Source organism: Streptomyces odontomachi (assembly GCF_024435355.1).
In the GTDB taxonomy this organism is placed as follows: domain Bacteria; phylum Actinomycetota; class Actinomycetes; order Streptomycetales; family Streptomycetaceae; genus Streptomyces; species Streptomyces odontomachi.
The window spans coordinates 115,343-172,376 of sequence record NZ_JAMJWG010000022.1 but is presented as its reverse complement, the minus strand read 5'-3'; the positions used below and the strand labels follow the sequence as shown (position 1 = coordinate 172,376).

The 57,034-nt window shown below is 71.3% G+C and carries 50 protein-coding genes (1 of these 50 only partly in view); 46 read left to right on the top strand and 4 right to left on the bottom strand.

All coding sequences use genetic code 11. The features are described from left to right. The first annotated feature begins 401 nt into the window (after nucleotides 1-401). The 14 genes from pdxS (at nucleotide 402) to NQO67_RS34565 (ending at nucleotide 15,924) form a co-directional block, all read left to right on the top strand. A complete protein-coding gene (pdxS, locus tag NQO67_RS34630; RefSeq protein WP_374119232.1) occupies nucleotides 402-1,334 on the top strand; it encodes a pyridoxal 5'-phosphate synthase lyase subunit PdxS in 933 nt (310 codons plus the stop codon). 208 nt (nucleotides 1,335-1,542) lie between these two features. Further along, nucleotides 1,543-2,151, top strand: a complete 609-nt coding sequence (gene pdxT / locus NQO67_RS34625) for a pyridoxal 5'-phosphate synthase glutaminase subunit PdxT (RefSeq protein ID WP_255954385.1) — start codon at nucleotides 1,543-1,545, stop codon at nucleotides 2,149-2,151. A gap of 48 nt (nucleotides 2,152-2,199) precedes the next feature. After that, nucleotides 2,200-2,952, top strand: a complete 753-nt coding sequence (locus tag NQO67_RS34620) for a YebC/PmpR family DNA-binding transcriptional regulator (RefSeq protein WP_255954384.1) — start codon at nucleotides 2,200-2,202, stop codon at nucleotides 2,950-2,952. A gap of 302 nt (nucleotides 2,953-3,254) precedes the next feature. Continuing rightward, nucleotides 3,255-3,881 carry a crossover junction endodeoxyribonuclease RuvC gene (ruvC, locus tag NQO67_RS34615; RefSeq protein ID WP_255954383.1) on the top strand — a complete coding sequence of 209 codons (627 nt, stop codon included), beginning with the start codon at nucleotides 3,255-3,257 and terminating at the stop codon, nucleotides 3,879-3,881. Continuing rightward, nucleotides 3,878-4,483 (top strand): Holliday junction branch migration protein RuvA, encoded by a 606-nt coding sequence (gene ruvA, locus NQO67_RS34610; RefSeq protein WP_255954381.1) that lies wholly within the window; start codon nucleotides 3,878-3,880, stop codon nucleotides 4,481-4,483. The genes ruvC and ruvA overlap by 4 nt, the downstream gene beginning before the upstream one ends. Nucleotides 4,484-4,649: 166 nt before the next feature. Next, entirely contained in the window at nucleotides 4,650-5,765 is a 1,116-nt protein-coding gene (gene ruvB, locus NQO67_RS34605; RefSeq protein WP_255954379.1) for a Holliday junction branch migration DNA helicase RuvB, read from the top strand. Between the two features lie 164 nt (nucleotides 5,766-5,929). Further along, a complete protein-coding gene (gene yajC, locus NQO67_RS34600) occupies nucleotides 5,930-6,511 on the top strand; it encodes a preprotein translocase subunit YajC (RefSeq protein ID WP_255954377.1) in 582 nt (193 codons plus the stop codon). A 138-nt stretch (nucleotides 6,512-6,649) separates the two neighbouring features. After that, nucleotides 6,650-8,461 (top strand): protein translocase subunit SecD, encoded by a 1,812-nt coding sequence (gene secD / locus NQO67_RS34595; protein ID WP_255954375.1) that lies wholly within the window; start codon nucleotides 6,650-6,652, stop codon nucleotides 8,459-8,461. Between the two features lies 1 nt (nucleotide 8,462). Then, nucleotides 8,463-9,587 (top strand): protein translocase subunit SecF, encoded by a 1,125-nt coding sequence (secF, locus tag NQO67_RS34590; RefSeq protein WP_255954374.1) that lies wholly within the window; start codon nucleotides 8,463-8,465, stop codon nucleotides 9,585-9,587. After that, nucleotides 9,584-10,171, top strand: coding sequence for an adenine phosphoribosyltransferase (locus NQO67_RS34585; protein WP_255954373.1), 588 nt, complete (start codon nucleotides 9,584-9,586; stop codon nucleotides 10,169-10,171). The genes secF and NQO67_RS34585 overlap by 4 nt, the downstream gene beginning before the upstream one ends. A 210-nt stretch (nucleotides 10,172-10,381) precedes the next feature. Then, nucleotides 10,382-13,000, top strand: coding sequence for a RelA/SpoT family protein (locus NQO67_RS34580; protein ID WP_374119231.1), 2,619 nt, complete (start codon nucleotides 10,382-10,384; stop codon nucleotides 12,998-13,000). A 23-nt stretch (nucleotides 13,001-13,023) separates the two neighbouring features. Beyond that, nucleotides 13,024-14,397, top strand: coding sequence for a serine/threonine-protein kinase (locus tag NQO67_RS34575; protein ID WP_255954371.1), 1,374 nt, complete (start codon nucleotides 13,024-13,026; stop codon nucleotides 14,395-14,397). Next, nucleotides 14,394-14,798, top strand: a complete 405-nt coding sequence (locus NQO67_RS34570) for an effector-associated constant component EACC1 (RefSeq protein WP_255954370.1) — start codon at nucleotides 14,394-14,396, stop codon at nucleotides 14,796-14,798. Before NQO67_RS34575 ends, NQO67_RS34570 begins: the two co-directional genes overlap by 4 nt. Next, complete coding sequence (locus NQO67_RS34565) at nucleotides 14,782-15,924, top strand: caspase, EACC1-associated type (RefSeq protein ID WP_255954369.1); 1,143 nt, start codon at nucleotides 14,782-14,784, stop codon at nucleotides 15,922-15,924. The genes NQO67_RS34570 and NQO67_RS34565 overlap by 17 nt, the downstream gene beginning before the upstream one ends. A gap of 135 nt (nucleotides 15,925-16,059) precedes the next feature. Here NQO67_RS34565 and NQO67_RS34560 read toward each other — a convergent pair whose 3' ends face one another. Together NQO67_RS34560 and NQO67_RS34555 are read right to left on the bottom strand one after the other, a co-directional pair. Next, nucleotides 16,060-17,289, bottom strand: a complete 1,230-nt coding sequence (locus NQO67_RS34560) for a DUF349 domain-containing protein (RefSeq protein WP_255954368.1) — start codon at nucleotides 17,287-17,289, stop codon at nucleotides 16,060-16,062. A gap of 135 nt (nucleotides 17,290-17,424) precedes the next feature. Then, nucleotides 17,425-18,258 carry a peptidylprolyl isomerase gene (locus tag NQO67_RS34555; RefSeq protein WP_255954366.1) on the bottom strand — a complete coding sequence of 278 codons (834 nt, stop codon included), beginning with the start codon at nucleotides 18,256-18,258 and terminating at the stop codon, nucleotides 17,425-17,427. Nucleotides 18,259-18,468: 210 nt separating this feature from the next. Here NQO67_RS34555 and NQO67_RS34550 point away from each other — a divergent pair, with 210 nt between their 5' ends. From NQO67_RS34550 to NQO67_RS34480, 15 genes are all read left to right on the top strand, one after another. Further along, nucleotides 18,469-19,182, top strand: coding sequence for an MBL fold metallo-hydrolase (locus NQO67_RS34550; protein WP_255954365.1), 714 nt, complete (start codon nucleotides 18,469-18,471; stop codon nucleotides 19,180-19,182). Between the two features lie 13 nt (nucleotides 19,183-19,195). After that, nucleotides 19,196-20,458: a histidine--tRNA ligase gene (hisS, locus tag NQO67_RS34545; protein WP_255954363.1), complete on the top strand. Its 1,263-nt coding sequence runs from the start codon at nucleotides 19,196-19,198 to the stop codon at nucleotides 20,456-20,458. Nucleotides 20,459-20,732: 274 nt separating this feature from the next. Continuing rightward, entirely contained in the window at nucleotides 20,733-21,389 is a 657-nt protein-coding gene (locus NQO67_RS34540; RefSeq protein ID WP_255954361.1) for a vitamin K epoxide reductase family protein, read from the top strand. Between the two features lie 74 nt (nucleotides 21,390-21,463). After that, nucleotides 21,464-22,846, top strand: a complete 1,383-nt coding sequence (locus NQO67_RS34535; RefSeq protein WP_255954360.1) for a replication-associated recombination protein A — start codon at nucleotides 21,464-21,466, stop codon at nucleotides 22,844-22,846. A 417-nt stretch (nucleotides 22,847-23,263) separates the two neighbouring features. Next, nucleotides 23,264-23,878, top strand: a complete 615-nt coding sequence (gene rpsD / locus NQO67_RS34530; protein WP_255954359.1) for a 30S ribosomal protein S4 — start codon at nucleotides 23,264-23,266, stop codon at nucleotides 23,876-23,878. A 195-nt stretch (nucleotides 23,879-24,073) separates the two neighbouring features. Then, nucleotides 24,074-24,547, top strand: a complete 474-nt coding sequence (locus tag NQO67_RS34525; protein ID WP_255954355.1) for a DUF948 domain-containing protein — start codon at nucleotides 24,074-24,076, stop codon at nucleotides 24,545-24,547. A 7-nt stretch (nucleotides 24,548-24,554) separates the two neighbouring features. Next, nucleotides 24,555-24,920, top strand: coding sequence for a DUF6167 family protein (locus NQO67_RS34520; protein ID WP_255954353.1), 366 nt, complete (start codon nucleotides 24,555-24,557; stop codon nucleotides 24,918-24,920). Continuing rightward, the gene (gene alaS / locus NQO67_RS34515; protein WP_255954352.1) at nucleotides 24,920-27,601 is read left to right on the top strand and encodes an alanine--tRNA ligase; all 2,682 of its coding nucleotides are present in this window, start codon (nucleotides 24,920-24,922) and stop codon (nucleotides 27,599-27,601) included. The genes NQO67_RS34520 and alaS overlap by 1 nt, the downstream gene beginning before the upstream one ends. A 52-nt stretch (nucleotides 27,602-27,653) precedes the next feature. Continuing rightward, the gene (ruvX, locus tag NQO67_RS34510) at nucleotides 27,654-28,118 is read left to right on the top strand and encodes a Holliday junction resolvase RuvX (protein WP_255954351.1); all 465 of its coding nucleotides are present in this window, start codon (nucleotides 27,654-27,656) and stop codon (nucleotides 28,116-28,118) included. A 538-nt stretch (nucleotides 28,119-28,656) separates the two neighbouring features. Next, complete coding sequence (gene mltG, locus NQO67_RS34505; RefSeq protein WP_445195113.1) at nucleotides 28,657-30,333, top strand: endolytic transglycosylase MltG; 1,677 nt, start codon at nucleotides 28,657-28,659, stop codon at nucleotides 30,331-30,333. Then, entirely contained in the window at nucleotides 30,314-31,153 is an 840-nt protein-coding gene (locus tag NQO67_RS34500) for a shikimate dehydrogenase (protein ID WP_255954350.1), read from the top strand. Before mltG ends, NQO67_RS34500 begins: the two co-directional genes overlap by 20 nt. A gap of 159 nt (nucleotides 31,154-31,312) precedes the next feature. Continuing rightward, nucleotides 31,313-32,497 carry a chorismate synthase gene (gene aroC / locus NQO67_RS34495; RefSeq protein WP_255954348.1) on the top strand — a complete coding sequence of 395 codons (1,185 nt, stop codon included), beginning with the start codon at nucleotides 31,313-31,315 and terminating at the stop codon, nucleotides 32,495-32,497. An 83-nt stretch (nucleotides 32,498-32,580) separates the two neighbouring features. Continuing rightward, nucleotides 32,581-33,063, top strand: coding sequence for a shikimate kinase (locus NQO67_RS34490; protein WP_255954394.1), 483 nt, complete (start codon nucleotides 32,581-32,583; stop codon nucleotides 33,061-33,063). After that, nucleotides 33,060-34,166, top strand: coding sequence for a 3-dehydroquinate synthase (aroB, locus tag NQO67_RS34485; RefSeq protein ID WP_255954346.1), 1,107 nt, complete (start codon nucleotides 33,060-33,062; stop codon nucleotides 34,164-34,166). The genes NQO67_RS34490 and aroB overlap by 4 nt, the downstream gene beginning before the upstream one ends. Nucleotides 34,167-34,926: 760 nt before the next feature. After that, on the top strand, nucleotides 34,927-35,889 hold the full coding sequence (locus NQO67_RS34480) for an AAA family ATPase (protein ID WP_255954393.1): 963 nt from the start codon (nucleotides 34,927-34,929) through the stop codon (nucleotides 35,887-35,889). A 159-nt stretch (nucleotides 35,890-36,048) separates the two neighbouring features. Here the strand turns inward: NQO67_RS34480 and NQO67_RS34475 are convergent, their stop codons facing one another. Next, nucleotides 36,049-36,645, bottom strand: coding sequence for a CGNR zinc finger domain-containing protein (locus NQO67_RS34475; protein ID WP_255954344.1), 597 nt, complete (start codon nucleotides 36,643-36,645; stop codon nucleotides 36,049-36,051). A gap of 64 nt (nucleotides 36,646-36,709) precedes the next feature. Here NQO67_RS34475 and NQO67_RS34470 point away from each other — a divergent pair, with 64 nt between their 5' ends. From NQO67_RS34470 to nusB, 4 genes are all read left to right on the top strand, one after another. Continuing rightward, on the top strand, nucleotides 36,710-38,032 hold the full coding sequence (locus tag NQO67_RS34470; RefSeq protein WP_255954343.1) for an MFS transporter: 1,323 nt from the start codon (nucleotides 36,710-36,712) through the stop codon (nucleotides 38,030-38,032). 89 nt (nucleotides 38,033-38,121) lie between these two features. After that, nucleotides 38,122-39,225, top strand: coding sequence for an aminopeptidase P family protein (locus tag NQO67_RS34465; RefSeq protein WP_255954342.1), 1,104 nt, complete (start codon nucleotides 38,122-38,124; stop codon nucleotides 39,223-39,225). 75 nt (nucleotides 39,226-39,300) lie between these two features. Then, complete coding sequence (gene efp, locus NQO67_RS34460) at nucleotides 39,301-39,867, top strand: elongation factor P (protein WP_255954341.1); 567 nt, start codon at nucleotides 39,301-39,303, stop codon at nucleotides 39,865-39,867. Nucleotides 39,868-39,869: 2 nt separating this feature from the next. Continuing rightward, nucleotides 39,870-40,301: a transcription antitermination factor NusB gene (gene nusB, locus NQO67_RS34455; protein ID WP_255954340.1), complete on the top strand. Its 432-nt coding sequence runs from the start codon at nucleotides 39,870-39,872 to the stop codon at nucleotides 40,299-40,301. Between the two features lie 190 nt (nucleotides 40,302-40,491). Here nusB and bldD read toward each other — a convergent pair whose 3' ends face one another. Next, nucleotides 40,492-40,992: a transcriptional regulator BldD gene (gene bldD, locus NQO67_RS34450; RefSeq protein WP_255954339.1), complete on the bottom strand. Its 501-nt coding sequence runs from the start codon at nucleotides 40,990-40,992 to the stop codon at nucleotides 40,492-40,494. 242 nt (nucleotides 40,993-41,234) lie between these two features. Here bldD and pyrR point away from each other — a divergent pair, with 242 nt between their 5' ends. From pyrR to NQO67_RS34385, 13 genes are all read left to right on the top strand, one after another. Further along, on the top strand, nucleotides 41,235-41,819 hold the full coding sequence (gene pyrR, locus NQO67_RS34445) for a bifunctional pyr operon transcriptional regulator/uracil phosphoribosyltransferase PyrR (protein WP_255954338.1): 585 nt from the start codon (nucleotides 41,235-41,237) through the stop codon (nucleotides 41,817-41,819). Between the two features lie 248 nt (nucleotides 41,820-42,067). Next, complete coding sequence (locus tag NQO67_RS34440; protein ID WP_255954337.1) at nucleotides 42,068-43,090, top strand: aspartate carbamoyltransferase catalytic subunit; 1,023 nt, start codon at nucleotides 42,068-42,070, stop codon at nucleotides 43,088-43,090. Between the two features lie 6 nt (nucleotides 43,091-43,096). After that, complete coding sequence (locus tag NQO67_RS34435) at nucleotides 43,097-44,383, top strand: dihydroorotase (RefSeq protein WP_255954335.1); 1,287 nt, start codon at nucleotides 43,097-43,099, stop codon at nucleotides 44,381-44,383. 199 nt (nucleotides 44,384-44,582) lie between these two features. After that, a complete protein-coding gene (carA, locus tag NQO67_RS34430) occupies nucleotides 44,583-45,794 on the top strand; it encodes a glutamine-hydrolyzing carbamoyl-phosphate synthase small subunit (RefSeq protein WP_255954334.1) in 1,212 nt (403 codons plus the stop codon). Next, nucleotides 45,787-49,095: a carbamoyl-phosphate synthase large subunit gene (carB, locus tag NQO67_RS34425; protein WP_255954331.1), complete on the top strand. Its 3,309-nt coding sequence runs from the start codon at nucleotides 45,787-45,789 to the stop codon at nucleotides 49,093-49,095. The genes carA and carB overlap by 8 nt, the downstream gene beginning before the upstream one ends. A gap of 91 nt (nucleotides 49,096-49,186) precedes the next feature. Next, nucleotides 49,187-50,338 carry a quinone-dependent dihydroorotate dehydrogenase gene (locus NQO67_RS34420; RefSeq protein ID WP_255954329.1) on the top strand — a complete coding sequence of 384 codons (1,152 nt, stop codon included), beginning with the start codon at nucleotides 49,187-49,189 and terminating at the stop codon, nucleotides 50,336-50,338. 150 nt (nucleotides 50,339-50,488) lie between these two features. Then, nucleotides 50,489-51,331 (top strand): orotidine-5'-phosphate decarboxylase, encoded by an 843-nt coding sequence (gene pyrF / locus NQO67_RS34415; protein WP_255954328.1) that lies wholly within the window; start codon nucleotides 50,489-50,491, stop codon nucleotides 51,329-51,331. A gap of 286 nt (nucleotides 51,332-51,617) precedes the next feature. Then, on the top strand, nucleotides 51,618-51,941 hold the full coding sequence (locus NQO67_RS34410; protein ID WP_069814075.1) for an integration host factor: 324 nt from the start codon (nucleotides 51,618-51,620) through the stop codon (nucleotides 51,939-51,941). Nucleotides 51,942-51,979: 38 nt separating this feature from the next. Next, nucleotides 51,980-52,573 (top strand): guanylate kinase, encoded by a 594-nt coding sequence (gene gmk / locus NQO67_RS34405; protein WP_255954327.1) that lies wholly within the window; start codon nucleotides 51,980-51,982, stop codon nucleotides 52,571-52,573. A 134-nt stretch (nucleotides 52,574-52,707) separates the two neighbouring features. After that, complete coding sequence (gene rpoZ / locus NQO67_RS34400) at nucleotides 52,708-52,980, top strand: DNA-directed RNA polymerase subunit omega (RefSeq protein WP_255954326.1); 273 nt, start codon at nucleotides 52,708-52,710, stop codon at nucleotides 52,978-52,980. A gap of 243 nt (nucleotides 52,981-53,223) precedes the next feature. Continuing rightward, nucleotides 53,224-54,444, top strand: a complete 1,221-nt coding sequence (gene coaBC / locus NQO67_RS34395; RefSeq protein ID WP_255954325.1) for a bifunctional phosphopantothenoylcysteine decarboxylase/phosphopantothenate--cysteine ligase CoaBC — start codon at nucleotides 53,224-53,226, stop codon at nucleotides 54,442-54,444. A 312-nt stretch (nucleotides 54,445-54,756) separates the two neighbouring features. Beyond that, nucleotides 54,757-55,974 (top strand): methionine adenosyltransferase, encoded by a 1,218-nt coding sequence (metK, locus tag NQO67_RS34390; protein ID WP_255954323.1) that lies wholly within the window; start codon nucleotides 54,757-54,759, stop codon nucleotides 55,972-55,974. Between the two features lie 126 nt (nucleotides 55,975-56,100). Then, nucleotides 56,101-57,034, top strand: the 5' end (the start) of a protein-coding gene (locus tag NQO67_RS34385; RefSeq protein ID WP_374119229.1) for a primosomal protein N'. It continues 1,304 nt past the right edge of the window; the window shows 934 of its 2,238 coding nt (coding positions 1-934); its start codon is at nucleotides 56,101-56,103; its stop codon lies off the right edge, out of view.

Below are 57,034 nucleotides of genomic sequence, written 5' to 3'. Positions count from 1 at the left end.
ACCTAGGGGTGTCGGACACATGCCCGCGGCGTCGCGTCGTCTGGCACGCACTCCCCAACTGCCTGAAGGGCGTGGGAGGTACCCCCGGCCGCGTTGCCGAAGCGCCCACGTGACTCCTCCCCCAAGCTCTCGGCTTCGCTCGAACAGGGGGGACCCCCGTTGCGGGCGCTTCGGCGCCTCGCCGGGCGTCCGCCTTGGGAGCCTGCTCGCTTCCGGGCTCGCCGGACCACTACAAGGCGACCCTGGGCCCTGCGGTCACGCGCCGTGTCTGCCGATCACGGGGCTTCCGGCGGGCCGGCGCGAAAACGATCCACCGGCTTCCCATTGGCCCTTGTAGTGGCCACCTTGTCCGCCGCACGCTCGGTGTCGCAGAAATCGCCTTCACCAAGTGAGGTTGCTCCGTGTCCAGCACGCTTCCCAGCTCCGCCCAGTCCGGCACCGACTCCGCGACCCCCGAGACCGGCACCGCGCGCGTCAAGCGCGGTATGGCCGAGATGCTCAAGGGCGGCGTCATCATGGACGTCGTCACGCCGGAGCAGGCGAAGATCGCCGAAGACGCGGGCGCCGTGGCCGTCATGGCCTTGGAGCGCGTCCCGGCTGACATCCGCAAGGACGGCGGCGTGGCCCGGATGTCCGACCCGGACATGATCGAGGGCATCATCAACGCCGTCTCCATCCCGGTCATGGCCAAGTCCCGCATCGGCCACTTCGTCGAGGCCCAGGTCCTCCAGGCCCTCGGCGTCGACTACATCGACGAGTCCGAGGTCCTCACCCCGGCCGACGAGGTCAACCACTCCGACAAGTGGGGCTTCACCACCCCCTTCGTGTGCGGCGCCACCAACCTCGGGGAGGCGCTGCGCCGCATCGCCGAGGGCGCGGCCATGATCCGCTCCAAGGGCGAGGCCGGCACCGGCAACGTCGTCGAGGCGGTGCGCCACCTGCGCCAGATCAAGAACGAGATCGGCCGGCTGCGCGCCTTCGACGACCATGAGCTGTACGCCGCGGCGAAGGAGCTGCGCGCGCCGTACGAGCTCGTCAAGGAGGTCGCCGTGCTCGGCAAGCTGCCCGTGGTGCTCTTCTCGGCCGGCGGTGTCGCGACGCCCGCGGACGCCGCACTGATGCGCCAGCTGGGCGCCGAGGGCGTCTTCGTCGGCTCCGGCATCTTCAAGTCGGGCGACCCGGCCCGGCGCGCCGCAGCCATCGTGAAGGCGACCACCTTCTTCGACGACCCCAAGATCATCGCCGACGCGTCCCGGAACCTGGGCGAGGCCATGGTCGGCATCAACTGCGACACCCTCCCCGAGACCGAGCGCTACGCCAACCGGGGCTGGTGACCCGGGCCGGGGTTGCCCGAAGTCGCCCGTAGACGCCATGCCGCGCACCCGTCCGGCCGGCAGCCGACAGCACCGGCCGGGCGGACGCGGGGCCTCCCACGGGCGGTCCGGTACCGCGCCCCACCAAGCCCTCTCAGACCCATCAGCACCCCAACACACCTCCCCACCAACGCATCGCACTCCTCATAAGGCACAGGTCACACCACCGATGAGTACCGCACCTGTCATAGGCATCCTGGCCCTCCAGGGCGACACACGGGAGCATCAGGCCGCGCTGGTCGCGGCGGGCGCCGTGGTCCGGCCGGTGCGTCGCCCCGACGAGCTCGCCGAGGTCGACGGACTCGTCATCCCCGGCGGAGAGTCCACCACCATCTCCAAGCTGGCCGTGCTCTTCGGCCTGATGGAGCCGTTGCGTGGCCACGTGCGCGCGGGTCTGCCGGTGTACGGCACCTGCGCCGGCATGATCATGCTCGCGGACAAGATCCTCGACCCCCGCTCGGGCCAGGAGACCATCGGCGGCATCGACATGATCGTGCGCCGCAACGCCTTCGGCCGGCAGAACGAGTCCTTCGAGGCGGCGGTCCACGTCAGCGGTGTCGAAGGCGCTCCTGTGGAGGGCGTTTTCATCCGGGCACCCTGGGTGGAGTCGGTCGGTGCAGCCGCCGAGGTACTGGCCGAACACGACGGACACATCGTCGCCGTACGCCAGGGCAGTGCGCTGGCCACGTCCTTTCACCCCGAACTGACCGGCGACCATCGCATGCACGCCCTCTTCGTTGAGATGGTGCGTGACCAGGGGGCCACCCGGTCCTTGTAGGATCTCTGGCGTTGGTGAACAGATGGGTGAGGCGAAGGAGACAGGCAGATGTCCGGCCACTCTAAATGGGCCACGACGAAGCACAAGAAGGCCGTGATCGACGCCAAGCGCGGCAAGCTCTTCGCGAAGCTCATCAAGAACATCGAGGTCGCCGCGCGGCTCGGAGGCGCCGACCCGGACGGCAACCCGACGCTGTACGACGCCATCCAGAAGGCCAAGAAGCAGTCGGTCCCGAACAAGAACATCGACTCCGCGGTCAAGCGCGGCGCCGGCCTGGAGGCCGGCGGCGCCGAGTACGAGACGATCATGTACGAGGGCTACGGTCCGAACGGTGTCGCGGTGCTCATCGAGTGCCTCACCGACAACCGCAACCGCGCGGCCTCCGACGTGCGCGTCGCCATGACCCGCAACGGCGGCTCGATGGCCGACCCCGGCTCCGTGGCCTACCTCTTCAACCGCAAGGGCGTCGTGATCGTCCCCAAGGGCGAGCTGACCGAGGACGACGTGCTCACCGCCGTGCTCGACGCGGGCGCCGAGGAGGTCAACGACCTGGGCGAGTCCTTCGAGGTCCTCAGCGAGGCCTCCGACCTGGTGGCCGTCCGTAGCGCGTTGCAGGGCGCCGGCATCGACTACGACTCGGCCGAGGCCAACTTCGTGCCCACCATGCAGATCGAGCTCGACGAAGAGGGCGCGAAGAAGATCTTCAAGTTGATCGACGCGCTGGAGGACAGCGACGACGTGCAGAACGTCTTCGCCAACTTCGACGTCACCGACGAGATCATGGAGAAGGTCGGCGCCTGACGCCCCTTGGGGCGCCCGGAGGGCGCTCCTTCGGGGCACGGGGACTCGGGCGGGTCGGTCGCTCGCGAGGCGCCGGAACCCCCTGCCCCGTGCCCCGCGCCCTTTCCCGGGTGCCTCGTACGCCCGCCGGTGTCCTCGATACCGCAGTCGCGGCGGCGCCAGGGCCCCGGGCTCCTCGGCCGCAGGCCGACTCGGCGCGTGCCGTCTGACCGCGTTGTCAGTGGGGGCCGATACGGTTCGAGGGCCAGAGCGCCAACGCGTACGTCACGGACCGGGGGACCGGTGAGCCGAGGGGAGGGCCCATGCGGGTACTGGGCGTGGACCCGGGATTGACCCGCTGCGGCGTCGGGGTGGTCGACGGTGTCGCGGGCCGGCAGCTCACCATGGTCGGCGTCGGCGTCGTCCGCACCCCTGCGGACGCCGAGATAGGCCACCGCCTGGTCGCCATCGAGCAGGGCCTCGAACAGTGGCTCGACGAGCACCGCCCCGAGTACGTCGCCGTGGAACGCGTCTTCAGCCAGCACAACGTCCGCACGGTCATGGGCACCGCCCAGGCCAGCGCCGTGGCCGTACTGTGCGCCGCGCGTCGCGGACTGCCGGTGGCCCTGCACACCCCGAGCGAGGTCAAGGCCGCTGTCACCGGCAGTGGACGCGCCGACAAAGCCCAGGTCACCGCCATGGTGACCCGTCTGCTGAGGCTCGCGGCGCCCCCCAAACCGGCCGACGCCGCCGACGCGCTCGCGCTCGCCATCTGCCACATCTGGCGGGCCCCCGCCATGAACCGCCTCCAGCAGGCGCACGCCCGCGCCCGTGCCGGACTCCCGGCCACACCGGGCGCATCACGCCCCGCCGCGCGGACATCCGCGCCCGCCTCGGACCGGGCCCCGGCCGCGCCGCCGGCCGCGACCCCACGAAAGGCCCCGGAATGATCGCCTTCGTCAGCGGCCCCGTCGCCGCCCTCGCCCCCGACACCGCGGTGATCGAGGTCGGCGGCGTCGGCATCGCCGTCCAGTGCACCCCGGACACCCTCTCCACGCTGCGCGTCGGCAGCCCGGCCAGGCTCGCCACCTCCCTGGTCGTCCGCGAGGACTCGCTCACCCTGTACGGCTTCGCCGACGACGACGAGCGCCAGGTCTTCGAGCTGCTCCAGACCGCGAGCGGAGTGGGCCCGCGCCTCGCCCAGGCGATGCTCGCCGTGCACCGCCCCGACACGCTGCGCAGAGCCGTCGCGACCGCCGACGAAAAGGCCCTGACCGCGGTGCCCGGCATCGGCAAGAAGGGTGCGCAGAAACTCCTGCTGGAACTCAAGGACCGCCTTGGCGCGCCGGTCGGAGCGCCGGCCGGCCCCGCCGCGGCCGCCACCGGCTGGCGTGAGCAAGTGCACACCGCTCTCATCGGCCTCGGTTACGCCCCCCGCGAAGCAGATGAGGCGGTCGCCGCCATCGCCCCCCAGGCCGAGGCGGACGGAGCCACCCCCCAGGTGGGCACCCTGCTGAAGGCCGCGTTGCAGAGCCTGAACCGCACCCGATGACCGGCGCAGAGTGACCCGCGGCCACCGCACCCGGGTCCGGGGCACCGTCCCATGCTGATTGCCGGCAGCTCCGTCGCACGCCCTGAGCGCCATCCGCCCCTTCACCCGCCCCGACCGACCGCCTGCAAGCGCCCCCGCGACCCGCACCCACCGTGAGGCACACCGCATGAACTGGGACGACACGACCGGCGACACGCCGACCGCCCCCGGCACGCCCGCCGCGCCCGACGACGGCGGCCGGCTCGTCGGCGCGTCCGCCGACGGGGAGGACCAGGCCGTCGAGGCGGCGCTGCGGCCCAAGGACCTGGGTGAATTCATCGGTCAGGAAAAGGTCCGCGAGCAGCTCGACCTGGTGCTGCGCGCCGCCCGCGCCCGTGGCGCCACCGCCGACCACGTGCTGCTCTCCGGCGCGCCCGGGCTCGGCAAGACCACCCTGTCGATGATCATCGCCGCGGAGATGGGCGCCCCGATCCGCATCACCAGCGGCCCCGCGATCCAGCACGCGGGAGACCTCGCCGCGATCCTCTCCTCGCTCCAGGAAGGCGAGGTCCTCTTCCTCGACGAGATCCACCGGATGTCGCGGCCCGCCGAAGAGATGCTCTACATGGCCATGGAGGACTTCCGCGTCGACGTCATCGTCGGCAAGGGCCCCGGTGCCACCGCCATCCCGCTCGACCTCCCGCCGTTCACCCTGGTGGGCGCCACCACCCGCGCGGGCCTGCTGCCGCCCCCGCTACGTGACCGTTTCGGGTTCACCGCCCACATGGAGTTCTACGAGCCCGCCGAGCTGGAGCGCGTCGTGCACCGCTCCGCCCACCTGCTCGATGTGGACATCGACACAGCAGGCGCCGCAGAGATCGCCGGCCGCTCCCGCGGCACCCCCCGGATCGCCAACCGTCTGCTGCGCCGAGTGCGTGACTACGCCCAGGTCAAGGCCGACGGCCTGATCACCCGCGAGATCGCCGCCGCGGCGCTGAAGGTCTACGAGGTCGACGCACGGGGCCTCGACCGGCTCGACCGGGCCGTCCTGAAGGCGCTCATCGAGCTGTTCGGCGGCGGTCCCGTAGGCCTGTCCACACTGTCCGTAGCGGTTGGTGAGGAGCGTGAGACAGTGGAGGAGGTGGCCGAACCGTTCCTGGTGCGCGAGGGTCTCCTGGCCCGCACACCACGCGGTCGGATCGCCACCCCCGCCGCATGGGCCCACCTGGGCCTGACCCCACCACCGGCCACCCCGGCCGGCGGTTCGGGGAGCGGCGGGCAGCAGCGCTTGTTCGGAACCTGACGGCGCGGACGGTCGCGGCGTCAGGAACTGCGGTGCCATGCTGAGCGTTGTTCCATCCGTGCGGACTCCCTTAGACTCCGCCGATGCCGCCCTAACAAGCGGTGTACCACCACCCCCGACCCAGGCTGTGCAGTCGTGCGGCCGTATGAAGGAAGTTCCGACCCGTGAGTCTCGTGACCCTCCTCCCGTTCATCGTGCTCATCGGGGCCATGTTCCTGATGACCCGGTCCGCCAAGCGCAAGCAGACGCAGGCCCAGCAGATGCGGAACCAGATGCAGCCCGGATCCGGCGTCCGCACGATCGGTGGTATGTACGCCATCGTGAAGGAGGTCCAGGACGAGACGGTTCTCCTGGAGGTGGCTCCGGGCACGCATGCGATCTACGCGAAGAACGCGATCGGCTCCGTCCTGGACGACGACGAGTACAACCGCATCGTGCACGGCCCGGGGGAGACCCTCGACCTGGACAGCCCGATAGTGCCGGACGACGCGTCCGCCCTCTCTGAGCTCACCGAGACCGACGAGACCGCCGACACTTCTGACGACTCGCGCATCGACCTCGGCAAGACGGACAAGGCCGATGTAGCCGAGCCGGCCGACAAGGCGACCGCCTCCGACGACGACGCCGACGAAGACGCTTCCGCGTCCGGCGACCCCGAGCCGAAGAAGACCGCCAAGGCCGATGCCACCGCCCAGACCGACGGGGCGGAGTCGAAGAAGACCGACGGCGAGTCCGACGCGAAGTAGTCACGCCCGGGGGCACCGTGCAGTCGACCACGCACGGTGACCCCGGAAACGTGCGGTTTCGCGCGGTATCTCGACACCATTTCATGGTCACCCGTGCGCCGCGCGCGCCGGGTGTGGCCAGAGAGGGAGAACGAGAAGGTGGCAGCACCCACAAGAGGCCGGCGGACGCGCAACCCGAATAAACCGGGACGCGCCCTGGTCCTGATCCTGGTGGCGATGATCGCGCTCACCGGGGGCATGTTCCTGTCCGGGAACACCAAGCCGCGCCTGGGCATCGACCTCGCCGGGGGAACGAGCATCACGCTCGAGGCGAAGAACAGCGCCGGCCAGAAGAACGCGGTCAACCAGACCAACATGAACACGGCCGTCGACATCATCTCGCGCCGTGTCAACGGTCTTGGTGTCTCCGAGGCCGAGGTGCAGACGCAGGGCAGCAATCACATCATCGTGAACATCCCCCGCGGCACCAACTCAAAGGAGGCCCGCGAGCAGGTCGGCACCACCGCGCAGCTCTTCTTCCGCCCCGTGCTGACGCTGGACGCCGGCAAGCCCACACCCCAGCAGTCCGCCAGCCCCTCGTCGAGCAGCAGCGCCAGCCCGAACGCCAGCAAGAGCCCGGCCGGCGACAAGGGCTCCGGCGAGAAGGCGACCTCTTCCAGCAGCCCCAGCGCGAGCTCCAGCCCGTCCTCCCAGGGCCGCGCCATCTCCCAGGCGCTGAAGTCCGACCCCTCGCCGTCCAGCTCCGCCGGCAAGAGCGGCGACAAGGCCTCCTCCCCGGCCAGCCCGTCCGCGAGCGCCACGTCCGGCGACGGGGCCACCGACGCCCAGGCCGCCGCCCTCCAGGCCAAGTTCGAGAAGCTGGACTGCGAGAACCCGAAGGTGCGCTCCAACACCGCCACCACCGCCGCGATGAAGACCAAGCCGTCCGACCCGGTCGTGGTGTGCGGCAAGGACTCCCAGGACCAGTGGGAGAAGTACATCCTCGGCCCCGCGGCCGTCGCCGGTACCGACGTGAAGAAGGCCCAGGCGCAGTACGACACGCAGGGCGCGGCGGGCTGGCAGGTCACCATGCAGTTCACCGGCAACGGCAGCAAGAAGTTCGGTGACATCACCGGTGAGCTGGCGAAGAAGCAGCAGCCGCAGAACCAGTTCGCCATCGTCCTGGACGGCGAGGTCGTCTCCGACCCGCGTGTCAGCGAGGCGCTGACCGGCGGCAGTGCCGAGATCACCGGCAACTTCACCCAGGAGTCCGCCCAGAGCCTGTCCAACATGCTCTCGTACGGCGCCCTGCCGCTGTCCTTCAAGGAGGACAACGTCACCACGGTCAGCCCGGCGCTCGGCGGCGAGCAGCTGCACGCCGGCCTCATCGCCGGTGCCATCGGCCTCGCCCTGGTCGTGCTGTACCTGGTGTTCTACTACCGCGGCCTGTCCCTCATCGCCATCACCTCGTTGCTGGTCTCGGCGGTGCTGACGTACACGATCATGTCCCTGCTCGGCCCGGCCATCGGCTTCGCGCTGAACCTGCCAGCGGTGTGTGGTGCGATCGTCGCGATCGGCATCACGGCGGACTCGTTCATCGTGTTCTTCGAACGCATAAGGGACGGCATCCGCGAGGGCCGCACGCTGCGCCCGGCCGTCGAGCGCGCCTGGCCGCGTGCCCGGCGCACCATCCTGGTCTCCGACTTCGTGTCGTTCCTCGCCGCCGCGGTGCTGTTCATCGTCACCGTCGGCAAGGTGCAGGGCTTCGCCTTCACGCTCGGTCTGACCACCCTGCTCGACGTGGTCGTCGTGTTCCTCTTCACCAAGCCGCTGATGACCATCCTGGCGCGCAAGAAATTCTTCGCCAGCGGTCACTCCTGGTCGGGACTGGACCCGAAACGGCTCGGAGTGCAGCCGCCGCTGCGCCGCTCGCGCCGTACCAGCGCCCCCGTCGAACCGAAGGAGGCGTGAGATGTCCCGACTCGGCACACTCGGCGCCCGGCTCCACCGTGGCGAGGTCGGCTACGACTTCATCACCAAGCGCAAGATCTGGTACAGCGTCTCGATCCTGATCACCATCACCGCCTTCGTCGGCCTGGTGGTGCGCGGGCTCAACCTGAGCATCGACTTCCAGGGCGGTGCCGTCTTCACCACGCCGAAGACGAGCGTGTCCGTGTCCCAGGCCGAGCACTCCGCCGAACGGGCCTCCGGCAAGGACGCCATCGTCCAGAAGCTCGGCACCGGCGGCCTGCGCATCCAGGTCAGCGGCGTCGACACGGCCAAGTCCGACCAGATCAAGGACCAGCTGTCCAAGGACCTGAACCTCAAGTCCGACGCCATCAACGCCGACCTGGTCGGCCCCAGCTGGGGCGAGACGATCGCCAACAAGGCCTGGACCGGCCTCGGCGTCTTCATGGTGCTCGTCGTGATCTATCTGGCGATCGCCTTCGAGTGGCGTATGGCCGTCGCCGCGCTCGTCGCCCTGATCCACGACATCACCATCACCACCGGTGTCTACGCGCTCGTCGGCTTCGAGGTCTCACCCGGCACGATCATCGGTCTGCTGACCATCCTCGGTTACTCGCTGTACGACACCGTGGTCGTCTTCGACAGCCTCAAGGAGAGCTCGAAGGACATCCTCAAGCAGAACCGCTGGACGTACAGCGAGATCGCCAACCGCTCCATCAACGGCACGCTGGTGCGTTCCATCAACACCACCGTGGTGGCGCTGCTGCCGGTCGCCGGTCTGCTGTTCATCGGTGGCGGCTTCCTCGGCGCCGGCATGCTGAACGACATCTCGCTGTCGCTGTTCGTCGGTCTCGCCGCCGGTGCGTACTCGTCGATCTTCATCGCGACCCCGCTCGTCACCGACCTCAAGGAACGCGAGCAGCCGCTGAAGGCCCTCAAGAGGCGGGTCCTGGCCAAGCGGGCCTCGGCCGCCGCCAAGGGCGAGTCCCTTCCGGAGAGCGAGTCGGCCGCCGAGTCTGCGGCCGATGACGACGAGCCGGAGGACGCCACCCCCGCCGTCGTCGGCCAGCGCGTCCAGCCCACCTCCCGTAACCGTGGCCGCGGTCGCCCCTCGGGGAAGCGCCGATGACACAGACGGGTGAACAGGCGAGTGAACAGACGGGTGAACCAGCCGTGACGGACGTGCGGGAACTCCTGCTCAGCCGCATTCGGGACGTGCAGGACTTCCCGCAGCCGGGTGTGATCTTCAAGGACCTCACCCCGCTGCTCGCCGACCCGGTGGCTTTCGCGGCGCTCACGGACACGCTCAGCGAGGTCACCCAGCGGTGCGGGGCCACCAAGGTCGCCGGCCTGGAGGCGCGCGGCTTCATACTGGCCGCGCCGGTCGCCGTCCGTGCGGGTCTCGGCTTCATTCCGGTGCGCAAGGCGGGCAAGCTGCCCGGCGCCACCCTCAGCCAGACCTACGATCTGGAGTACGGCACGGCCGAGATCGAGGTGCACGCCGAGGACCTGTCCGCAGGCGACCGCGTCATGGTCATCGACGACGTGCTGGCGACCGGCGGCACCGCCGAGGCGTCCGTGCAGCTCATACAGCGCGCCGGCGCCGAGGTGGTGGGCCTCACGGTGCTCCTGGAGCTGGGCTTCCTCAGCGGGCGCGAGCGGGTGGCGACCGCCCTCGGCGGCGCCCCGCTGGAGGCCCTCATCACGCTCTGACCAGCCTGGTCACGCGTGCGCGGCGCATTCACATCGTTGCATCGCACGGCATCGCGGCCGGGCCCGGAGGAATCCGGAGCCCGGCCGCGGTGTTTTTGCGCCAAAGGGCTGTCCCGATGGCCGAAGGCGAGCCGCCGGCCAGGGATGGCTACCATGGGCTATCCGGGGCACGACCCGTGGACCCGGACCAAGCGCGCACGAGGAGCGCCCTTGCCAGATGAGGTCCAGCCACTAGCTACCGAGTCCGGTCAGCGAACCCAGCGGGCTGCGGCGCCGCAGGCTGCCGTCGACCGGGCCGCGCCAGGGGTGCGCAGCGGCCACCAGGCGCCGAGCGACGGGACGGCCGAGTCCCGCCCGTCAGCCCCCGCCGAGCGGCCGCAGCGTGCTGCCTCCGGGCCGGCCAGCGCCACTCCGGCGGCCCGTCCGGCGAGCGCCGCACCCGTGGCCCGTCCGCCGGCCGCCGCCCCTGCCGTGCGCCCCGCCACGGGCCAGCCGTCGAGCCGCTCGGCCTCGTCCAACCGAGTGCGTGCCCGGCTCGCCCGGCTCGGCGTGCAGCGCTCGAACCCGTACAACCCGGTGCTGGAGCCGCTGCTGCGGATAGTGCGCGGCAACGACCCCAAGATCGAGACGGCCACGCTCCGCCAGGTCGAGCAGGCCTACCAGGTCGCCGAGCGCTGGCACCGCGGTCAGAAGCGCAAGAGCGGTGACCCGTACATCACCCACCCGCTGGCCGTCACCACGATCCTGGCCGAGCTTGGCATGGACCCGGCGACCCTGATGGCCGGGCTGCTGCACGACACCGTCGAGGACACCGAGTACGGTCTCGACACCCTCCGCAAGGACTTCGGCGACCAGGTCGCGCTGCTGGTGGACGGCGTCACCAAGCTGGACAAGGTCAAGTTCGGCGAGGCCGCGCAGGCCGAGACGGTCCGCAAGATGGTCGTCGCCATGGCCAAGGACCCCCGGGTGCTGGTCATCAAGCTCGCCGACCGCCTGCACAACATGCGCACCATGCGCTACCTCAAGCGCGAGAAGCAGGAGAAGAAGGCCCGCGAGACCCTGGAGATCTACGCACCGCTGGCGCACCGGCTGGGCATGAACACCATCAAGTGGGAGCTGGAGGACCTCGCCTTCGCGATCCTCTACCCCAAGATGTACGACGAGATCGTCCGGCTGGTCGCCGAGCGCGCCCCCAAGCGCGACGAGTACCTGGCCATAGTGACCGACGAGGTCCAGGCCGATCTGCGAGCCGCCCGCATCAAGGCCACCGTCACCGGCCGTCCGAAGCACTACTACAGCGTCTACCAGAAGATGATCGTCCGTGGCCGGGACTTCGCGGAGATCTACGACCTGGTGGGCATCCGTGTCCTGGTGGACACGGTCCGCGACTGCTATGCGGCGCTCGGCACCGTGCACGCGCGATGGAATCCGGTCCCCGGCCGGTTCAAGGACTACATCGCGATGCCGAAGTTCAACATGTACCAGTCGCTGCACACCACGGTCATCGGCCCCAGCGGCAAGCCGGTGGAGTTGCAGATCCGCACCTTCGACATGCACCGCAGGGCCGAGTACGGCATCGCCGCGCACTGGAAGTACAAGCAGGAGGCGGTGGCCGGGGCCTCCAAGGTGCGCACCGACGCGCCCAAGGGCACGGGCCGCTCCGGTCGCACGGGCCGCTCCGGTCGGGACGCCGACGCCGTCAACGACATGGCATGGCTGCGGCAGCTGCTCGACTGGCAGAAGGAGACCGAGGACCCGAGCGAGTTCCTGGAGTCCCTGCGCTTCGACCTGTCGCGCAACGAGGTCTTCGTCTTCACCCCCAAGGGCGATGTCATAGCGCTGCCGGCCGGCGCCACCCCGGTCGACTTCGCCTACGCCGTGCACACCGAGGTCGGCCACCGCACCATAGGAGCCCGGGTCAACGGCCGGCTCGTGCCGTTGGAGTCCACCCTGGACAACGGCGACCTGGTGGAGGTCTTCACCTCCAAGTCCGACGGCGCCGGGCCGTCCCGCGACTGGCTGAGCTTCGTGAAGTCGCCGCGGGCCAGGAACAAGATCCGGGCGTGGTTCTCCAAGGAGCGCCGTGAGGAGGCCATCGAGCAGGGCAAGGACGCCATCGCCCGCGCGATGCGCAAGCAGAACCTGCCGATCCAGCGGATCCTCACCGGCGACTCCCTCGTCACCCTGGCGCACGAGATGCGCTACCCGGACATCTCCGCGCTCTACGCGGCGATCGGCGAGGGCCATGTCGCCGCGCAGCACGTCGTGCAGAAGCTCGTCCAGGCCGTCGGCGGCGAGGACGCGGCCAACGAGGACATCGCCGAGAGCGCGCCTCCGTCCCACAGCCGCGCCCGCAAGCGTCGCTCGAACGACCCCGGAGTGGTGGTCAAGGGCGTCGACGACGTCTGGGTGAAGCTCGCCCGGTGCTGTACGCCGGTCCCCGGGGACCCCATCATCGGGTTCGTCACCCGCGGCAACGGCGTCTCCGTGCACCGTGCGGACTGCGTGAACGTCGAATCGCTCGCCAAGCAGCCGGAGCGGATGCTGGACGTCGAGTGGGCGCCCACCCAGTCGTCCGTGTTCCTGGTGGCCATCCAGGTGGAGGCCCTGGACCGTTCCAGGCTGCTCTCGGACGTCACCCGCGTCCTGTCCGACCAGCACGTCAACATCCTCTCCGCGGCCGTCCAGACCTCGCGTGACCGCGTGGCCACATCACGCTTCACCTTCGAGATGGGCGACCCCAAGCACCTGGGACACGTCCTGAAGGCGGTCCGGGGAGTGGAGGGCGTCTACGACGTGTACCGGGTGACATCGGCGCGACGGCCGTAGGGCAACGGGGGGCGGGGGACACCATGGCAGGACAATCCCGTTCGGTCGGGTCGTTGATCGGGGAGCGGTACCGGATACTCAACGTCATCGGCCGGGGCGGTATGGGCGAGGTGTTCGCGGCACAGGACGAGGTGCTCGACCGGCGCGTGGCGGTCAAGCTGATGCACGCCGCCTCCGACGGTGAGGAGTGGACGCAGCGCTTCCGCAGGGAGGCCCGTGCGCTGGCACGCATCTCGCATCCGAACGCCGTGGCCGTGCACGACTTCGGAGTGCACGACTCCAACGCCTACCTCGTGATGGAACTGCTGGACGGCCTTGACCTCCGGTCGATGATCCGGCAGGGACCGCTCGCCGCCCCGCTGGTGCGCGCGGTGGTGACGGGCATGTGCGCGGGCCTGGCCGCGGCCCACGAGGCCGGCGTGCTGCACCGGGACATCAAACCCGGCAACGTCCATCTGACCCGCGCCGGGCGCGTGGTGCTCCAGGACTTCGGGATCGCCACCATGCTGTGGAGCGGGGTCGAAACCACCCTGACCCGGACCGGTCACATCATCGGCACGCCCCAGTACATGCCCCCCGAGTCCATCCGGGGCCAGCAGACAGGGCCGGCGGGGGACCTCTACTCCCTCGGAGTGTGCACGTACGTCATGCTCAGCGGCAGGGAGCCCTACGAGGGGACCTCGGCCTACGGCGTCATCTACAACATCATCAACGAAACCCGGCCCGACATCGCGGCAGTGGTGCCGGGCATTCCGCCCGATCTGGCGAGCCTGGTCACAGATCTCCTCCGGAAGGACCCGGCGGAGCGGCCGTCGATGGACGAGGTGGTCGCACGGTTGCACTGCCCGCCACAGCCCGAGGCGCTGATCGCCAGCGCGATCACGGGCGGGGTGCGCGGCCGAGCCGTGTCGCGCCTCACCGACGACGTGGCGGCAGCGGGGTCCATCGAGCCGGAGCACACGTGGCGGCCGTCCACCAGGCCGTCCACCACGCCCTATGTGCGGCTCCGGGACGGCATCGAGCCGGCCGAGGCCGATCCGTCTCTCCGGTCTTTCCGGCTCAGCCAGTTGACGCGCGAGCACATCCTGCGCGCCATGGCCCCGGAAGCCGCCGAAGCCCGGTTGCGCGAGGCGGTCGGCCTGGTGCAGCGCGGCGAGCTGGCGGACGCCGATGAGCTGCTTGCGGCGGTCCACGCGGTGTGCAGGAGCGCGCTCGGCGCCGAGCATCCGACGACCCTGACGGCGCACTACTGGCGTGCGGTGTGCCTGGCCCGCCTCGGTGCGTCGGCAGAGGCCCTGACGGCCTTCTCCACGGTCGCCGACCGGGCGGCCGGCGCGATCGGCACGACCAGCGCCCAGCAACTGCCCGGGGGACCGGCAGGAGGGCTCGCCACATGAGCGAGCGACGAAGGAACGGGGGAGTCGTGCGGACGATCCAGGTGACGGTGGAGACGGGCGGGGACACGGAGGAGGAGCTGCGGTCCCTGCTGCGTTGGCTCACAGCGGACGAGGACATCGGGCCCCACGCCCACGGGGTGCTCAGCGCCTCGCAGCCACCCGGCAGCGAGCACATGGGCAGCCTGCTGGACATCATCTCGCTGAGCGTGAGCACCGGGCTCGGTGCGGGCCAACTCGTCGCGGGCATCGCCCAGTGGCGCTCCGCCAGACCCGCATCGCCGCGGGTCTCCGTGCACCGGGGGACCCTCCGCGTGGACATCCATGACGCCGATCCGGAGACGGTGCGCCGGTTGACGGACCTCCTCGCGCAGCCTCAGGACGACGATGCCGGAGCTGCCTGACCCCTCGGCGTCGGCGGCTGTCCTCGTCGGGACGTCCGCCTACCAGCACCTCGTGCAGTTGCCGGCCGTCACGAACAACACCGCCGACCTCGCCGGTGCCCTCATGGACGCGACCATCTGGGGGCTGCCTACCCCGCGCTGCCGCATCACCCTCGACCCCGCCACCCCGGCGGACCTCCTGGAACCCGTCTACGAGCTGGGGCGGCAGGCCAGCGACACCCTGGTGGTGTACTACTGCGGGCACGGCCTGCGGGACAGCGAGTCCGCCGACCTCTACCTCGCACTGACGGGCTCCCGGGACGGTGCCGGCTACACGGCGACCGAGTACCGGCACCTCAGGACGGCGTTACGCGCCTCCCCGGCGCGGCGGAAGATCGTGATCCTTGACTGCTGCTTCAGCGGCCGGGCCGCCCGCACTCTGAGCGCCGGCGACTTCGCCGCGCAGACGAGCGTCGACGGCGCGTACGTGCTCACGGCGTCGCCCAGGGACCACGTGGCGCTGGCCCCGGAGGGCGAGCGCTACACCGCCTTCACCGGAGAACTGCTCCACCTGCTGCGCAACGGCGTCCGGCAGGCACCCGAGACACTCGACCTGGAGACCCTCTTCAGGGAGCTCGAAGCCCGACTGCTGTCGAAGAACCGCCCCCGCCCGCAGCGCAGCCAGGAGAACGACGTCGGGCGGTTGCCGCTGGTCCGCAACCGGGCACGCGCCTCCCACACGGCCGCCGCGGGACCGGTCATCGACATCGAGGTGCAGACGGCGATGATGGCGACCGGGCTCCAGCTCGCCCGGCTGCTGCGCTCCGTCGGCCGCAACCGCGACGCCCTGCCGATCCTTCGGATGATCTTGCAGGCCAGGGTGCCCGATGCCGAAGGCGTCAGTTTCGCGGTACATCTGGAACTCGCGGAGTTGCTCGCCGAAACCGGTCAGGAGAGGGAGGCCATGGAGACGCTGGAGGTCGCCTTCCAGCAGACCCACAAGCAGTTCGGCCCCGAAGCACTCACCGTCTGCCGAAGGCTGGCCGAACTGCTCCAGGCGGCCGGCAACCACCGTCAGGCCTGTGACGTGCTCCGACACGCACTCGACAGCCTGGACCGCGACGCACGGAAGACGGATCCGCGCTGACGCCACGCGGCGCCCCGCCCACCACGGGCTGACGCCGCTGCGGAGCCCGCCCAAGGCGGCGAACGCGCAATCCCCGCCTGCGCACACCGACGAGGCGGGGATTCACGGATGCGGGAAGGGCCGCCGCCCGATGGCTCAGCCGCCGAACTCCTGCAAGCCCTTCAGCGCCTGGTCCAGCAGCGCCTGCCGGCCGTCAAGCTCCTGCTGGAGCTTGTCCGCCTTCGCGGTGTTGCCGGCGGCACGCGCCGTGTCGATCTGACCGCGCAGCTTGTCCACGGCGGCCTGCAACTGACCGGTCAGCCCCTCGGCGCGGGCGCGCGCCTCCGGGTTGGTGCGCCGCCACTCGGCCTCCTCGGACTCCTGGAGAGCCCGCTCCACCGCGTGCATCCGGCCCTCCACCTTCGGACGGGCGTCACGCGGCACATGACCGATGGCCTCCCAGCGCTCGTTGATCGACCTGAAGGCCGCACGGGCCGCCTTCAGGTCGGTGATCGGCAGCAGCCGCTCGGCCTCCTCGGCGAGTTCCTCCTTGAGCTTGAGGTTCTCGACCTGCTCGGCGTCCCGCTCGGCGAAGACGGAGCTGCGGGCCCCGAAGAAGACGTCCTGGGCGCCGCGGAAGCGGTTCCACAGGTCCTCCTCGTGTTCCCGCTGGGCGCGGCCCGCCGCCTTCCACTCGGACATCAACTCGCGGTAACGGGCCGCCGTGACGCCCCAGTCGGTCGAGTCGGAGAGCGACTCGGCCTCGGCGACCAGCCGCTCCTTGATCTTGCGGGCCTCCTCCCGTTGCGCATCCAGCGCCGCGAAGTGCGCCTTGCGGCGCTTGGAGAACGCCGACCTGGCGTGCGAGAAGCGGTGCCACAGCTCGTCGTCCGACTTGCGGTCGAGCCGTGGCAGCCCCTTCCAGGTGTCCACCAGCGCACGCAGCCGCTCGCCGGCGACCCGCCACTGCTCGCTCTGCGCCAGCTCCTCGGCCTCGGTGACCAACGACTCCTTGGCCTGCCGCGCCTCGTCGGACTGCCGAGCCCGCTGCGCCTTGCGCTCCTCGCGGCGGGCATCGACGGTCTGGGTCAGCTTGTCCAGGCGCGCCCGGAGGGCGTCCAGGTCACCGACGGCGTGGTGCGCCTCGATCTGCTCGCGCAGATGACCGATGGCCGTCTGGGCATCCTTGGCAGACAGATCGGTGGTCTGCACGCGCCGCTCGAGGAGGCCGATCTCGACAACCAGGCCCTCATACTTGCGCTCGAAATAGGCCAGCGCCTCCTGGGGGGAGCCCGCCTGCCAGGAACCGACGACCTTCTCGCCGTCGGCCGTACGCACGTACACGGTCCCCGTCTCGTCGACGCGGCCCCACGGGTCGCTGCTCACAGCGCCTCCTCCACATGATGCCCGTCGAGGTCCTTGCGGCCCTCCGGCATCGTCCACAGTTTCGTCACGGCCAATCTAGGCGAACCGCACGGTGGCTGTCCGCATCCAGCGCGAGCGAAATTTCGCAGCTTGCGGTCAGGATTTTTTGATCGTCGCCTTGTTGATGACCACCGTGGCATTGGGCGCGCCATCGCCCTGGCCGGTGCTCTCACCGGCCTTGGCGATCTTCGTCAGGACCTTCATGCCGTCCTTGGAGAGCGTTCCGAACGGTGTGTAGTAGGGCGGCAACTGGCTGTCCTGGAACACCAGGAAGAACTGGCTGCCACCGGTGTGCTTGCCCTGCTTCGTCTGCGGGTTGTACTGGTTGGCCATCGCCACCGTGCCCGCCGGGTAGACGTTCCCCTTCAGGCGCTTGTCCTTGAGGTTCTCGTCGGGCAGCGTGAAGCCGGGCCCGCCGGTGCCGTCGCCCTTGGGGTCGCCGCACTGGAGCACGTAGATGCCCGACGTGGTGAGCCGGTGGCACTTGGTGTGCTCGAAGTAGCCCTCGCCCACCAGGAAGTTGAACGCATTGACGGTGTGCGGCGCCTTGGATGCGTCCATGCTGATCGGCATGTCACCGCAGGTCGTCTTCAGGTCCATCGTGTAGGTGGCCGACTTGTCGATGCTCATGGCCGGTTCCTTCTTCCAGCTGAGCTTCGCCACCTTGCCCTTCGCCGGCTTGTCGCACGGGTCGGGGGCCTTGCTGGTGGGCGTGGCACTCGGCGGGGTGTCCGCGGCGTTGTCCTTGGAATCGCCCTTGAACCCGTCGGTTGCCCAGGCGCTTGCGCCGATGGCCACGACCACCACGACACCTGCGGCGATCGCCGCGGTGCGGGTGCGTGTCTTGCGCCGCGCGGTCTCCCGGCGCTGCTGCTGCCGCAAGAACTTCTCCCGGGCGAGCTGCCGCCGCCGCTGATCGTTGCTGACCACCGGTCTGTCTCCTCGTGCGTCTCGTAGGGCCGGCCGTGTTGCGTGTGCCCCGTACCGTATATGGGTTCGCTGTGTAAACGGCACCGCCGGTAGGCTCTGAACCGCCGTACCTCGGCTGCACAGGCTCGGCCGCGAACGAGCCGAGCCTCCCACGGGATGGCCGAGGCCTCCCGGAGTTACGGGAGAAAGACGAGAAACGAAGGACGATTCGTGCTCATTGCCGGATTCCCCGCTGGAGCCTGGGGCACCAACTGCTACCTGGTCGCGCCCGCCGCGGGCGAGGAGTGCGTGATCATCGACCCGGGGCACCAGGCCGCCGAGGGCGTCGCGGCCACCGTCGAGAAGCACGGGCTCAAGCCGGTCGCGGTGATCCTCACGCACGGCCACATCGACCACGTCGCCTCGGTCGTGCCGGTGTGCGGGGCGCACGGCGTGCCCGCCTGGATCCACCCCGAGGACCGGTACATGATGAGCGACCCGGAGAAGGCGCTCGGCCGCTCCATCGGGATGCCGCTGATGGGCGAGCTGACCGTGGGCGAACCCGACGACGTCCGCGAACTCGGCGACGGCAGCCGGCTCACCCTCGCCGGCCTGGACTTCTCCGTGGCGCACGCTCCCGGCCATACCAAGGGGTCGGTGACCTTCCAGACGCCCGAGGCCGCGGACGTGCCGTCCGTGTTCTTCTCGGGCGACCTGCTGTTCGCCGGCTCCATCGGACGCACCGACCTGCCCGGCGGCAGCCCTGCCGAGATCCTCGAGTCGCTGGCCCGCGTGTGCCTTCCGCTCGACGACTCGACCGTGGTGCTGTCGGGGCACGGCCCCCAGACGACCATCGGCCAGGAGCGCGCCACCAACCCGTACCTGCGGCAGGTGGCCGCCGCCCCGGGAGCCGGCGCGAGCCCGGCTCCCCGACGAGGAATGTGACGACACCACTCCCGTGAGCACCTTCAAAGCCCCCAAGGGCACCTACGACCTGCTTCCGCCCGACTCCGCCGCCTATCTCGCCGTCCGCGAGGCCATCGCCGCCCCGCTGCGGAACTCCGGTTACGGCTACATCGAGACGCCCGGATTCGAGAACGTCGAGCTGTTCGCGCGCGGCGTCGGCGAGTCCACCGACATCGTCACCAAGGAGATGTACGCCTTCGAGACCAAGGGCGGCGACCGCCTGGCGCTGCGCCCCGAGGGCACCGCGTCCGTGCTCCGCGCCGCGCTGGAGGCCAACCTGCACAAGGCGGGCAACCTCCCCGTCAAGCTCTGGTACTCCGGCTCCTACTACCGCTACGAACGCCCCCAGAAGGGCCGCTACCGCCACTTCTCGCAGGTCGGGGCGGAGGCCATCGGCGCCGAAGACCCCGCCATCGACGCCGAGCTGATCATCCTCGCCGACCAGTCCTACCGCTCGCTCGGCCTCAAGGACTTCCGCATCCTGCTGAACTCCCTGGGCGACAGCGAGTGCCGTCCGGTCTACCGCGCCGCCTTGCAGGACTTCCTGCGCGGGCTCGACCTGGACGAGGACACCCGCCGCCGCATCGACATCAACCCGCTGCGGGTCCTCGACGACAAGCGCCCCCAGGTGCAGGAACAGCTCACCGGTGTGCCGCTGCTGCGCGACTACCTGTGCGACGCGTGCAAGGCCTACCACGAGCAGGTACGGGAGTTGATCACCGCGGCCGGCGTCCGGTACGAGGACGACCCCAAGCTGGTCCGCGGGCTCGACTACTACACCCGCACCACCTTCGAGTTCGTCCACGACGGGCTCGGCTCGCAGTCCGCGGTCGGCGGCGGCGGGCGTTACGACGGCCTCTCCGAGATGATCGGCGGGCCCGCCCTGCCGTCCGTCGGCTGGGCGCTGGGCGTCGACCGCACGGTGCTGGCCCTCGAGGCCGAAGGCGTCCGGCTGGATCTGCCGTCCACCACCAGCGTCTTCGCCGTGCCGCTCGGCGACGAGGCGCGACGGGTGCTGTTCGCCAAGATCACCGAGTTGCGCCGGAAGGGGATCGCCGCCGACTTCGCGTTCGGCGGACGGGGCCTGAAGGGCGCCATGAAGTCGGCCAACCGCTCCGGCGCCCGGTACACCCTCGTCGCGGGCGAGCGTGATCTCGCCGACGGCGTGGCGCAGCTGAAGGACATGGAGTCCGGCGAGCAGCGCCCGGTCGCCCTGGACACGGTCGTGGCGGAACTCACCCGCCTGCTGGGCTGAGCAAGGGCGGACTGAAGCACCGGCCGCGCCGGGCCCACGGGTCCGGCGCGGCCGTGTCCTTGCGCCCCATGACCGCGTCGGCGTCCCGTGCCGGACCACCAGATCCATGCAGCGTTATCCAACTGCACAGAGAGTCGGGCGGGCGACACGCTGCGTGTTCGAGCAACCCCCCGCGTACGCGCGTACTTATCCACAACCAACGGTGGTTCGGTACCCCGGTGCGGCACAATGGCTGCGGATCAGGCCCCCCACTTCTAGCGACGGAAACGGCGTGATGAGCGAGACGACGACAGTCAGAGACGAAGCTCCCGCCGCGCAGGAGCGCACCGACGCCCCGCGCAGTGTCGGCGGCAGCAGGGCGTTCGCGGTACTCCTGGTGCTCACCGGCGCGGCCGGCCTGCTGGCCGCCTGGGTCATCACGCTCGACAAGTTCAAGCTGCTCGAAGCCCAGGTCGCCGGCAAGACGTTCACCCCCGCGTGCAGCATCAACCCGATCATCTCCTGCGGCAGCGTCATGCAGAGCAAGCAGGCCGGGGTGTTCGGCTTCCCGAACCCGATGCTGGGCCTCGCCGCCTACGCGATCGTGATCTGCGTCGGGGTGAGCCTGCTCACCGGCGCCCGCTTCCCGCGCTGGTACTGGCTGACGTTCAACGCCGGCACCCTGTTCGGCGTCGGCTTCGTCAGCTGGTTGCAGTTCCAGTCGCTGTACCGGATCAACGCCCTGTGCCTGTGGTGCTGCCTGGCCTGGGTCGCCACCATCGTCATGTTCTGGTACGTGACCTCGTTCAACGTACGCAACCGCCTGCTGCCCGGCCCCGGCTGGCTGCGCGCCTTCTTCGGCGAGTTCACCTGGGTCCTGCCCGTGCTGCACCTCGGCGTCATCGCCATGATGATCTTCACCCGCTGGGGCGCAGACCTCTGGGCCGGCTGACGGCAGGTGTCCGGGCGGTCGCCGCGACCCGTGCGGCGGCCGCACTGTCACAGCGGTGACATAGGCTTTCGAGCGTGGAGCCCGATCTGTTCACCGCCGCCGCAGAGGACCGTCAGGAGAAGGACCCGACGAGTAGCCCCCTCGCGGTCCGGATGCGCCCCCGCACCCTGGACGAAGTCGTGGGGCAGCAGCATCTGCTGAAGCCCGGGTCGCCGCTGCGCCGGCTGGTCGGCGAGGGCGATCGGGCCGGCGGGCACAGCCCGGCCGGGCCGTCCTCGGTGATCCTCTGGGGCCCGCCCGGCACCGGCAAGACCACCCTCGCCTACGTCGTATCGCGCGCCACGAACAAGCGGTTCGTCGAGCTCTCCGCGATCACCGCGGGAGTCAAGGAAGTGCGCGCCGTCATCGAGGGCGCCCGCCGCGCCACCGGCGGCTACGGCAAGGAGACCGTCCTCTTCCTCGACGAGATCCACCGCTTCAGCAAGGCCCAGCAGGACTCCCTGCTCCCCGCCGTGGAGAACCGCTGGGTCACCCTCATCGCCGCCACCACCGAGAACCCGTACTTCTCGGTGATCTCCCCGCTGCTCTCCCGCTCCCTGCTGCTCACCCTCGAACCCCTCACCGATGACGACATCGGCGGCCTGCTGCGGCGCGCCCTCGCCGAGGAGCGCGGGCTGGGCGGTGCGCTGAGCCTGCCCGAGGACACCGCGGCCCATCTGCTGCGCATCGCCGGCGGTGACGCGCGCCGGGCGCTCACCGCACTCGAAGCCGCGGCCGGCGGCGCCCTCGCCAAGGGCGAGCAGGACATCACCCTGACCACGCTGGAGGAGTCGGTCGACCGCGCGGCCGTCACCTACGACCGCGACGGTGACCAGCACTACGACGTCGCCAGCGCCCTCATCAAGTCCATCCGCGGCTCCGACGTGGACGCCGCGCTGCACTACCTGGCCCGGATGATCGAGGCGGGGGAGGACCCGCGGTTCATCGCCCGGCGGCTGATGATCTCCGCCAGCGAGGACATCGGCCTCGCCGACCCCAGCGCACTGCCGCTCGCGGTCGCCGCGGCCCAGGCGGTCGCGATGATCGGCTTCCCCGAAGCGGCGCTCACCCTCAGCCACGCCACCATCGCCCTGGCACTCGCACCCAAGTCCAATGCCGCGACCACCGCCATCGGCGCCGCCATGGAGGACGTGCGCAAGGGCCTGGCTGGCCCGGTGCCCGCCCATCTGCGCGACGGCCACTACAAGGGCGCAGCGAAGCTCGGCCACGCACAGGGCTACCTCTATCCGCACGACCTGCCCGGCGCCATCGCCGCCCAGCAGTACGCCCCCGACGCCCTGAAGGACCGGCGCTACTACCAGCCGACGCGCTACGGAGCCGAGGCCCGGTACGCGGACGTGGTCGAGCGAGTCCGCGCCCGGCTGGCCGGCGAGCAGCCGGGCCGGACGGAGGACTGACACGGGACCGGAGCCAGGAGCCCGGCGCCCGCGCCGCCCGCGCACGCGGTGGTCATCGGCACCTACGGCGACCGGTTAGACTTCGCCCAAGTGCTGCGTCCCGTGTCCGGCCCCGGTCGGCTCACCAGAGCGGGACAGTCAGCCGGAGCCTCACCTTCGGGTGAACGAAGGCTCCAGGAGCGTCGCGCACCGGCGAACGGTGTCGCGGGCCGCCCACCACCCCAGAAATGGCGGTCGGTGGGCCACTCGCGTGCTGCACGTATGTGCCCAGACCAGGGAATGCGGCTGCCCGACGAGGAACCGAGATCCGCCCCGGCGGATCCACACGGTCCCTCGCGGGAAATTCCCCGGCTGCGGATGCGACCTCCCCTAACCCTGGTGAAGCCGATATCACTAAAAGTAAGAGAGGTTTGGTTCGTGGCGAACCAGTCCCGACCCAAGGTCAAGAAGTCGCGTGCCCTCGGCATCGCGCTGACCCCCAAGGCCGTGAAGTACTTCGAGGCCCGTCCCTACCCGCCGGGTGAGCACGGCCGCGGCCGCAAGCAGAACTCGGACTACAAGGTCCGGCTCCTGGAGAAGCAGCGGCTGCGTGCGCAGTACGACGTCTCCGAGCGCCAGCTGGTCCGCGCCTACGAGCGCGCCAGCAAGGTGCAGGGCAAGACCGGCGAGGCCCTGATCATCGAGCTGGAGCGGCGCCTCGACGCGCTGGTGCTGCGCTCCGGCATCGCCCGCACCATCTACCAGGCCCGCCAGATGGTCGTGCACGGCCACATCGAGGTCAACGGCAAGAAGGTCGACAAGCCGTCCTTCCGGGTCCGCCCGGACGACGTCGTCATGGTGCGCGAGCGCTCCCGTGAGAAGTCGCTCTTCCAGGTCGCCCGGGAGGGTGGCTTCGCCCCCGACGGCGAGACCCCGCGCTACCTCCAGGTCAACCTGAAGGCCCTCGCCTTCCGCCTGGACCGCGACCCGAACCGCAAGGAGATCCCGGTCATCTGCGACGAGCAGCTCGTCGTCGAGTACTACGCCCGCTGACCCGGACACCCTTCCGTACCGCGGCACCGCAGCCCGTCGCCGTCCCACCGTCCTCGGTGGGCGGCGGCGGGCTGTCGCTTCTCCACACGGGCGAGGGCCCGTCCGGCGCGCCCCTAATCCGGTACGGAGCGCCACTGGTGGCGCGATAGGCTCGGGACACGACCTGCGAGGAGCAGGTCATGCGATGTCGGCGCGATGTTCGGGGAGCGGTGCTCTGTGTCCGGTGGAGAGGTAGCCGGGATCATCGTGGCCGTCTTCTGGGCGATCCTGGTGTCCTTCCTCGCCGTTGCGCTGGCGAGGCTGGCCCAGACCCTCAGGGCGACCACCAAGCTTGTCGCGGACGTGACCGAGCAGGCCGTTCCGCTGCTCGCCGACGCCTCGAGCGCGGTCCGCTCCGCACAGACCCAGATCGACCGGGTGGACGCCATCGCGACCGACGTCCAAGAGGTCACGTCGAACGCGTCGGCTCTCTCCACCACCGTCGCCAGCACCTTCGGCGGTCCCCTCGTGAAGGTCGCCGCCTTCGGTTACGGAGTGCGCCAGGCCCTGGGACGCCGGGGCACCGAGCAGCACCCCGCGACACCCGGTCACACCGAGCCCCCGCGACACACCGTGATCATGGGACGCACCGTGCCGGGCATGCGACGGGGAAAGCGGAAGAAGGGCTGACGCTGCGATGTTCCGCCGTACGTTCTGGTTCACCGCGGGCGCCGCAGCCGGGGTGTGGGCCACCACCAAGGTGCACAAGAAGCTCCGGCAGCTGACCCCGGAAAGCCTCGCCGCCCAGGCGGCGAACAAGGCGGTCGACGCAGGTCACCGCCTCAAGGGCTTCGCCCTCGACGTCCGCGCCGGCATGGCCCAGCGCGAGGCCGAGCTGGGCGAGGCGCTCGGGCTCACCGCCTCCGCCGACCCCGGCGACGTCCGGGCCCTGCCGGCAGCACGCCAGCGGCCCGCCCAGGACGACCGTTCGCTTCCTTATCCGTTCCCGCAAGATCCGTCCAAGCATTCGCTCGACAGGACGACCAGAAACGAGGACCACTGATGGAGTCGGCTGAAATCCGCCGCCGCTGGTTGCGCTTCTTCGAAGAGCGCGGGCACACCGTCGTGCCGTCGGCGTCGCTGATCGCGGACGATCCGACCCTGCTGCTCATCAACGCGGGCATGGCCCCCTTCAAGCCGTACTTCCTCGGTGAGGTCAAGCCGCCGTACATCCGCGCCACCAGCGTCCAGAAGTGCGTACGCACCCCGGACATCGAAGAGGTCGGCAAGACCACCCGGCACGGCACGTTCTTCCAGATGTGCGGCAACTTCTCCTTCGGTGACTACTTCAAGGAAGGCGCCGCCAAGCTCGCCTGGGAGCTGCTCACCAGCCCCCAGGACAAGGGCGGTTACGGGCTGGACCCGGAGAGGCTCTGGGTCACCGTCTACAAGGAGGACGACGAGGCCGAGCGGATCTGGCGCGATGTCGTCGGCGTCCCCCCCGAGCGCATCCAGCGTCTCGGCAAGAAGGACAACTACTGGTCCATGGGCGTGCCCGGCCCCTGCGGCCCGTGCTCCGAGATCAACTACGACCGCGGCCCCGAGTTCGGCCCCGAGGGCGGCCCCGCCGTCAACGACGAGCGCTACGTGGAGATCTGGAACCTGGTCTTCATGCAGTACGAGCGCGGCCCCGGCACCGGCAAGGAAGACTTCGAGATCCTCGGCGACCTGCCGAACAAGAACATCGACACCGGTCTCGGCCTGGAACGTCTCGCCATGATCCTCCAGGGCGTGCACAACATGTACGAGATCGACACCTCGCGTGCCGTGATCGACAAGGCCACCGAACTCACCGGTCGGGCCTACGGGGCCGCCGAGGACAGCGACGTCTCGCTGCGCGTCGTCTCCGACCACATCCGCGCCTCCGTCATGCTCATCGGCGACGGCGTCGCCCCCGGCAACGAGGGCCGCGGCTACGTGCTCCGCCGCATCATGCGCCGCGCCATCCGCAACATGCGGCTGCTCGGCGCCACCGGACCGGTCGTCGGCGAACTCGTCGACACCGTGATCGCCACCATGGGGGAGCAGTACCCCGAGCTGATCACCGACCGCCGGCGCATCGAGACCGTCGCCCTCGCCGAAGAGGCCGCCTTCCTCAAGACGCTGAGGTCCGGCACGGCCATCCTCGACGACGCCGTCACCGAGACCAAGGCCGCCGGCGCCACCGTGCTCGCCGGCGACAAGGCCTTCCTGCTCCACGACACCTGGGGCTTCCCCATCGACCTCACCCTGGAGATGGCCGCCGAGCAGGGCCTGACCGTGGACGAGGCCGGCTTCCGGCGGCTGATGACGGAGCAGCGGGAGCGCGCCAAGGCCGACGCCCGCGCCAAGAAGACCGGCCACGCCGACCTCGGCGCCTACCGGGCCATCGTCGACTCCTCCGGCACCACCGACTTCACCGGTTACACCGGCTACGAGAGCGAGGCCACCATCGTCGGCCTGCTCGTGGGCGGCGTGTCCGCCCCCGCCGCCACCGAGGGCGACGAGGTGGAGGTCGTCCTCGACCGCACCCCGTTCTATGCCGAGGGCGGCGGCCAGATCGGCGACAGCGGCCGCATCAGGCTCGACAGCGGCGCCGTCGTGCTGGTGCGCGACGTCCAGAAGCCGGTACCGGGCGTGCACGTCCACAAGGGCGTCGTGCAGGTCGGCGAGATCACCGTCGGGGCCCCCGTGTGGGCCTCCATCGACGTGGATCGCCGGCGTGCCATCGCCCGCGCCCACTCCGCCACCCACCTCACGCACCAGGCGCTGCGCGACGCCCTCGGCCCGACCGCCGCCCAGGCCGGCTCGGAGAACCAGCCGGGACGCTTCCGCTTCGACTTCGGCTCCCCGTCCGCCGTGCCGCAGACGGTCATGACGGACGTCGAGCAGAAGATCAACGAGGTGCTGGCCCGCGACCTCGACGTCAGTGCCGAGGTCATGGGCCTCGAGCAGGCCAAGAAGCAGGGTGCCATCGCCGAGTTCGGCGAGAAGTACGGCGACCGGGTCCGCGTGGTCACCATCGGCGACTTCTCCAAGGAGCTGTGCGGCGGCACGCACGTGCACAACACCGCCCAGCTCGGACTGGTGAAGCTGCTCGGCGAGTCCTCGATCGGCTCCGGCGTCCGGCGTATCGAGGCCCTGGTCGGCGTCGACGCGTACAGCTTCCTCGCCAAGGAGCACACCGTCGTCGCCCAGCTCCAGGAGCTCCTCAAGGGCCGTTCCGAGGAGCTGCCCGAGAAGATCTCCGGCATGCTGGCCCGGCTGAAGGACGCCGAGAAGGAAATCGAGAAGTTCCGCGCCGAGAAGGTCCTCCAGGCCGCCGCCGGGCTCGCCCAGAGCGCCCAGGACGTCCGCGGCACCGCCCTGGTCACCGCCCAGGTCCCGGACGGCACCGGCGCCGACGACCTACGCAAGCTGGTCCTCGACGTGCGCGGCAGGCTGACCCAGGGCTCCGGCACCGACCGTCCGGTCGTCGTCGCCCTGTTCTCGGTGGCCGGCGGGCGTCCGCTGACCGTGATCGCCACCAATGAGGCCGCGCGCGCCCATGGGCTCAAGGCCGGCGACCTCGTCCGGGTCGCCGCGAAGACCCTCGGCGGTGGCGGCGGTGGCAAGCCGGACGTCGCCCAGGGCGGCGGTCAGAACCCGGCCGCCGTCGGCGAGGCCGTGGCCGCCGTCGAACGCCTCGTCGGCGAGGCGGCATGACGATGGCGGTCGTGGCGGTGCCGCGATGACGGCGTCCGGGCAGGCGCCGGGCATGCGCCGCGGTCGTCGGCTTGCGATCGACGTCGGGGAAGCCCGTATCGGGGTCGCCTCGTGCGACCCCGACGGGATCCTCGCCACTCCGGTGGAGACCGTGCCGGGACGTGACGTCCCGGCCGCCCACCGCAGGCTCGCAACTCTGGTCGAGGAGTACGAGCCCATCGAGGTGATCGTCGGTCTGCCACGCTCCCTCAAGGGCGGCGAAGGCCCCGCGGCGGCCAAGGCGCGGGCCTTCGCGCAGACGCTCGCCGGGAACGTCGCACCCGTGCCGGTGCGCCTGGTCGACGAGCGTATGACGACCGTCACCGCAGGTCAGCGCCTGCGGGCGTCGGGAGTCACCGCCAAGAAGGGCCGCTCCGTCATCGATCAGGCGGCCGCCGTGGTGATCCTTCAGAACGCCCTGGAGACGGAGCGGACCTCGGGCCGAGCACCGGGTGAGGACGTCGAATCGGGTATCTGATCGCGATACGGTAACGTTCCGCGGCATGCGCCGGTGTTCGAACAACCGACGCCATCAGGAGAGGCGGATAGGGTGCCGTGCCGGAGCGCCCGGCCCCGGGCCGCCTCGCGGCTCTAGGGGATCGATGACTGAGTATGGCCGGGGCCCAGGCCCCGAACCGTGGCATCCGGAGGACCCGCTTTACGGGGACCTCGGATATGGCACCCAGCACTCCCCGGCGGACGTGGACCCCTACGGCGCCCAGCAGGCCCCGATCGATCAGGATCCCTACGGCGGCGCCCAGCAGATCCAGCCCGGACATGACCCGTACGGCCAGCCGCAGTACTACCCGCAGCAGCAGCCGGCGCCCCAGGACTACGACCCGTGGGGCACCGGCGGGCAGCACTACCAGGAGCAGCCCCCGCTCGGCCCGCAGCACGGCCAGCCGCAGCCAGGCCACCCCGGCGCCTCGGGCCACCCCGGCCAACCCGGCCCCCCGCAGCCTGGCGACGCCGGCCACCCGCACCCCGGTCATGCCGATCACCTGAACCCCGGGCAGCTGGGCCGGCCCTACCCCGATCCCTCCCGCCAGGCCCAGCCGCCCTACGGCGGACGCCTCCCGCAGGACGACGGGCTCGGCCCCGACCCGCTGGGACAGCAGCCCTACCCCGGCGGCTACCCGGACCAGGGCCAGAATCCGGCATACGGCGCGCAGCCAGGCGGCTGGGACACCTCAGGGCACGGGCAGCCACCGTACGGCGCCGAGGCCGGTGACCCCTACGGCCAGCAGCCGCGCGGCCACCACCATCCCGAGGAGCCCGGCTACCAGGTCTCCGGGCCGCCCGGCGGCCCCGGTATGCCCGGTGGCCCCGGTATGCCCGGCGGTCCTGGTGCGCCCGGCGGCGCCGGCGCCCCCGGTATGTCCGGCCGCCCGGGCAACCCCGGCACCGGTCCGCGCCCCGGGCAGCCCGCCGCGCGCCGCGGCCCGCGGCCGACGCCCGAGCCGGACCCTGACCCGGACCCGCCCACGGACTGGGACCCGGGCCCCGACCAGGGCGAACACGCCTTCTTCGCGGGCGACGACGATGACGACGACGAGCCCGAGGAACCCGGTGGCCGCCGGGGGCGTGGCGAGCGTCGCGGCGGCAAGGGCCGCAAGCGCCGCAACGGCTGTGCCTGCGCCGGGGTGTCCCTCGCGCTGGTCGCCGTCGTGGGAGGCGCCGGCTACGCCGGCTACTCGTTCTACGAGAGCCACTTCGGGCCGCCGCCGGACTACAGCGGCGAGGGCGCCGCCCAGACCGTGACCGTCACGATCCCCAAGGGAGCCGGCGGCTACACGATCGGACAGCTGCTGAAGGAAAAGGGCGTCATCAAGAGCGTCGACGCGTTCGTGCAGGCGCAGAAGGACAACCCCAAGGGCCAGACGATCCAGGACGGCGTCTACACGCTGCACAAACAGATGTCCGGAGAGAGCGTCGTCGACTTGATGCTCGATCCCAAGAGCCGCAACACCCTCATCGTCGCCGAGGGCTGGCGCAACGCCTACGTGTACAAGCAGATCGACACCCGGCTCGGCCTCAAGGCGGGCACGACCGCGTCAGTGGCCAAGAAGGACTACAAGAAGCTCGGCCTGCCCAGCTGGGCGCAGGGCCACGAGAACGTCAAGGACCCCCTGGAAGGCTTCCTCTACCCGTCCAGCTACCCGGTCGCCAAGGGCATGAAGCCCGAGGACGTGCTGAAGCGGATGGTCGGCGCGGCCACCCAGAAGTACAACTCGCTCGACCTGGACAAGCAGGCCGACGAGCTCCATCTCGACGGCCCCTGGCAGGTCATAACCGTCGCGAGCCTGGTCCAGGCCGAGGGCAAGACCCATGACGACTTCCGCAAGATGGCCGAGGTCGTCTACAACCGCCTCAAGCCGAGCAACACCCAGACCAACCAGCTGTTGCAGTTCGACTCGACCTTCAACTACCTGAAGGGCCAGAGCAAGATCGACATCAGCGAGTCGGAGATCAACAGCAACCACGACCCGTACAACACCTACACCCAGAAGGGCCTGACCCCGGGCCCGATCGGCAACCCCGGCAGCGAAGCCCTCGCCGCTGCCGTGAACCCCACCCACGACGGCTGGTTCTACTTCGTGGCGACCGACGGGATGAACAAGACCGAGTTCGCCAAGACCTACGCCGACTTCCAGAAACTCAAGGACAAGTTCAATGACTCGGGCAGCCACTGACGCCCGCAAGGCGGCGGTCCTCGGCTCGCCGATCGCCCACTCCCTCTCCCCGGTGCTGCACCGGGCGGCCTACGCGGAGCTGGGCCTCACCGGCTGGACCTACGACCGTTTCGAGGTCGACGAGGCCGCGCTGCCCGGTTTCCTCGCCGGCCTCGGGCCCCGGTGGGCGGGACTGTCGCTCACCATGCCGCTGAAGCGGGCCGTCATCCCGCTGCTCGACGGCATCAGCGACACCGCCGCCTCGGTCGAGGCCGTCAACACGGTGGTCTTCACCGACGACGGCCGGCGGCTCGGCGACAACACCGACATCCCCGGCATGTTGGCCGCGCTCGGTGAGCGCGGCATCGACAAGGTCGAGTCCGCCGCCGTCCTCGGCGCCGGCGCCACCGCCTCGTCCGCGCTGGCGGCGCTCGCCCGGATCTGCTCCGGCGAGGTCGTCGCCTACGTGCGCAGCGCCGCCCGTGCCGCCGAGATGCAGCAATGGGGCGAGCGGCTGGGCGTCCGGGTGCGCACCGCCGACTGGGCCGACGCCGCCGACGCGCTGCACGCCCCGCTGGTGATCGCGACGACCCCGGCCGGCGCGGCGGACGCCCTGGCCGCGGCGGTGCCGGAACGCCCCGGCACCCTCTTCGACGTGCTGTACGAGCCCTGGCCGACCGCACTCGCCGCCCGCTGGACGGCGCACGGCGGGCCGGTGGTCGGCGGCCTCGACCTGCTGGTGCACCAGGCGGTGCTCCAGGTGGAACAGATGACGGGCCGCGTCCCGGCTCCGCTGGCGGTGATGCGCACGGCGGGAGAGCGGGCGCTCGCCGGACGGTGACGGTGGCACCGGCGGACGGGCCGGGCACGTCCGCCTGATGGACCGCCGCATGGTCCGCCCACCGGGACGTGGGAGGATCGGGAACAGAGGGAGAGGGCGCACGTACGTCGTGCGCCACGCCGCCGCCGTGCCCGGGCGGTCAAGGATTGAGGAGCATCGTTGAGCAGGTTGCGCTGGCTGACCGCGGGGGAGTCCCATGGACCCGCGCTGGTCGCGACGCTGGAGGGGCTGCCCGCCGGTGTGCCGGTCACCACCGACATGGTGGCCGACCACCTGGCCCGCAGGCGCCTCGGCTACGGCCGCGGCGCGCGGATGAAGTTCGAGCGTGACGAGGTCACCTTCCTGGGCGGGGTACGGCACGGCCTGACCCTCGGCTCCCCGGTCGCCATCATGGTGGGCAACACCGAGTGGCCGAAGTGGGAGAAGGTCATGGCGGCCGACCCGGTGGACCCGGCCGAACTCGACGGGCTGGCCCGCAACGCCCCGCTGACCCGCCCCCGCCCCGGCCATGCCGACCTCGCCGGCATGCAGAAGTACGGCTTCGACGAGGCACGCCCGGTGCTGGAGCGTGCCTCCGCCCGGGAGACCGCGGCACGTGTCGCGCTCGGTGCGGTGGCCAGGTCGTACCTGAAGGAGACCGCCGGCATCGAGATCGTCTCCCATGTGGTGGAGCTGGCCGGTGCGAAGGCCCCGTACGGGGTGTACCCGACGCCCGGCGACGTCGAGAAGCTCGACGCCGACCCGGTGCGCTGCCTGGACGCGGACGCCTCCAAGGCGATGGTCGCCGAGATCGACCAGGCCCACGAGGACGGCGACACCCTCGGCGGCGTCGTCGAGGTGCTGGCCTACGGCGCGCCGGTCGGCCTCGGCTCGCACGTGCACTGGGACCGGCGCCTCGACGCCCGTCTCGCGGGTGCCCTGATGGGCATCCAGGCGATCAAGGGCGTGGAGCTCGGTGACGGATTCGACCTGGCCCGGGTGCCCGGTTCCCAGGCCCATGACGAGATCGTCCGCGGCGCGGACGGCATCACCCGCTCCAGTGGCCGTTCCGGCGGCACCGAGGGCGGTCTCTCCACCGGTGGTCCGCTGCGCGTGCGTGCCGCGATGAAGCCGATCGCCACGGTGCCGCGGGCGCTGGCCACGATCGACGTGGTCACCGGAGAGCCGACCCAGGCGCACCACCAGCGCTCCGACGTCTGCGCGGTGCCCGCGGCGGGCATCGTCGCCGAGGCCATGGTGGCGCTGGTGCTGGCCGATGCGGTGGCCGAGAAGTTCGGCGGCGACAGCGTGGCCGAGACCAGCAGGAACGTCCAGTCCTACGTATCGAACCTCCGGATCAGGTGACGGGAGACCCAGCGGTGCACGAGGCATCGACGACGCCCGAGACCCCCTCGGGCGAGGGGCCCGCGATCGTGCTGATCGGTCCCATGGGCGTGGGCAAGTCCACGGTCGGCGCGCTGCTGGCCGGGCACATCGGCCGCGGCTTCAGGGACACCGACGACGACATCATCGCCGCCGAGGGCCGCCCGATCTCGGACATCTTCGTGGACGACGGCGAGCCGTACTTCCGTGCGGTCGAGCGGCGTGCCGTGCAGCGTGCGCTCGCCGAACACGACGGCGTGCTGGCGCTCGGCGGCGGTGCCGTGCTGGACGCGTCCACCCGGGAGTCGCTCGCCGGCCGTCCGGTCGTCTACCTCTCGATGGACGTCGACGAGGCCGTCAAGCGCACCGGCCTCAACGTCGCGCGGCCACTGCTCGCCGTCAACCCGCGCCGGCAGTGGCGGGAGTTGATGGAGCAGCGGCGCCATCTGTACACCGAGGTCGCGCGCGCCGTCGTCGCCACCGACAACCGCACCCCCGACGAGGTCGCCGACGCCGTCCTCGACGCACTGGAGTTGAAGCAGGGATGAGCCAGCAGTCGCACACCGAGCAGCCCACGGCGCGCATCCACGTCGGCGGGACCGGCCAGGACCCGTACGAGGTGCTGGTCGGGCGGCAGTTGCTCGGCGAACTCGGCCCGCTGGTCGGCGACCGTGCCAGGAGGGTCGCGGTCATCCACCCCGAGGGCCTGCCGCAAGCCGGCGAGGACGTCCGCGCGGAACTGGCCGGACGGGGCTACGAGACGCTGACCCTCGCGGTGCCCGACGCGGAGCGGGCCAAGACCGCCGAGGTCGCCGCGCGGTGCTGGCAGGCGCTCGGCCAGGCCGGCTTCACCCGCACCGACGTCGTCGTGGGCGTCGGCGGCGGCGCCACCACCGACCTGGCCGGTTTCGTGGCCGCGAGCTGGCTGCGCGGTGTGCGCTGGATCGCGGTGCCCACCACGGTGCTCGGCATGGTCGACGCCGCGGTCGGCGGCAAGACCGGCATCAACACCGACGAGGGCAAGAACCTCGTCGGCGCCTTCCACCCGCCCGCCGGTGTGCTGTGCGACCTGACGGCGCTGTCGACGCTGCCGGTCGACGACTACGTCTCCGGTCTCGCCGAGATCATCAAGGCCGGCTTCATCGTCGACCCGAAGATCCTCGACCTGATCGAGGCGGACCCGACGGCCGCCCGTGGCCCCCAGGGCCCGCACACCGCCGAGCTGATCGAGCGCTCCATCCGGGTCAAGGCCGAGGTGGTCTCCGCCGACCTGAAGGAGTCCGGCCGGCGCGAGATCCTCAACTACGGGCACACCCTCGGGCACGCCATCGAGAAGAACGAGCGCTACACCTGGCGACACGGCGCGGCCGTCTCCGTGGGCATGCACTTCGCGGCCGAACTCGGCCGGGCCACCGGCCATCTGGACGACGCGACCGCGGACCGGCACCGTGCCGTCCTGGAGTCGGTCGGGCTGCCGCTGACGTACCGGTCCGACGCCTGGCCGCAGCTGCTTGAGGCCATGAAGGTCGACAAGAAGTCCCGCGGCGACCTGCTGCGGTTCATCGTCCTCGACGGTCTGGCCAAGCCCGCGGTGCTGGCCGGCCCCGACCCGGACGCGCTGCTGGCCGCGTACGGCCGCGTGGCCGCCTAGGCGCCGGTGGATCACCATCCGGCGGGCGCCCGGCGAACGTCCACCTCCCGCTCACCCGTCCCGCCCGGCAGGGCGGGCCCGGTGGGCCGGAACCGTGCGGGGGTGCCGGCCCGCGTCACGATCCGGAGGGCGTGCCCGGTGTGAAGATCCCGGCCCAGGGTGACTAGGTCCGGCCTCAGTGGGCATCTTCCGGTCCATCGGAGTGCCTCATCCGACACCATCCGACACCCCTGGCACCCACCTGCTCCGCCAGCCTCACCGGGCGTCCAGGACTGACGGCACGATCTCGCCGGCGGCCGGCCGACCCGGGCGCACGGTGCCCCGCCGCCGGACGGGCGGCAGTTCTGCCCGTCTGATGCGCACGCCGGGAGACCTTCCCGTCGACGCACGGTGACCTGGGGCATCGCCGCCATTTGGCCGAAAACCAGCGGGTGCGGGGCACTTCGCGAAGTTCTCGGCCGTTCCCCCAAGGACGACCGGGGACGGTACCGTTCAGTAGCCACGGGCCGAGGCCCGCGCCCGAGCCCCTTGCCTGTACGAGACGGAGTGCCACCGGATGCAGCATGCAGTGGGATCCCCGCTGCCACCGCCCCCTCCCCAGGGACAGGGAGCGGCCGCCGGCCCGACGGGTGATCCGGCGACCCTCGCGATGACGGCACACCTGGTCCGCGCGCACGCCGCGAGGAGAGCGGCCGACGCGTCACCGGGTGACCCGCCGCCCGCGCCGCCGGCACCACCCCGTGCCACCGACCACCCCGGGATGCCTCCCGTGGTGCCCGGCAGCCCGCCGCCCCCGCCCGGGCTCGGCCCGGCGGGGGCCCCGGCCGGCGCCGGCATCCCCGGCCACCCGCCGGTCCCTCTGCGGCTCGGGCACCACCCCGGGCCGGCGCCGCAGCCCCCGGGTCCGGTCGCACAGCCGCCGGGTCCGGCACCGCAACCGCCGGCTCCGGCCTCCCAACCGCCCGGCCCGGCACCGCAGTCGCCCGCCGCGGCACCGTCTCCTGGGCCCGTCGCGCAGCCACCGGGTCCGGCCCCCGCGCCACCGGGCCCGCCACCCGCGCCCGTGCCGCCGAGCCCCGACACCACCGGCCACATCCAGCTGCCCACCGGTGATCCGGTCGCCGTGCCCAGTCCGCCGCCGGCCACCGGCAGCGCCGACCCCACCGGCATCACGCTCGCGGTGCTGCTGATCGGTCCGGCCGGTGCCGGCAAGACGAGCGTCGCCCGGTACTGGGCCGAGCGCCGCCGCGTCCCCACCGCGCACATCAGCCTGGACGACGTACGCGAATGGGTCCGCTCGGGCTTCGCCGACCCGCAGTCCGGGTGGAACGACAACTCGGAGGCGCAGTACCGCCTGGCCCGCCGCACCTGCGGATTCGCCGCGCGGAACTTCCTGGCCAACGGCATCTCCTGCATCCTCGACGACGCGGTCTTCCCCGACCGCCCGGTGGTCGGCCTCGGCGGTTGGAAGCGGCACGTCGGTCCCGGACTGCTGCCCATCGTGCTGCTGCCCGGCCTGGAGATCGTCCTGGAGCGCAACGCCGAGCGCCGCGGCAACCGCCGCCTCAGCGACGAAGAGGTCGCCCGCATCCACGGCCGGATGGCCGGCTGGTACGGCTCGGGACTGCCGATCATCGACAATTCCCAACTCGACATCGCCGAGACGGCCCGCGTCCTCGACGACGTCCTCGCCCGAGCCATCGCCAGCCCACCGCAGTGGTGAACCCCGCCTCCAAGAGGGGCGGGTGACGCAGCAAGCCGAAGGGCACCCCATAAGGGGCGCGAGGAACCGCGCGACGAGCCACAACGAGACGGCCACATCGTCACTCGCCCCACGGGGCCGTCTCTGCGATGCGCCGGCGCTCCGCACAGCCTGCTCGGCTCAGCGCGCGGCGCTCCGCCGGGCGCGGAACGTCGCGGCCTTGGTGCGGTTCTGGCAGGCCGTGGAGCAGAACTGGCGGGCGGCGTTGCGGGAGGTGTCGGTGTAGACCCGGTCGCAGCGGGCGGCCTGGCACACGCCAAGCCGGTCCGTGAGGCCGCCGCCGACCACCAGGGCCAGGCCGGTGGCGCAGCCGGCGCCGATCGCCGCGGCCAACGAGTCGTCGGCGCCGTGGAAGTGCAGCCGCCAGGGTTCGTCCCCGGCCCGGTCCAGGTGAGGCCGGGCGCCGGTGTCGCGCAGCAGGTCGTTGACGGCCACGGCCGCCGCATCCATCCGTCCGTCTTGTACGGCCTGGAAGACCTCCCGCATGCACTGCGCCGTCGCGGCCAGGCACTCCGCCTGTGCCGCGTCGAGCGTGCGAGGCCGCGCCGCGGTCTCGTCGTGGCCCACCGCGGCGGCGACCGCATCCGGCAGTTCGGCGCCGCGCGGCGCGGTGTACGCACGGCCGCGCGCTTCGCCGTCGGTGAGTGCGTTCACGAGCGCCACGGCCTGGTCCAGCAGCAGCGCCACGTGACTGTCGAACATCACTTGACCAGTCACTCCCTCGAGGTTAGCGTTCGTACCTGACGATACCTGGTTCGACAGTTATTTCTGGGGGGGTGCCGTGCCGCGGACCGTATGGCTGCTGGTGATCGCACGGGGGATCAATCGGCTCGGCGCCTTCTCCCTGTCCTTCCTGACCGTCCTGATCAGCACCGACTACGGCGCGAGCGCCTCGACCGCCGGTGCGGTCTCGGCGGTCTTCGGCCTCGCGACGATCCCGTCCCGGCTGATCGGCGGCCGGCTGGCGGCCGGACTGGGGCGCCGCCGCACGATCGTGCTCGGCCTGACCGGCTGCGGCCTCGCGCAACTGGGCATCGCTGCCGCCGGCTCCCTCGCCGTCGTGGCGTTCTTCGCGATCCTGCTCGGCCTGTTCTTCGAGCTGTACGAGCCGCCCAGCCAGGCGCTGATCGCCGACGCCGTCGATCCCGCGCTGCGGGTGCGCGCGTACAGCCTGCTCAACGCCGCGCTCGCGGTCGGCGGGAGCGGCGCCGGGCTGATCGCGGCGAGCGTGGGCCGGTGGGACCTGCGGTGGCTGTTCGTCGTCGACGCGCTCACCTGCCTGGCCTGCGCACTGGTCGTCCGCCTCGCGCTGCCCGCCGATCCCCCTCGCCGGCCGGTCGACCGGCACCACGGACCCGCCGAATCGATCCGGCCGTGGCGGGATCGTGCCCTGTGGGCGATGTTCCTGTCGGGCACGGTCTTCGCGCTCGTCGCCATGCAGATCATGATGGCGCTCCCGCTGACCCTCGAACGCCGCGGACTCGACCCGGCCGATGCCGGACTGCTCTTCACCACCTCGGCCCTGACCGTCGTCGCGGCCCAACCCGTCCTGCGCCTGCGTTGCGTCGCCGCGCTCCCGGCATCCCGGGCGCTGGCTCTCGGGCACGCCGTGCTGGCGATCGGCGTCGCCGGCTACGCGGGGACGCGCACCCTTCCCGTCTTCGTGGCCGCCACCGTCGTATGGGGTCTGGGGGAGGTGCTCGTCATGGGCCGGGTCTTCAGCGTGGTGGCGGAACTGGCGCCGCCCGGCGGCACCGATCGCTACCTCGCCGCGTACGGCATCAGTTGGGGCATCGCCACCGTCGCCGCCCCCGTCACCGCGACGCAGTTGCTGGATCACGCGGGCGTGGCTCCGCTGTGGTTGGTGACGGCCGGTCTCTGCCTCGCCCTCACGGCCGCCCATCTTCTCGTCGTCCAGCCACTCATCGCGCGCACGGCCGCCCCGGCCCCGCCCCGCGGCGGCACTCCCGATGCACCCCGGCACCCGGCGAAGTCGACCATCACCCGGCGGTCCGACCGCGCTGCCCGCCGCCGTCCGGGCCGGGCGGGGCGCAGGTCCGCCGACGGGGACGTCCCCTCGCAGGACCTCTCCGTGGAGATCTGAACCCCGGTACCGAGCCGTCCCCGGGCCCGCCGAACTCGGTCGGACGCGCACCGCGGGCCGCGGCGTGCCGCTGACCGTACGCTCGGCACATGTCAGAGGTGTACGCGGCCCGCCGGGACCGGCTCAGGGAGGCGTGCGCGGCGGCCGGCAGCGCCGCCGCGCTGGTCTCCCGGACCGCCAACGTCCGCTACCTCGCGGGCGCGGCGCCCGCGGGCGCCGTTCTCCTGCTCGGCACCGACACCGAGGTGCTGCTGTGCTCGACCTCGCCCCTCGGCCGCCCGGACACGGCGAGCGCCGACGAGGGGCTGCGCACCCAGGTGCTGTCCTCGGGCGGCGATCCGGCCGTGGCCGCCGCCGACCTCGCCTGCGCCTGGGGCGCCGAGTCGCTCGCCCTCGAAGAGCACGACCTGACCGTGGCCCGGCACCGCGCCATGCGCTCGGTCGCCCCCAAGCTGCTCCTGGTGGACCTCGGTGGATCCGTCGAACGGCTCAGGTTCGTCAAGGACGAGGAGGAGATCTCCTGCCTGCGGATCGCCGCGGAGATCGCCGACCAGGCACTCGGTGAACTCCTCGAATCGATCCTCGTCGGCCGCACGGAGCGGCATCTCGCACTGGAACTGGAGCGCCGGCTCGTGGACCACGGCGCCGAAGGCCCCGCCTTCCCGACCAGCGTCGCCACCGGCCCCAACGCCGGACACCCCACGCACGCGCCCACCGACCGGCGGGTCGAGGAGGGCGACTTCCTCACCGTCTGCATGGGCGCCGCCTACCGCGGCTACCGTTGCGAGATCGGCCGCACCTTCGTGATCGGCACCTCGCCCGCCGACTGGCAGGTCGAGATGTACGACATGGTCTTCGCCGCCCAGCGGGCCGGTCGGGAGGCACTCGCCCCCGGCACGCCGTGTCGCGAAGTCGACCGGGCCGCCCGCGAGGTGCTCGGCTCCGCGGGATTCACGCAGGGTCTGATGCCGCTCACCGGACACGGCGTGGGACTCGAAATCGACGAGGACCCGCGGCTGGCCCCTTCAGCCATGGGTAAACTGGACACTTGTGTGCCGGTCACCGTCGAACCGGGGGTCCACCTCCCGGGCCGGGGCGGGGTCCGGATCGATGACACGCTCGTCGTTCGCCCCGAGGCGGACGGCGGACCCGAGCTACTCACCATCACGACCAAGGAGCTGCTCGCGCTGTAGCCTCAGCGGCCGCTGAGTGGGCGCCTGCGCAACCCCGGTCGTCCATCAGCGTTCAGTCCAGGAGATTCCGCAACCGTGGCTTCCACGAACGACCTCAAGAACGGCCTGGTGCTCAAGCTCGAAGGCGGCCAGCTCTGGTCCGTCGTCGAGTTCCAGCACGTCAAGCCCGGCAAGGGCCCGGCCTTCGTGCGCACCAAGCTCAAGAACGTGCTCTCCGGCAAGGTCGTCGACAAGACCTTCAACGCCGGCGTCAAGGTCGAAACGGCCACCGTCGACAAACGCGGAATGCAGTTCTCGTACATGGACGGCGAATACTTCGTCTTCATGGACATGGAGACCTACGACCAGCTGCACGTCGACCGCAAGGCGGTCGGTGACGCCGCGAACTTCCTGGTCGAGGGCTTTGACGCGGTCGTCGCGCAGCACGAGGGCGAGGTGCTCTACGTCGAGCTGCCGGCCGCCGTCGAGCTCACGGTCCAGGAGACCGAGCCCGGCGTCCAGGGCGACCGGTCCACCGGCGGCACCAAGCCCGCCACGCTGGAGACCGGCCACCAGATCCAGGTCCCGCTTTTCATCACCACCGGCGAGAAGATCAAGGTCGACACGCGTTCCAGCGACTACCTCGGCCGGGTGAACAGCTGACCGTGGCTGCCCGCAACACGGCCCGCAAGCGTGCCTTCCAGATCCTCTTCGAGGCGGACCACCGGGGCGCCGACGTGCTCACGGTCCTCGCGGACTGGATTCGTCATGCGCGGACCGACACCCGACAGCCGCCGGTCAGCGAGTACACCATGCAGCTCGTCGAGGGGTATGCCGAGCACGCCAGCCGGATCGACGAGCTGCTCGCGCAGTACGCCGTCGGCTGGACCCTCGACCGGATGCCGGCCGTGGACCGCAACATCCTGCGGCTCGGCGCCCATGAGCTGCTCTGGGAGGACGAGACGCCCGACGCCGTCGTGCTCGACGAGGCGGTGCAGCTCGCCAAGGAGTTCTCCACCGATGAGTCGCCGGCCTTCGTCAACGGCCTGCTGGGCCGGCTGAAGGACCTCAAGCCGAGCCTGCGACGCGAAACCTGAGCCTGCCCTCGGCGGCGCCCCCGGTCCGCCGGGCGCCGTCCCCCGGGCGAGCCCGGCCGGCCCACCGGCGGCCCGGCCTGCCTGCCTCACGCACAAGGGCGGGCCCAGCTCAGCTGGGCCCGCCCTTCGACGTGACGTTTCTCCCTGGTCACGCAGCTTTTGGGGTGGGGTAACGCGGTGATCGGCTGGGTCAGCTCTCCTCGTGAGCGACCGCTCGGCGCGCGTCGGCGTCGAGCACGCCCCAGTTGATCAGCTGCTCGGTCAGGACAGAAGGCGACTGGTCGTAGATGACCGCAAGCGTGCGCAGGTCGTCCTGGCGGATCGAGAGCACCTTGCCGTTGTAGTCACCGCGCTGCGACTGGATCGTCGCGGCGTAGCGCTGCAACGGGCCCGCCTTCTCCACGGGGACGTGGGCGAGGCGCTCGAGATCCAGAACGAGCTTCGGCGGCGGCTCGGCGGCCCCGCCGGGCGTGGTGCCCGGCAGCAGCTCCTGTACCGGCACGCCGTAGAAGTCCGCCAGCTCGGCCAGGCGCTGCACGGTCACGGCACGGTCCCCGCGCTCGTACGACCCGACCACGACCGCCTTCCAACGACCCTGGGACTTCTCCTCCACACCGTGGAGGGAAAGGCCCTGCTGGGTACGGATGGCCCGGAGCTTGGCCCCGAGCTGTTTGGCGTATTCGCTGGACATATGGCTCCCCGGACGCTGTATCGACGTGCGGCTCTGCCGCGCGGCTGGTAACTCACTGTGAGGTTACGCAGCGTTACTGGGCTCCGTCAAGCCGAGCGGGTCCGGGCCGACAATATGACTGACCTTGGGCTGTGTGGGTGTCGGGGTGGTCAGACGGCCCGAATAGGCCTGGTACGGTGGGAAGGCACTATTGACGTCCTTTAATGTCCGTCCCGTGAGGCGGAGAAGGAGGTCCGTTTCGTATGGACGCACAGCAATCCGGCGCCGCCCGGCCCGTTCTGGAGGGCCCCGACATCGCGCGGGCGCTCACCCGTATCGCCCACGAGATCGTCGAGCGCGCCAAGGGCGCCGACGACGTGGTACTGCTCGGCATTCCGACCCGAGGCGTCTTCCTCGCCCAGCGGATCGCCGCCAAGCTGGACGGGATCACCGGCGGCAAAGTGTCCGTCGGCTCCCTCGACATCACGATGCACCGCGACGACCTGCGCATGCGCCCGCCGCGCGCGCTGGCCCGCACCGACATCCCCGCGGACGGGATCGAGGGGCGCCTGGTCATCCTCGTCGACGATGTGCTCTTCTCCGGCCGCACCATCCGCGCCGCCCTGGACGCGATGAACGACATCGGCCGGCCCCGCGCGGTACAGCTCGCCGTCCTCGTCGACCGCGGCCACCGCGAGCTGCCCATCCGCGCCGACTACGTCGGCAAGAACCTCCCCACCTCGCTGCGGGAGACGGTCAGAGTCCAGCTCGCCGAGGAGGACGGCCGGGACGCCGTGCTGCTGGGCGTGCGCGAGCCCGGACCGTCCACCCCCGGGGAGCGGTCCTAGCCGCACCCCGAGCCTTTCGGTGTGTGTACGCCCATACGGGTGACGCGCCGCCGCCCACCCGGTCGCCGGCCGCAGCGGCCTGCCCGCGAACCCGTGCCGACCCCTGCCCGCCCACCCGTCGCCCACCACCACCCTCAAACGAAGAGCGCTCCGCGCTCCCCCTCCTGACGAATGTCGCCCACCACCCTCAATCGAAGAGCGCTCCGCGCTCCCCCTCCCGACGAATGCAGCCCTACGGAGCCTGAACGATGAAGCGCCATCTCATCTCGGCCGCCGACCTCACCCGCGACGACGCGGTCCTCATCCTCGACACCGCCGAGGAGATGGCCCGGGTAGCCGACCGTCCGATCAAGAAACTGCCGACCCTGCGCGGCCGCACCGTGGTCAACCTCTTCTTCGAGGACTCCACCCGCACCCGGATCTCCTTCGAGGCCGCCGAGAAGCGGCTCTCCGCCGACGTCATCAACTTCAGCGCCAAGGGCTCCTCGGTCTCCAAGGGCGAGTCGCTGAAGGACACCGCACAGACCCTGGAGGCGATGGGCGTGGACGCCGTCGTCATCCGGCACCCCGCCTCCGGCGCCCCGCACCGCCTCGCCGCCTCCGGCTGGATCGACGCCGCCGTGATCAACGCGGGGGACGGCACCCACCAGCACCCCACCCAGGCCCTCCTGGACGCCTTCACGCTCCGCCGCCGCCTCGTCGGTCGCGGCGACGACGGCACCGAAACCCTCGGCCGGGACCTCGCCGGACAGCGCGTCACGGTCGTCGGCGACATCCTGCACAGCAGGGTGGCCCGCTCCAACGTCGACCTGCTGCACACCCTCGGCGCCCGGGTGACCCTCGTCGCACCGCCCACCCTGCTGCCCGTCGGTGTCGAGCACTGGCCCTGCGAGGTCTCCTACGACCTGGACGCCGTGCTGCCGAAGTCCGACGCCGTGATGATGCTGCGGGTACAGCGCGAGCGCATGAGCGCCGCCTTCTTCCCGACCGAGCGCGAGTACACGCGTCGCTACGGGCTGGACGCGAACCGGATGGCGAAGATGCCGGTGCACGCCATCGTCATGCACCCCGGCCCCATGGTCCGCGGCATGGAGATCACCGCCGAGGTCGCCGACTCCGACCGCTGCACCGTCGTCGAACAGGTCACCAACGGCGTGTCCATCCGCATGGCGGTCCTCTACCTGCTGCTCGGCGGCAACGAACCCGCCACCACCCCCCACCCGTCCGGCGAGCGCCCGGCGGCCACCACCGAATCGGCCGAGGAGAAGTAACCCGACATGAGCAAGACCCTGATCCGTGGCGCGAAGGTGCTCGGCGGCCAGCCGCAGGACGTCCTGATCGACGGCGAGGTCATCGAGGCCGTGGGCCACGGCCTGAGCGCCGACGGCGCCGACGTCGTCGAGGCCGCCGGCCGCGTCCTGCTGCCCGGCCTGGTCGACCTGCACACGCATCTGCGCGAGCCGGGCCGCGAGGACTCCGAGACCGTGCTCACCGGCACCCGGGCCGCCGCATCCGGCGGCTACACCGCCGTACACGCCATGGCCAACACCTTCCCGGTCGCCGACACCGCGGGCGTCGTCGAGCAGGTCTGGCGGCTCGGCCGGGAGTACGGCTACTGCGATGTGCAGCCCGTCGGAGCGGTCACCGTCGGCCTGGCCGGCAGCAAGCTCGCCGAGCTGGGCGCCATGCACGACTCGGCCGCCGGGGTCACCGTCTTCTCCGACGACGGCAAGTGCGTCGACGACGCCGTGATCATGCGCCGGGCGCTGGAGTACGTGAAGGCGTTCGACGGTGTGGTCGCCCAGCACGCCCAGGAGCCGCACCTCACCGAGGGCGCCCAGATGAACGAGGGCGTCGTCTCCGCCGAGCTGGGGCTGGGCGGCTGGCCGGCGGTGGCCGAGGAGTCGATCATCGCCCGCGACGTGCTGCTCGCCGCGCACGTCGGCTCCCGGGTGCACGTCTGCCACCTGTCCACGGCCGGGTCGGTGGAGATCGTGCGCTGGGCCAAGTCGAAGGGCTGGCAGGTCACCGCCGAGGTCACCCCGCACCACCTGCTGCTCACCGACGAACTGGTGCGCAGCTACAACCCCGTCTACAAGGTGAACCCGCCGCTGCGCACCGAGTCCGACGTGCTGGCGCTGCGCGAGGCCCTCGCCGACGGCACCATCGACTGCGTCGCCACCGACCACGCCCCGCACCCCCACGAGGACAAGGACTGCGAGTGGGCCGCCGCTGCCATGGGCATGGTCGGCCTGGAGACCGCGCTCTCGGTCGTCCAGCACACCATGGTCGACTCCGGGCTGCTGGACTGGGCGGGCGTCGCCGACCGGATGTCGTCACGGCCCGCGGCGATAGGCCGGCTGCGCGGCCACGGCCGGCCCGTCTCGGCAGGTGAGCCGGCCAACCTCACACTCGTCGATCCGGCCTACCGTGGGCAGGTGGACCCGACGGCCTTCGCGTCCCGCAGCCGGAACTCCCCCTACGAGGGGCGTGAGCTGCCCGGCCGGGTCACGCACACCTGGCTGCGCGGCAGGCCCACGCTCGCCGACGGGAAGCTCGCATGACACCCCGCCCGGCACCCGTCACGGGCCGCACCGCAGGATCCCGCGGATCCACCGCTCCCGGCCGCCCACCGGCGCGCGGCCGCGCGGCCACCCCCGGCCGCTCCCGCCCCGCCGGCACCGGAGGCCACCCCGCCGGGTACCCGCCCGCCGGCACCGCCGCGAACCCGTCCCAGCACACCACCACGGAAGGCGCGCCCCGATGACCACCCCGCCGACCACCAGCGCAGTCGCCCCGCGCTCCGCCCGCCGGCAGCCGCCGCCCGCCGTGCTCGTCCTGGAGGACGGCCGGATCTTCCGCGGCCGGGCCTTCGGCGCCACCGGGAAGACCTTCGGTGAGGCGGTCTTCTCCACCGGCATGACCGGCTACCAGGAGACCCTCACCGACCCCTCCTACCACCGCCAGGTCGTGGTGATGACCGCCCCGCACGTCGGCAACACCGGCGTCAACGACGAGGACCCCGAGTCGGCCCGCATCTGGGTCGCCGGCTACGTCGTACGCGACCCCGCACGCGTACCGTCCAACTGGCGCTCCCGGCGCACCCTGGACGAGGAGCTGACCGCCCAGGGCGTCGTCGGGATCAGCGGCGTCGACACCCGCGCCCTCACCCGGCACCTGCGCGAGCGGGGCGCCATGCGGGTCGGCATCTTCTCCGACCACGCCATGCCCGACGAGGGCACCATGCTCGCCGAGGTCCGCCAGTCCGCCGAGATGGCCGGCGCCGACCTCGCCGCCGAGGTGGCCACCAAGGAGCCGTACGTGGTCCCCGCGCTCGGCGCCGACGGTGCGCCGCTGCCGGCGGGCACGGCGCGCTTCAAGGTCGCCGCCGTCGACCTCGGCATCAAGGGCATGACCCCGCACCGGATGGCCGAGCGGGGCATCGAGGTCCACGTGCTGCCCGCCACCGCGAGCGCCGAGGACGTCTTCGCCGTCGAGCCGGACGGGGTGTTCTTCTCCAACGGGCCCGGCGACCCGGCCACCGCCGACGGACCGGTCGCCGTCATGCAGGCCGTCCTGGAGCGCGGCATCCCGCTCTTCGGTATCTGCTTCGGCAACCAGATCCTCGGCCGCGCCCTCGGCTTCGGCACCTTCAAGCTCAAGTACGGGCACCGCGGCATCAACCAGCCCGTGCAGGACCGCACGACGGGCAAGGTCGAGGTCACCGCGCACAACCACGGGTTCGCCGTCGACGCCCCGCTGGACAAGGTCAGCGACACCCCCTACGGGCGCGCCGAGGTGACCCACGTCTGCCTGAACGACCAGGTCGTCGAGGGGCTCAGGCTGCTGGACCGGCCCGCGTTCAGCGTCCAGTACCACCCCGAGGCGGCCGCAGGACCGCACGACGCCGCGTACCTCTTCGACCGCTTCACCTCTTTGATGAACACCGCCCAGATGGAGGACCAGCGTGCCTAAGCGCACCGATATCCAGTCCGTCCTGGTCATCGGTTCCGGACCGATCGTCATCGGCCAGGCCGCCGAGTTCGACTACTCGGGCACCCAGGCGTGCCGCGTCCTGAAGGCCGAGGGCCTGAGGGTCATCCTGGTCAACTCCAACCCGGCGACGATCATGACCGACCCGGAGATCGCCGACGCGACCTACGTCGAGCCGATCACCCCCGACTTCGTCGAGAAGATCATCGCCAAGGAGCGCCCGGACGCGCTGCTGCCGACCCTGGGCGGCCAGACCGCCCTCAACACGGCGATCGCGCTGCACACCGCCGGCACCCTGGACGAGTACGGCGTCGAACTGATCGGCGCCAACGTCGTGGCCATCAACAAGGGCGAGGACCGCGACCAGTTCAAGGACGTCGTGGAGGCGGTCCGGCAGAAGATCGGGCACGGCGAGTCGGCCCGCTCGGTGATCTGCCACTCCATGGACGACGTCCTGGCCGGCGTGGACCAGCTCGGCGGCTACCCCGTGGTCGTGCGCCCCTCGTTCACCATGGGCGGCGCGGGCTCCGGCTTCGCCCACGACGAGGAGGAACTGCGCCGCATCGCCGGCCAGGGCCTCACCCTGTCGCCGACCACCGAGGTGCTCCTGGAGGAGTCCATCCTCGGCTGGAAGGAGTACGAACTGGAGCTGATGCGCGACAAGCACGACAACGTCGTGGTCGTCTGCTCCATCGAGAACTTCGACCCGATGGGCGTGCACACCGGCGACTCGATCACCGTCGCCCCGGCGATGACGCTCACCGACCGCGAGTACCAGATCCTGCGGAACATCGGCATCGCCGTCATCCGCGAGGTGGGCGTGGACACCGGTGGCTGCAACATCCAGTTCGCGGTCAACCCGGTCGACGGACGGGTCATCGTCATCGAGATGAACCCGCGCGTCTCGCGCTCCTCCGCGCTGGCCTCCAAGGCCACCGGCTTCCCCATCGCCAAGATCGCCGCGAAGCTCGCCGTCGGCTACACCCTCGACGAGATCCCGAACGACATCACCGAGCAGACCCCCGCGTCCTTCGAGCCGACGCTGGACTACGTGGTCGTCAAGGCCCCGCGTTTCGCCTTCGAGAAGTTCCCGTCCGCCGACCCCGGCCTGACCACCACCATGAAGTCGGTCGGCGAGGCCATGGCCATCGGCCGCAACTTCACCGAGGCGCTGCAAAAGGCGCTGCGCTCGCTGGAGAAGACGGGCAGCCAGTTCACCTTCGTCGGCGACCCCGGCGAGAAGGGCGCGCTGCTCGAGGCGGCCCAGCGGCCCACCGACGGCCGCATCAACACCGTCATGCAGGCCATCCGCGCCGGCGCCAGCGCCGAGGAGGTCTTCTCGGCCACCAGCATCGACCCCTGGTTCGTCGACCAGCTGTTCCTCATCAAGGAGATCGCCGACGAGCTGGCCGCCGCATCCGAGCTCACCCCCGAGCTGCTCGCCGAAGCCAAGCGGCACGGCTTCTCGGACGCCCAGATCGCGGGCGTCCGCGGGCTGCGCGAGGACGTCGTGCGCGAGGTCCGGCACGCCCTCGGCATCCGCCCGGTCTACAAGACCGTCGACACCTGCGCCGCCGAGTTCGCCGCCCGCACCCCGTACTTCTACTCCAGCTACGACGAGGAGACCGAGGTCGCGCCACGCGAGCGGCCAGCGGTGATCATCCTGGGCTCGGGGCCCAACCGCATCGGCCAGGGCATCGAGTTCGACTACTCCTGCGTACACGCCTCGTTCGCGCTCAGCGCGGCCGGCTACGAGACCGTGATGGTCAACTGCAACCCGGAGACCGTCTCCACCGACTACGACACCTCCGACCGGCTCTACTTCGAGCCGCTGACCCTGGAGGACGTCCTGGAGATCGTGCACGCCGAGGCGCAGGCGGGCCCGATCGCCGGCGTCGTCGTGCAACTCGGCGGGCAGACCCCGCTCGGACTCGCCCAGGCGCTCAAGGACAACGGGGTGCCCGTGGTCGGCACCTCCCCGGAGGCCATCCACGCCGCCGAGGACCGCGGCGCCTTCGGCCGGGTGCTCGGCGAGGCCGGCCTGCCCGCCCCCAAGCACGGCACCGCCACCACCTTCGCCGAGGCCAAGGCCATCGCCGACGAGATCGGCTACCCGGTGCTGGTGCGCCCGTCGTACGTGCTCGGCGGCCGCGGCATGGAGATCGTCTACGACGAGACCCGGCTGGCCACCTACATCTCCGAGTCCACCGAGATCAGCCCCTCCCGGCCGGTCCTCGTCGACCGCTTCCTGGACGACGCCATCGAGATCGACGTGGACGCCCTCTACGACGGCACGGACCTGTACCTCGGCGGCGTCATGGAGCACATCGAGGAGGCCGGGATCCACTCCGGCGACTCCGCCTGCGCCCTGCCGCCGATCACGCTGGGCGGCTACGACATCAAGCGGCTGCGGGCCTCCACCGAGGCGATCGCCCGTGGCGTGGGCGTGCGCGGGCTGATCAACATCCAGTTCGCGCTGGCCGGTGACATCCTCTACGTCCTGGAGGCCAACCCGCGCGCCTCGCGCACCGTCCCCTTCACCTCGAAGGCGACCGCGGTGCCGCTGGCGAAGGCCGCCGCACGGATCTCGCTGGGCGCCACCATCGCCGAGCTGCGCGCCGAAGGCCTGCTCCCGGCAAGCGGCGACGGCGGCACCCTCCCGCTGGACGCACCGATCTCCGTCAAGGAGGCCGTGATGCCGTGGAGCCGGTTCCGGGACACCTCCGGACGCGGCGTGGACACCGTGCTCGGCCCCGAGATGCGCTCCACCGGCGAGGTCATGGGCATCGACTCGGTCTTCGGCACCGCCTACGCCAAGTCGCAGGCCGCCGCGTACGGGCCGCTGCCGACCAAGGGCCGCGCCTTCATCTCGGTGGCCAACCGCGACAAGCGCTCGATGATCTTCCCGGCCCGCGAGCTGGTCCAGCACGGCTTCGAGCTGCTGGCCACCTCCGGCACCGCGGAGGTCCTGCGGCGCAACGGCATCAGCGCCACCGTCGTGCGCAAGCACTCCGAGGGCTCGGGTCCGAACGGTGAGCCCACCATCGTCCAGCTCATCCACGAGGGCGAGATCGATCTCATCGTCAACACCCCGTACGGCACCGGCGGCCGGCTGGACGGCTACGACATCCGCACCGCGGCGGTGGCCCGCAGCGTGCCGTGCCTGACGACGGTGCAGGCACTGGCCGCCGCCGTGCAGGGCATCGACGCCCTGGGACACGGCGAGGTCGGTGTGCGCTCCCTCCAGGAACACGCCACCCACCTCACCGCGTCGCGCGCCTAGGCGCTGTCAAGGCCGTGGGGTGCGCCGGAGCGCGGCGCACCCCACGGCCGGACCACGCCCGCCCGCCCGGATCTCACCTCACGGACTTCGCATGTACCAGCTCCTCTTCCGCCTGCTCTTCCGCCGCATGGATCCCGAACGGGCGCACCGTCTGGCCTTCTCCTGGATCCGGACGGCGGCCGCCGTCCCCGGCCTGCGCCACCTGCTGGCCGCCGTGCTCGCACCCCGCCGTCCCGAGCTGCACACGGAGGCCTTCGGACGCCGGATGCCCGGACCGTTCGGGCTCGCCGCCGGCTTCGACAAGGACGCCACCGGCATCGACGGCCTGGCGATGCTCGGCTTCGACCACGTTGAGATCGGCACGGTCACCGGCGAAGCCCAGCCGGGCAACCCGCCGCCCCGGCTCTTCCGGCTGGTCCCCGACCGCGCCCTGATCAACCGCATGGGCTTCAACAACGATGGTTCCGCCGCCGTCGCCGCCCGGCTCGCGGCCCGCAGCGCCGTCTTCCCGGTCACCGTCGGCGTCAACATCGGCAAGACCAAGGTCGTCCCCGAGGACGAGGCGGAGCGCGACTACGTGACGTCCACCGAGCGCCTCGCCCGGTACGCGGACTACCTGGTCGTGAACGTCTCCTCGCCGAACACGCCCGGGTTGCGCTCCCTCCAGGCCACGGCCCGGCTGCGGCCCCTGCTCACGGCGGTGCGCGCCGCCGCCGACCGCAGCGTCCCCGACCGCCGCGTGCCCCTGCTGGTCAAGATCGCGCCGGATCTGGCCGACGAGGACGTCGACGCCGTCGCCGACCTCGCCCTGGAGCTGGGTCTGGACGGCATCATCGCCACCAACACCACCATCGCCCGCGACGGACTCGGCCTCGCCTCCGCGCCGGCGCTCGTCGAGCAGACCGGCGGCCTGTCGGGCGCCCCTCTCAAGGAGCGCTCCCTTGACGTGCTGCGCCGGCTCCACGGGCGCGTGGGCGGGCGGATCACGCTGGTCGGGGTGGGCGGCGTGGAGACCGCCGAAGACGCCTGGCAGCGCATCCTGGCCGGCGCCACGCTCGTGCAGGGCTACAGCGGCTTCATCTATCGCGGTCCCGGTTGGACGCGCGGCATCCACCGGGGCCTGGCCGCCCGGCTGCGCGCCTCTCCTTATGCCACGCTCGCCGAAGCGGTCGGCGCCGGCGCGCAGGGCGTCGCCGCCGCCCGGCCGGACGGCGACTCGGCCGGTCCCGGACGCACCGCGTGACGCCGCCCGCCCTGCCGCGCCATACGTTCGCCGCATCACCCCTGATGCATCCGCATGCCTGACTGTCGGACGGCTGTGCGATTGATCTCGTACGGCTGACGTAGCTCGACGTAGACCCTTGTGACCAATGTGACCCCAGTGGAGGAAGCCATGAGCTCGGAACCCTTCGGTGCACGGCTGCGTCGCGCCATGGACGAGCGCGGTCCGCTCTGCGTCGGTATCGACCCGCACGGCTCGCTGCTCGCCGACTGGGGGCTGGACGACGACGTCGCCGGCCTGGAGCGGTTCAGCCGCACCGTCGTCGAAGCGCTCGCCGACCGCGTCGCCGTGCTGAAGCCGCAGAGCGCGTTCTTCGAGCGGTTCGGCTCGCGTGGCATCGCGATCCTGGAACGGACCGTCAAGGACGCGCGCGCCGCCGGAGCGCTCGTGATCATGGACGCCAAGCGCGGCGACATCGGCTCCACCATGAGCGCCTACGCCGAGACCTTCCTGCACCCCGAGGCGCCCCTCTTTGCGGACGCTCTGACGGTCTCGCCCTACCTCGGCTACGGCTCCCTGCGTCCCGCCGTCGACCTGGCAAAAAAGGCCGGCAGCGGCCTCTTCGTGCTCGTCCTGACCTCGAATCCGGAAGGCGCCGAGGTGCAGCGGGCGGTACGGGAGGACGGGCGCAGCGTCGCGGCGACCCTGCTCACCCACCTGGCCGCCGAGAACGCCGACAGCGCACCACTCGGCTCCTTCGGGGCGGTCGTCGGTGCCACCCTCGGCAACCTCTCCTCCTACGACCTCGAGATCAACGGTCCACTGCTCGCCCCCGGCATCGGCGCCCAGGGCGCCACGCCCCGCGATCTTCCCGCGGTCTTCGGCGGCGCGCTCGGCAACGTCGTGCCGAGCGTGAGTCGGGGCGTGCTGCGCGCCGGGCCCGAGGTGGCCGCGCTGCGCGCGGCAGCGGACCGGTTCGCCGCCGAGGTACGGGCCGTCACACCCACCGACTGACGATTTCCCTGGTCGGATCGTCGGCGATTTGTCCCCGCCGAGCCGTGAAACCGGCATGATTTGCGCACAATGTCCGTCTCGATCCAAGGCTGACCAGGACTTTTCGTCTGTTCTCGCTGACTCAGACGGACTTGGCCGCTAGTCTCCGTCGAGTGGGGCTACCCCCACGCTCTCAAGGCAGTGGGGGAGTACGGGTACACGCGTTGCTCGTTGCTCCCCAGGTGTGGGGCGACTAGGTTCCTCACCGGTCCGTATCCGACAGTTCGACATCCGAGGTGACGTAGGCGTGGCTCTTCCGCCCCTTACCCCCGAACAGCGCGCAGCCGCGCTCGAAAAGGCCGCCGCGGCTCGCCGGGAGCGGGCCGAGGTCAAGAATCGACTCAAGCACTCCGGCGCCTCCCTTCACGAGGTCATCAAGCAGGGCCAGGAGAATGACGTCATCGGCAAGATGAAGGTCTCCGCCCTCCTGGAGTCCCTGCCGGGCGTGGGCAAGGTCCGCGCCAAGCAGATCATGGAGCGGCTCGGGATCTCCGAAAGCCGCCGGGTGCGCGGTCTCGGCTCCAACCAGATCGCGTCCCTGGAGCGGGAGTTCGGCGGCAACGCCGCCTGACGTTTCCCGGTCCGACCGCGACCCTGGATAATCGCTACATGTCTGCAACATCCCGGGGGACACCCCCCGTGCCCCCGGACGCACGTCCGCGGCTGACCGTGCTCTCCGGCCCCTCCGGGGTCGGCAAGAGCACGGTCGTCGCCCATTTGCGCAAGGCATACCCCGAGGTCTGGCTCTCGGTGTCCGCCACCACGCGCCGACCCCGCCCCGGCGAGCAGGACGGCGTCCAGTATTTCTTCGTCTCCGACGACGAGTTCGACAAGCTCATCGCCAACGGCGAGTTCCTCGAGTGGGCCGAATTCGCCGGCCACCGCTACGGCACCCCCCGGGGAGCCGTGCTGGAGCGGCTGGAGGCCGGGGAGCCGGTCCTGCTGGAGATCGACCTCCAGGGCGCGCGCCAGGTGCGGGAAACCATGTCGGACGCCCGGCTCGTCTTCCTCGCCCCGCCCTCCTGGGACGAACTGGTGCGCAGGCTCACCGGCCGCGGCACCGAGTCCCCGGACGTCGTCGAGCGCCGGCTGGCCGCGGCCAGGGTCGAGCTCGCCGCCGAGTCCGAGTTCGACGTCACCCTCGTCAACACCTCCGTCGAGGATGTGGCGCATGAGCTGCTAGCCTTGGTGGACGTTATGTGATCGATGCGCGGTGTCCAAGCCGACATCACGTGCCCGAACCACCTGCGGTGGCCGGCGGCGCTCACCGCCCCGGCGACCTGGTGACTTGCACGAGGGCATCGCCCGGTCATCTCCCATCGTTCGGAAGGCAGAGCGTGTCCTCTTCCACGACCGCGCCCGAGGGCATCATCAACCCCCCGATCGACGAGCTCCTCGAGGCCACCGACTCGAAGTACAGCCTGGTGATCTACGCGGCCAAGCGCGCTCGCCAGATCAACGCGTACTACTCGCAGCTCGGTGAGGGCCTCCTGGAGTACGTCGGTCCGCTCGTCGACACCCATGTCCACGAGAAGCCGCTCTCCATCGCCCTGCGCGAGATCAACGCGGGCCTGCTGACCTCCGAGGCCGTGGAGGGCTCGGGCCAGTAGTCCGGCGGACACCCGACCGCTGCGCCACCCCCGCCGCCAGGTCCGGCCTCCGGTCGGTTCCGGCGGGCGCCCCGGCACCTTTGGGGCGGCCAGGGGCAGGGGACCGTGCACCGGAGCCCACAGCTCAGGCCCGGCAGCGCCGCTGCCGGGCCCGTGGTGTGTCATGGGGAATGTCAGGAACAGCGGGGGCATTACGGGGAGTACGAAGGAGCCCCGGATGCGGGCCGAGTGCGGGGAGGCACGGTGGACAGGCCGAAGGTCGTACTGGGCGTCAGCGGCGGCATCGCCGCCTACAAGGCGTGCGAGCTGCTGCGCCGGCTGACCGAGTCGGGACACGACGTACGCGTCGTGCCGACCGAGTCGGCACTGCGCTTCGTCGGCGCCGCCACCTGGTCCGCCCTCTCCGGGCACCCGGTCGCCACCGACGTCTTCTCCGACGTCCACGAGGTCCCGCACGTGCGCATCGGCCAGTCCGCCGACCTGGTGGTCGTCGCCCCCGCCACCGCCGACCTGCTCGCCAAGGCCGCCCACGGCCTCGCCGACGACCTGCTGACCAACACCCTGCTCACCGCCCGCTGCCCCGTCGTCTTCGCGCCGGCGATGCACACCGAGATGTGGGAGCACCCGGCCACCCAGCAGAACGTCGCCACCCTGCGCAGCCGCGGAGCCCTCGTCGTGGAGCCCGCCGTCGGACGTCTCACCGGCGTCGACACCGGCAAGGGCCGCTTCCCCGACCCCGTCGAGATCTTCGACCTGTGTCGTCGCACCCTGGCGCGCGGCAGCCGACCGGCCGACCTCACCGGCCGGCATGTCGTGGTGAGCGCCGGCGGCACCCGGGAGCCGCTGGACCCGGTGCGCTTCCTGGGCAACCGTTCCTCCGGCAAGCAGGGCTACGCCCTCGCCGGCACCGCCGCGGCCCGTGGCGCCCGGGTCACCCTGCTGGCCGCCCACACGGACCTGCCCGACCCGGCCGGCGTCGACGTCGTGCACGTCGAGACCGCCGTCCAGCTGCGCGAAGCCGTGCTCAAGGCTGCTGCCGACGCCGACGCGGTGGTGATGGCGGCGGCCGTGGCCGACTTCCGGCCCGCCGCCTACGCCACCGGAAAGATCAAGAAGACGGAGGGGCGGGACCCCGAGCCCCTCACCCTGGTGCGCAACCCCGACATCCTCGCCGAGTTGTCCGCCGACCGGCCGCGCCCCGGCCAGGTCGTCGTGGGCTTCGCCGCCGAGACCGACGACGTCCTGGCGAACGGGCGCGCCAAACTCCGTCGCAAGGGCTGCGACCTGCTCGTCGTCAACGAGGTGGGGGAGCGCAAGACCTTCGGCGCGGAGGAGAACGAGGCCGTGGTGCTCTCCGCCGACGGTACCGAGACGCCGGTGCCGTACGGACCCAAGGAAGCCCTCGCCGACGTGGTGTGGGACCTGGTGGGCAACCGCTTCGGCGCCCTCGACGGCCTCGGCTGACCGGCATAACACGACCACACCGGTCCCGGCCGACCCCACCACCCCCAACTGGGGAAATTCGGCTACGCCGGATGAACCCGTATGAGGCCTCGGATGAAACGGAGTGCACTCACATGGCTCCGACGTGTCGTTTCCCCAGCGAAGTGGAACCGTCGTATTGTCGTGCGGATGCCTGGGCGCTCGCTCAAGTGGCGAGACACCCGGGCCAAGGACCATTCCGCCCGATAAACTGTTCGCGGATGGCGTTGGACCTCTCTGTCCGACCCGTCCACACATGATCAGCCAGCAGCCGCTGCAACCCCAGGGAGCGATGTGTCCCGCCGTCTCTTCACTTCGGAGTCCGTGACCGAGGGTCACCCCGACAAGATCGCCGACCAGATCAGCGACACCATCCTCGACGCACTTCTGCAGGATGACCCGGCATCCCGGGTCGCCGTTGAGACCCTCATCACCACCGGTCAGGTCCATGTGGCCGGCGAGGTCACGACCCAGGCGTATGTGCCCATCGCTCAACTGGTACGCGACAAGATCCTGGAGATCGGTTACGACTCCTCGAAGAAGGGCTTCGACGGCGCCTCCTGCGGCGTGTCGCTGTCCATCGGCTCCCAGTCCCCGGACATCGCCCAGGGTGTCGACACGGCCTACGAGGCCCGGGTCGAGGGCGCTGCCGCGGAGCTCGACGAGCTGGACCGGCAGGGCGCGGGCGACCAGGGCCTGATGTTCGGGTACGCGTGCGACGAGACGCCCGAGCTGATGCCGCTGCCCATCCGGTTGGCCCACCGGCTCTCCCTGCGGCTGTCCGACGTCCGCAAGAACGGCACCATCCCGTACCTGCGCCCGGACGGAAAGACCCAGGTCACCATCGAGTACGACGGCGACAAGGCGGTCCGTCTCGACACCGTCGTGGTCTCCTCGCAGCACGCCAGCGACATCGACCTGGAGTCGCTGCTCACCCCCGATGTCCGCGAATTCGTCGTGGAGCCCGAGCTGCGTGCCCTGGTGGACGAGGGCATCAAACTCGACACCGACGGCTACCGCCTGCTGGTGAACCCGACCGGCCGCTTCGAGATCGGCGGCCCCATGGGTGACGCCGGTCTCACCGGCCGCAAGATCATCATCGACACCTACGGCGGCATGGCCCGCCACGGCGGCGGCGCCTTCTCCGGCAAGGACCCCTCCAAGGTCGACCGCTCCGCCGCCTACGCCATGCGCTGGGTCGCGAAGAACGTCGTAGCCGCCGGCCTCGCCACCCGCTGCGAGGTCCAGGTCGCCTACGCCATCGGCAAGGCCGAGCCGGTCGGTCTCTTCGTCGAGACCTTCGGCACGAACGCCGTGGACCCCGAGAAGATCGAGGCCGCCATCGGCGAGGTCTTCGACCTCCGCCCCGCAGCGATCATCCGCGACCTCGACCTGCTCCGTCCGATCTACGCCAAGACCGCTTCGTACGGCCACTTCGGTCGCGAGCTTCCCGAGTTCACCTGGGAGCGCACGGACCGCGTGGACGCCCTGCGGGCCGCCGCCGGGCTGTAGGCCTCCGGCGACCGAACGGGTCCCCCACTCCAAGATGAAGATCCGGTAGTCCACCTCGGACTGCCGGATCTTCGTTTCTGTTCGGGTGGCCGTCCTCGTGTTCGTCCGCGACCTTGTTGCGCCCTGATGGTGTCGGTGCTCGGTGGTAGGAATGCAGGTGTGAGCGGTGCGGACGGACAGGGGGGCGGTGGCGACGCAGGGCAGGTGCCGCCGGAGCAGCTGGCCCTGATCCGGGAGAGCGTGCGCAAGGCCGAAGTGCCACGGGCCAAGCCACGGACCTGGCGGGGCGCCGAGCTGGCCGACCAGCTGCCGGTGGCACGGGTCGTGGTCGACAAGGGCGTGCTGCACCTCGACCGGTACTTCGACTACGCGGTGCCCAAGGAACTCGCCGAGCAGGCGCAGCCAGGGGTGCGGGTACGTGTGCGCTTCGGCGCGGGGCGGCACCGGGTGCGCGGCGGGCGCCGGGAAGGCGGCGGGCTCGTCGACGGATTCCTCGTCGAGCGGGTGGCCGAGTCCGACTACCAGGGGCCGCTGGCCGCGCTCGCCCAGGTCGTGTCGCCGGAGCCGGTGCTCGGCCCGGAACTGCTGGGGCTCGCGCGGGCCGTCGCCGACCGTTATGCGGGGAGTCTCGCTGACGTGCTCCAGCTGGCCGTTCCGCCGCGCAGCGCCCGCGCGGAGTCCCGCCCCTCGCCCGAGCCGCTACCACCGCCCGCAGCGCCCGAGCCGGGCCCCTGGGCGTCCTACCGGCACGGCCCGGCCTTCTTGGACGCGCTCGCGACCGGGGGCGCCCCACGAGCCGTCTGGAACGCCCTGCCGGGCCCGCACTGGGCCGACGCCCTCGCGCGTGCCGTGGCCGCGACGCTCGCCTCGGGGCGGGGCGCCCTGGTGGTGGTCCCGGACGGGCGCGCCGTGGCCCGGGTGGACGCCGCCCTGACCGCGCTGATCGGCACGGGGCGGCATGCGGTGCTGGCCGCCGAGGCGGGCCCCGAGCGGCGCTACGGCGAGTGGCTCGCGGTGCGGCGGGGGTCCGTGCGCGCCGTGGTGGGGACCCGCGCCGCCA

Bases quoted from the DNA above. Each gene is read 5' to 3' on its own strand.
- NQO67_RS34565 (WP_255954369.1), top strand. From the start codon at position 14,782: ATGCCGGAGCTGCCTGACCCCTCGGCGTCGGCGGCTGTCCTCGTCGGG.
- NQO67_RS34440 (WP_255954337.1), top strand. From the start codon at position 42,068: ATGAAGCGCCATCTCATCTCGGCCGCCGACCTCACCCGCGACGACGCG.
- bldD (WP_255954339.1), bottom strand. From the start codon at position 40,992: ATGTCCAGCGAATACGCCAAACAGCTCGGGGCCAAGCTCCGGGCCATC.
- NQO67_RS34575 (WP_255954371.1), top strand. From the start codon at position 13,024: ATGGCAGGACAATCCCGTTCGGTCGGGTCGTTGATCGGGGAGCGGTAC.
- NQO67_RS34520 (WP_255954353.1), top strand. From the start codon at position 24,555: ATGTTCCGCCGTACGTTCTGGTTCACCGCGGGCGCCGCAGCCGGGGTG.
- pyrF (WP_255954328.1), top strand. From the start codon at position 50,489: ATGAGCTCGGAACCCTTCGGTGCACGGCTGCGTCGCGCCATGGACGAG.
- gmk (WP_255954327.1), top strand. From the start codon at position 51,980: ATGTCTGCAACATCCCGGGGGACACCCCCCGTGCCCCCGGACGCACGT.
- NQO67_RS34500 (WP_255954350.1), top strand. From the start codon at position 30,314: ATGACTCGGGCAGCCACTGACGCCCGCAAGGCGGCGGTCCTCGGCTCG.
- NQO67_RS34490 (WP_255954394.1), top strand. From the start codon at position 32,581: ATGGGCGTGGGCAAGTCCACGGTCGGCGCGCTGCTGGCCGGGCACATC.
- NQO67_RS34540 (WP_255954361.1), top strand. From the start codon at position 20,733: ATGAGCGAGACGACGACAGTCAGAGACGAAGCTCCCGCCGCGCAGGAG.
- alaS (WP_255954352.1), top strand. From the start codon at position 24,920: ATGGAGTCGGCTGAAATCCGCCGCCGCTGGTTGCGCTTCTTCGAAGAG.
- ruvC (WP_255954383.1), top strand. From the start codon at position 3,255: ATGCGGGTACTGGGCGTGGACCCGGGATTGACCCGCTGCGGCGTCGGG.
- NQO67_RS34435 (WP_255954335.1), top strand. From the start codon at position 43,097: ATGAGCAAGACCCTGATCCGTGGCGCGAAGGTGCTCGGCGGCCAGCCG.
- NQO67_RS34465 (WP_255954342.1), top strand. From the start codon at position 38,122: ATGTCAGAGGTGTACGCGGCCCGCCGGGACCGGCTCAGGGAGGCGTGC.
- aroB (WP_255954346.1), top strand. From the start codon at position 33,060: ATGAGCCAGCAGTCGCACACCGAGCAGCCCACGGCGCGCATCCACGTC.
- NQO67_RS34480 (WP_255954393.1), top strand. From the start codon at position 34,927: ATGCCTCCCGTGGTGCCCGGCAGCCCGCCGCCCCCGCCCGGGCTCGGC.
- ruvB (WP_255954379.1), top strand. From the start codon at position 4,650: ATGAACTGGGACGACACGACCGGCGACACGCCGACCGCCCCCGGCACG.
- ruvA (WP_255954381.1), top strand. From the start codon at position 3,878: ATGATCGCCTTCGTCAGCGGCCCCGTCGCCGCCCTCGCCCCCGACACC.
- NQO67_RS34620 (WP_255954384.1), top strand. From the start codon at position 2,200: ATGTCCGGCCACTCTAAATGGGCCACGACGAAGCACAAGAAGGCCGTG.
- NQO67_RS34525 (WP_255954355.1), top strand. From the start codon at position 24,074: ATGTTCGGGGAGCGGTGCTCTGTGTCCGGTGGAGAGGTAGCCGGGATC.
- ruvX (WP_255954351.1), top strand. From the start codon at position 27,654: ATGCGCCGCGGTCGTCGGCTTGCGATCGACGTCGGGGAAGCCCGTATC.
- pdxT (WP_255954385.1), top strand. From the start codon at position 1,543: ATGAGTACCGCACCTGTCATAGGCATCCTGGCCCTCCAGGGCGACACA.
- carA (WP_255954334.1), top strand. From the start codon at position 44,583: ATGACCACCCCGCCGACCACCAGCGCAGTCGCCCCGCGCTCCGCCCGC.
- pyrR (WP_255954338.1), top strand. From the start codon at position 41,235: ATGGACGCACAGCAATCCGGCGCCGCCCGGCCCGTTCTGGAGGGCCCC.
- secF (WP_255954374.1), top strand. From the start codon at position 8,463: ATGTCCCGACTCGGCACACTCGGCGCCCGGCTCCACCGTGGCGAGGTC.
- NQO67_RS34570 (WP_255954370.1), top strand. From the start codon at position 14,394: ATGAGCGAGCGACGAAGGAACGGGGGAGTCGTGCGGACGATCCAGGTG.
- NQO67_RS34585 (WP_255954373.1), top strand. From the start codon at position 9,584: ATGACACAGACGGGTGAACAGGCGAGTGAACAGACGGGTGAACCAGCC.
- NQO67_RS34420 (WP_255954329.1), top strand. From the start codon at position 49,187: ATGTACCAGCTCCTCTTCCGCCTGCTCTTCCGCCGCATGGATCCCGAA.